This is a genomic window from Methanobacterium sp. BRmetb2, assembly GCA_003491285.1.
GTDB lineage: Archaea > Methanobacteriota > Methanobacteria > Methanobacteriales > Methanobacteriaceae > UBA117.
The window spans coordinates 2,083,871-2,141,541 of record CP022705.1; the positions used below are offsets into that span (position 1 = coordinate 2,083,871).

Genomic DNA, 57,671 nt, shown 5'->3' on the forward strand with positions numbered 1-57,671 from the left:
TGCCCCAGCACTCTCATACTACTTAAAGTTGCTGATGCAACCCCGTAATACTTTTCTTCCACAGAATTCATCAATGCATTGGTATTAGGGGAAGAAAAAAGGGCAAAGCCCAGTCCAACAATTGCTAAACCTACACCAATAAACCATAATTGTGTGTCTGTATTAATGAATGCAAATCCTCCTAAGCCCACTGCTGTAAGTCCCATTCCAGCTGCAGCCACGTATTCGGCTCTAAATTTATCAGATAGTCTTCCTGCAAATGGAGAAAATACAGCCATCATTATAGGTTGTACAGCTAATATTAATCCAGAATCTTGAGGATTTAATCCTTTTACATATTGAAGATATAAACTTAATAAGAATACAATAGGCACCCCAGAGTTATAGTTTATAAGAGCAGCTAGGTTGTTGAAGGTGAAAGATAAATTTTTAAAAAGGTTAACATTCAATACAGGACTTTCCATATTCTTTTCCACAAAATAGAACATTATGATACCTACCAAACCACCAAAAATCATCGCGAAACCAGTTATTTCAGGCAGTAAGGACAATCCATACATTAAAATAATCAGTGAAATAGCAAGAATTATGGATCCTACAAGATCAAATTTTTCACCTACAGCTTCTGCCCATTCACCTTTAAGTTTTATCACAGCGTAAGTAGCTAATATACCAATGGGCACATCAAAGAAGAATATGCTCCTCCACCCAAAGTACTGGGTCAAAAAACCTCCTAAAACAGGCCCCAGAAATAAACCCATAAAAACACCGGTTATAGATATCCCCAATGCTTTTCCACGTTCGCTGGCAGGAAATATTGATGATATTATAGCAGCCACATTTCCAAAAATCATGGCACTACCCATTCCCTGCAATATCCTTAAAATTATCAACATGGTAGCTGAAGTGGAAAAGGCAGCTATTAATGAAGCAATTGTGAAAATTATTATACCATAGGTGAATATTTTTTTCCGACCATATATATCGGCAATTCGGCCAAAAGGAATCAAGAATATGGCCAGTGACAGGAGGTATGAAGTGGGAATCCAACTTAACATTATTGCAGTTATTATAAAATCGTTAGCAATAGACGGTAAAGCCACATTTATAGAAGAACCCATAAATGGTGTTAAAAACGAGGCTAAAACAGCCACAATTAATGCATAATTCTTTGTTGAACTTTCATTCATTTAATCAACTTTAAAATAATTTTTTTTTTATTATGAACAAAATAAATAAACAGAAATCAAGTATTAAAATAATTATTCTTTTAATAGATTGGTATACCTCCGTAGAGTGGTACAGTCTTTTAAAATCTTAATCTGGTTATAGTATAAATTTAAGGAACATTACATATATAATTAATATCATTAAAATTTTGTGAGGGTAAAATGAATAAAATAGCTGTTGCTGTTGTTTTAATTTTAGTTATTTTAATGGGAGTATATCTAGTTTTTAATCTGTCTATTAATGAACCAATAAAGCTGGATACAGTTGAGGTTAGAGAATATCAGGGAGAAAAACTTTCTTCAGTTAATGATTTTCGTGAAAATTCCATTAAAGGTCCTCAAAATGTTGATGTTAATTCATACCAGTTAGAAGTTACAGGGCTGGTTAATGATCCTAAAAATTATACTTATGATCAGGTAATTAACGATTTTCAGAGTTATGAAAAGGTTGTTACTTTAAATTGTGTGGAAGGTTGGGATGTTACTATTCTATGGAATGGCGTTCTGGTAAAAGACATTATTAATCAATCCAAACCATCCTCTAATGCTAAAGTAGTTATTTTTTATGCAGTAGATGGTTATTCTACTTCGTTTCTTATAGAATACATTGAAAATAATAACATATTACTAGCTTATAAAATGAACAATGCTACACTCCCTCCAGAGAGAGGTTTTCCATTCCAATTAGTTGCTGAGAGTAAATGGGGTTATAAATGGATAAAATGGGTTAAAAAAATTGAATTATCCAACGATACTAATTATAAAGGTTACTGGGAAAGCAGAGGATATTCAAATTCTGGAAATTTAAGTGAGGAATTTTTATGAAAAATGCAAATTTAGTGTTAATTAAAAAAATTGTATGTATAGTTCTTTACATTGTTATAGTGTTGATAATTATAAGTGGTCTGGGTATGACATACTTCAGGACCGTTGAATATTTAACTCTTGGATTTTTACAAAAAAACATAGCATTCAAGATTCATGAAATTCTTTTTCCGGTATTCCTATTACTGTTGATTATTCATACCATAATACCTACACTATTAAAAAGAAAAAAGGATAACTAATTAAATAATTCAGATAATTAAATTATTCCTTTTTTTCTATTATCACTGCAGTTCCATAGGCCAGTATTTCCTGCATTACATTTGAAATCTCATCAGAATCAAATCTTGCACTTATTATGGCGTTACCACCCATATCTTTGGCATGATCTACCATTCTCTGCAGGGCTTCTTGTCGTGTGTGATCCATCATTTTCACGTATTCTTTAATTTCCCCACCAAATGCTGATCTTATACCAGCACCTATCTGTCCCCCTAGTCCTCTACTTCTAACAGTTAAACCGTAAACAAATCCTCTGGTTGCTACCACATTATATCCAGGTACATAATTGGAGCTGACAATAATTATATTATCATAAGTTGCAGGCGCAGTCGTTTGGAAACTAGGAATTACTTCAGGTTCTGGCTCAGGTTCTGGCTCAGGTTCGGGTTCAACATATTCTTCTAACTGGGATCCACATTCAGTACAAAATTTAGAGTTATCTGGATATTGAATATCACAATTGGGACAAACCATTATTTTTTCTGTTTCTTCAACAGGTTTACTGTCAGCTGTGGATGGCACATCTCCAGAAACATCATCTTTTCTTCTTTTTTCTTCCAATTTTCTTCTTATTTCGTCACTGGTCACCATAAAAATCTCCTCGTTATAATTTTTTTATGAATTTAAATGTAATTATATTATTTATTTTAGCTATTTAATTTATTCTTAACATTAAATCTTAGACTTTGAATAAATTAGATTTATTATTGTATGGTATTAATTAAACAATTTTTCAAGTTTTTTCAGTGATAATGTATTTATAATATCCATCTTTGTAGCCCAACCTCTACGGGCAGTTGCTATTCCGAGATTAATATATTTTAGCTGATCTTGACTATGAGCATCAGTATTGATAACCAGTTTACATCCATGTTCCAGGGATTTTTTAATATTCACATCACTTAGATCAAGCCGGTTGGGTTGAGAGTTAACTTCCAGGAAAGTATTTGTTTCCCGGGATACCTTAAAAATTTTATCCAAGTCTAAATCATAAGCCTGTCGTTCTTGAATTTTTCGACTGGTAGGATGCCCTATAATATTCACGTTTTCATTTGCCATGGCAGTTATCAGTCTCTTGGTAATTTTATCCTCATTCTGTCTAAATCCTGAATGAATGCTTGCTACTACTATATCTAAGTCTTTTAATAAATCATTTTCAACATCTAATTTACCATCAGAACCAATATTAACTTCCACCCCATTTAATATTGTAATATCATCCATTCCATTGTTAATTTTATTAATTTCCTTCATCTGTTCTTTGATTCTCTTTTCATCCATACTTCCAGCTATTTTAAGGCTTCCAGCATGATCAGTTAAGGCAATATATTCATATCCTATTTGGGAGGCAGATTGAACCATTTCCTCTAAACTGTGTGAACCATCACTCCATTTGGTATGTATCTGGAGATCTCCTTTAATATCATGGTAGCCCACGAGTTCAGGTAATTTTTTTTCCGTGGCTGCCTCTATTTCTCCCCTATTTTCCCTTAATTCAGGTTCAATGTAGTTCATTCCCAGTTTATGGAAAAGTTCTTCTTCACTTTCTCCGGCTATCCTATTTTTACCTTTAAATAATCCGTATTCATTTAATTTTAAGTTATTTTTTATGGCAATTCTTCGTAGTTCCACATTAGTTTCCTTGGATCCAGTGAAGTACATCAACGCCGCACCAAAGACATTAGCCTTAAAGACCCGCAGGTCACATTCAATACCTTCATTTAATCGAACAGTTGATTTAGATGGACCTTTGTTTATTACATCCACAACCATATCCATTGTGATAAAAAAATCCATAACTTTCTGGGGATGAGAGGTAATCACAAGGATATCAATGTCACCTATAGTTTCTTTTCTTCTTCTTATTGATCCTGCTATTTTCACATCATCGGTGATGTCCAGTTCATCTAACTGGGTTTTCAGTTCTTGTGCTATAGGTAAAACGTATCCTAGAAGTTTTCGGGTGCCGTGTTTTTTTGCAAATTCAATATTTTCAAGTATATTTTTTTCACTTTTTTCTCCCATTCCCTTTAATCTGCGAATCTTATGTCTTTTTGCCTGATTTTCAAGGTCTTCGAGATTTTTTATTCCTAATTCTTCGTATAAATGTTTTATTTTTTTAGGACCCAGGCCTTCAACTGACATCAATGCATCAAAATCAACCGGTATTTCTTTTCTTAGTTCTTCCAGGTATTGTAGGGAGCCAGTGTCCAGTATTTCTTCTATTTTTAGGGCTATATTTTTGCCAATACCTGGTAATTTCTCAAGATTTCCCTCTTCTCTTACTTCCGAGATGTTTTCAGTTAAAAATTCAATAGTGTGAGCAGCTCTTCTATACGCCTTAGGTCGAAATGGATTATCCTCCATTTCTAAAAAATCAGCTACATTATATAGTATTTCTGCTATTTCTTTATTTTCCATTAAAACCCCTTTTATGCTTAAATTAACTAATTGTAAATGTTTTCTAGATGCTTAAATATTATTTCGATTTTTAATGTTCATTTTGGAATACCTTGAAATTTCAATCCAATCTTTTAAATTCTCTCTTTGTATTTCATTTTTGAAAATTTCAGTATAAAACTGGTTCCTCTGGTTCTATTAAGCTTTACTGTTCCATCAAGCTGTTTAATCAGTGAATTTATTAATAAAAATCCTAAGGTATTATTTTTATTAACATCAATCTCTTCTGGAATGCCTATACCAGTATCTGATACCTCTAAAACATATTTTTCATTCTTTTTATGGAGTTTTATTGAAATCTCACCCGATAATCCCAGTGGAAATGCATGTTTCATGGAATTTGTAACCAGTTCATTAATAATCAACCCACTAGGGACTGCAGTATTAATATCCATAAAAATATTTTTTGCCTGAATTTTGACTTTTATCTGATTTGGATTAACATTATATGAACTTAGTAGTCCTGAAACTAGGCTATGTATATATTCTGAAAAATTTATATGGGACAAATCTTTGGACTGATATAACTGTTCATGGATCATGGCCATTGATCTTACCCGATTTTGACTTTCTTGGAAAACATCAAATGCATCTGAATCCTCAATAAAAGTGGATTGAAGATTTAAAAGGCTGGAAATAATTTGTAAATTGTTTTTCACCCGATGATGTATTTCTTTTAAAAGCAGATCTTTTTCTTCAAGGGATTTTTTAATAGTATTTTCGTATAATTTTCGATCACTTATTTCTCTAGCTATGATAGTTATTACAGAAATTTCTTCATCTTCCTTCATAGGGATTGTTCGTATTTCTAACCAATGTTTTTTATTATCTAATCCTTCAACAGCTATTTCAAAAGGTTTAATATCTTTTCCATTGATTAATTGAGATTTTATTTTCTTCATTAGTTTATAATGTTTCTGGGAAAGGTTACCTAACTCTGAAATATGTTTTACCTCAGAAATATTCTCAATGTGCTTTGATAATGTTTTTAATAATATATTATTTAGTGCGATTATTTTGCCTTCAGGAGTAATTACAATAATATAATCTGGAGAAGAGGCAAACAGAGTTCTATATTTTTCTTCACTTTTTCGAAGCTCAATTTCGGCATTCTTAAGGGCAGTAATATCTATTAAACTGAATACTATTCCCTGAAATTTATTTTCACCATTAAATAGTGGATTTCCCAGTGACTCAACCCATAAATAATGGCCTTCAGCGTGTTTATATCGATGTGTAACATCACCCCGCATATAACTACGGGTAGCCTTCATAAAAGTGTTTTTTACCTCATCATAATCATCGGGATGGACTTTTTCTAAAAATTCAAATACAGAACTGCCAAGAACCTCTTCAACCGGATATCCTAATATTTCCTTAACTGAAGGACTAATATACTGAAAAATTCCTTTTGAATCAACCTGTCCCACAACATTAAGCATATTGTCAGTTACTAAAGTTAAAAGTTCTTCCCTCTTTCGCAACTGTTTTTCAATCTTTTTTTGATAAGTAACGTCACGAGTGGTTATTATTATTCCTTTAGGAACATTATTCACGTCTTTAAAGAGGGATGCACTTATTTCACCGTGGAAATATTTTCCATTCTTTTTCTTCATATGGTAAATACGGTTCCTTATGGTGCCTTTCTCCAGTAACTCTTTAATATCCTCATTAACTTGTTTTTGGTCTTCTGGTTTAATCAGGTCTAAAGCTTTTTTTCCAATAATTTCATCAGTACTTTCATATCCATACAAATCCAGTTTTCTCTGTGATACATAAGCTAGGTTCCCATCAAGATCCGTTACAGTTATGGCTTCTGGGGAGGTTTGAATCAGGGTTTCATACAATTTATTGGATTCTTTTAATGCTTTACTTGCAGCTTTACTTTTTGTTATATCCATAAGTGATGCAACACTCTTTTTGGTATCTTTTATTAAATCCACGGTTAGTAATATGTCTTTAACCTTTTTTTCACGGTCAACAAATTTAAATTCATATTCTGTGGGAGCTTTTCCGTGTTCTGTTCTTCTTAAGTTGTGATATTCTAACATCATCTCTTTACAATCTTCATGCACAAATTCAGTCCACTTCATCTTTCCTTCTATCTCTTTTGATGAATATCCTGAAATCTTTTCAAATTCGCTGTTGGCAAGAGAAATAACATGGTCTTTCCCCACTAAAATAGTGGCTGTACCGGTATTTTCAAATATGGATTTATAAAAAGATTCTGATTCTTTAATTTTTTTCTCAGACATTTTTCTAGCTGTAATATCCCTTATATTCACTATGTTTGCAGGTTCTCCTTTGAATTGTATTTTAGTGCCAAGACCCTCTACCCATCTTTTTTTTCCAGAAAGATCCTTTAATTCATATTCTGCCAGGAAACCACCCTTTCCCTGTTTTACTAATTCAATATGTTTTTTTACTCGTTTTCTCGTTTTTTCATCAATATAGTTAAAGATATTAAGTCCAATAGCAATGGAGGAAGAATCTAATCCTGCAAGTTTTCCAGCGGCAGGATTGGCAAATAATACTTTTCCGTCCCAATCTAAAATTAAGGTTGCATCAAGATTGTTATCCCATAAAGAACGAAATAAATCTTCACTTTCCTTTAAATCTGAAATCATTTTTTTACGTTCTTCCTCTTCCCCTATTGCTGATGCCAAAATTTTTATTAGATTTTTTTCATCTTCATCAGGGATATAATCGTGCTGATAAACTGTACACAAAGTACCCATGGTTCTTCCAGCAAATTTGACAGGATATCCCAGATACGTTTTTAGATTATAGGCTTTTACATTAGGGTCAGTTTCATTATAAGGAGTTTCCGGTAAATTATTAACCAAAAAAATTTCATCTCGGTCTTGATTTATTACATCAAAACAGATATGTCCCTGTGCAGGGTTTACCATTTTAGGATCCCTTGGAAGATTCCAATGCGACTTGCTGTACAGATAGTCACCTTCCAGACTATTATAAAGAGCAGAATGAGCATGCAATAATTTTCCACAAAGAATTGTTAAATTTTCAATATTTACATCTGGATCAAGGCTCAGTCTTGAAAATGTTCTATTCAACTCCTCTAGACCAACTAAATATTTTTCATAATTTTCTAAATTTTTAACAATAGTTTCAATAGAAAATTTCAGAACACCGTCATCTGGTGTGTTAAAAATATAGTAATGGTCTTTTAGAGATTCCATTTTTTCCAAAGAGGCCGGGTTTACCTTAGGCGATATAAATAGTATTGGTATTTTAGATTTTTGTTTTAATAAGTTTGACTCATCAATTTTTTCAATGTTTTTCTCAGATAGGTTTTCAATTAAAATAAGTTGTGGATTGAGTTTTTCCACTTTTTTAAGATGAGCATCATCAATACTTAAATTATCTATTAGTGGATAACCCCACTTTTCCAAGTTATACTGGAGATCTGACTTCTTTTTATCTGTAATCAAAAGTATTTTGATTTTTGACATATAAAGCCTGCCACATCCTTTAAATGTTTCATAAAATTTAGAAAGTTTACTTATAGACATTATGTATAACATTATATAAAAAAATTATTAATTAGGACGTATTTATTTCAAATAATCATTTTTAGATTCACAGATACCATTCTATGGTAAAAATTTTCTAGATTTAGTTTAGAAGAAAATAAGTTAGGAAGATTCTTTAAAATCTGATTATTACAAATCTTTTAAGCTTGGAATTACAATATATCTCTATGAACAGCCACCACAAATGGAAGCATTTCAACAGAAAAACACCTGTAAGTGTCCCTTTAGATAAATTATTCTATGAAAAGGTTTCTCATGATTTAAATATTTTAGATGCAGGATGTGGTTGGGGCCGAATTGCTCTGCAATTACAAAGGGAAGGGTACAATGTAACGGGTTTTGATATTAATCCTAAAAATATAGCATCTGCTAATGAATTTGCCCAAAAGTTTAATTCTATTTACGAAAATAAGATAAATTTTACCGTGGCCAATGCTCTTAATTTACCTTATGAAGATGAATCTTTTGATGTTTATTTAATGCAGGCGTTTATGACTACAATTGTTGATGTAGATGATCGTTTATCAATTTTAATGGAAGCTCAACGCATTTTAAAGACGGGTGGCATTCTTTATATAGCTGATTTTGGTCAGACCTGGGATCCTGTTTATAAAAAAAGATATCTTTCAGATTATAAAGTAACCGGTGAGATGTGTACTTTTATTGTAAGAGAAAATGGTAATCCAGATGGTGTGGAAATTTACAGAGCCCACCATTACAGTGAAAAAGAACTTAAAAATTTATTAAGGCCCCTTTTTAGGATTGATTTGATTGAAAAAAGGGTTTTTACCAGTTATCATGGAAATAAGGTAAATGGTTTTATAGTTATTGCCAGTAAATAGTAAACAATTTATAAAAAATGTAATAGAATTTTTGTAAATGGAATTAAATCAATATTAAACGATTTATATCAGTATAATTATTAAACGATTTATTTAGAGGTAGTTTAAATGTTAGAACTCAAAAATCTGATTATTCATACTCATCCTGAGGTTAAAGAAGATGAAAATGCCTCTTTATTACTTCTTGAGAACTTGGACGTCAAAAGAAGTGATGAAGTACTTTTAATAGGAATTGGAACAGGTTTGATCCCGGTTTACACTGCTAAAAGAGCGAGAAAAGTTGTTGCCACTGATGTTAACCAGCATGCCATTAAGTGTGCTGTTAAAAATACTGTTGTTAACAAGGCTTACAATGTGGAACTTAGGGAAGGATTACTTTTTGAACCAGTGGAGGCTGAAAAATTTGATCTTATCCTATTCAATGCCCATTATATTTTAGATTTAGAATATACTGATGATAGTTTCATAGGGAAATTTGCTGAAGAGGTTGGAGATTATTTGACTAAAAAGGGCCGCCTTTATGTTTTGGGATCAGATGGTGATAAGGAAACAATAATTTCTAAATTTGATGTTGCAGGTTTTGATGCTGAGATCAATGCCACTAAAAAATGTTCTTCTGAGGAGATGGTGGTTATAATTGGGAAACTGAAAAATTGATTTTAAGGAGGTAACTAAACTTAAAAAGCCATAAACAAGTGAAAAAACACAATATACTCAACATTCTCTTCGTCAATACGCAAAAGGAGAAAATCATGTTAACAATGCAGAAAACAGACATTCCCTCCTAAGGCCATTTTTAAACATCTTCAGAGGAATATCAAAGAAAAATTTGAATACATACATAAAATTCTTCCAATTTACCTAATAACGGAGTAAAATGGCTATAAAAATCACTCCATATACTACTAAAAAATAAACACACAAAAGGACATGAGCGATAATTTAAATAAGGTAAATTCTTTTCATACTAATAAAATATAAATATATCTTACTTTATATTCTTAAAGTGGAATAGTGGATAGATTTGTCGTGATTTATATGAATTATAGACCTTATTTTAAGTATAATACAAATATTGTCAATAATCTTGCAGAAATTTCATCTGCTCGAGAAGTTATAATGCGCTCTCGTTTAGTTCCTGCTGATGATCTTATATTGAAAAATAGTGCTATTGAAAAGGCAGCTCATTCATCAACAGCCATTGAAGGTAATCCTCTCACTCCCCAACAAGTAAATCAACTTTTCAAAGGCGAAAATGTCGTGGCTGCTGAAAAAGCTAAAAAAGAAGTTTTAAATTATTTGAATGTCTTAAAAAATATTGATAACTATCACAAAAATGGGAAAATAAGCCTAAAAAACATCTTGGAAATTCATAAAGATATATCAAATGAAGTATTAGATCGGCCCGAATGTGAAGGAAAATTTAGAGAGAATAGAGTAGTTGTTTCCAACAAAATAAGAGGCACTGAATATCATCCTCCACGTTATTCTGAAATTCCTGAACTGGTTCAAAGTTTCTTAAAATGGTTCAATAGTGATTTAGATTTTCATCCTGTGATAATTGCAGGTATAGCTCATTATGAATTCGTTAGGATTCATCCATTTGTTGATGGTAATGGTAGAACTGCCAGGGCATTAGCTACTCTTATTCTTTACATAAAAAAATTTGATATCAAACGTTATTTTGCTTTAGACGAATATTATGATGTTGATAGGAATGCATATGAACTTGCTCTACAATCAGCTGATGTAACCGAAGATCTTACAGAATGGTTAGAATATTTTGTTAAGGGAGTTCTTGTTTCAATCTTAAAGGTTAAGGAGATCGTTGTAAGATTATCTTCTGAAATGCAAAGAACGGAAGATGCAGGACAGGTAGCTCTTACAGAAAAACAAAGAGAAATTGTTATGTATTTGCAAGAAAATGGAACAATCGCAAATAAAGATATCCAAAAAATGTTCGACATAACATCACAAGCAGCACTTAAAATTATAAACAATATGTTAAAGGATGATGTAATTGAAAAAGAGGGCTCTGGACCTGGAACGCATTATATACTTAAAAACTAACACCTAGAACCAAAACTGTTACTTATCTACAACCAGATCGTCAACTTATCAACAACCAAATAATTACATTGTGAATAGCTTCTTTTTGGATTATACGTATTATATATTCTGTAATATAAATTATATATTCATATTATGTATTTTTCAAAATTTTACAGATTTTAATCAAATTTAATTCTATTCAAAAGGTTTTAAAGAATTTTCGAATTGCTTATCAACAACCAGATCATCAACACATCAACAACCAAGTAATTTAAAAATAAATCATGCCTCATCTAATCTCGTTATAGTTCTGTATATTCACAAAGATGTCATTAAATATATTACATAATGTGTTGTATATTATGATAAATGAAGATGAAGAACTTTTAGAAAAATGGTTTTTGATCCGTAACATAAGTTCAGGAACTCAAAAATCGTATCTAATCCCATTAAACGAATTTTTAAATGTTACTAAGAAAACATCAGCAGAATTAATAACTGAATCTAAAAAAGAGAGTCTTTCAACGTTGAATTAATGGATCGAAAAGTAACCCTAAATCTACTCTGCTTTAAGAAAAAATTAAAGGAAGACGGAAAAGCCCCCAATACTATTAATTTATATTTTTTGCGATTAAATCCTTTTACAAGGAATTCCAATTATTTTACCAGAAATTATGCTGGATACAGGTGATATTGGGGTTGAAAAAAATATTGGCAGACGATTAGAACGATCTGATATCCTGAAAATGATTGGTCTTGCCTTCCCCCGAGAACGAGCTCTTATTTATCTAATGGTCTTGAGTGGTATGGGCCAACAAGAAGCCAAAGATCTAACTATTAATAAGTTACTTGATTATACAAGTTCTGCTATTGATGTGAATTTGAGAGATGTTTATGATTTGTTCTCCCATGAAGAACAGGTTTTAAAAGAGGTTTTAACTCTGAATATCACTAGAAAAAAAGTTAGATATAGACATCTGACATTTTTACCTCCTGAAGCAACTAGAGAAATAATCAATTACTTAAAAAAAGCGATGCTATGGGTGTAATAAAAAGATTAGGGTTCAAACCAAATATGATAGGATATTTGTAAATAACTAGGGTGAAAAGTTGAGTAGGGATAGTATTGTTACTAATTTTCGTAGACTAGGTCAAGAAGCTGGTTTCGAGAAGGAAAACGTTTGTTATATTTTTTGGAGAAGTCATGCTCTACGGAAGTATTTTATCAGCACCATTATAAACAAAAAAAGCTGAGAAAGCCATTGCTGATTACATGACTGGCCATAAAATTTCTTCCCAGGAGCGAACTTACTGGCTAGCCAACCCTGAAGATCTTAAAGAACACTACCTTAAAGCCCTACCATATCTGAGTATTGATGGAAAAAAGTAAGGGGATGTTGAAAGCCTGGAATTCAAGGCAATCATGGAGGATTCTAATAAGAAAGATGAAAAAATAGATGAATTTGAAAAAAGAGTGGAATTAATGGAAAAAAGAGATAGAAAAAAGGAACGGTTATTTGATAATGAAGAATTCACTAAAAAACATCTTTGATCATTATAAATGATTAATGGTAAACAAAAAAATAAGGGTATACTCCACTCTTCGTTAGTAATCTTTTTCCATTTAATTTTATTCCTATTGAAATTATGAATTACATTTTCTATCCTTCTCTATAAATTGCAATGGGTGTGAATGTTACATATGGAAATTTAGGTGAAAAAAATTGATCCACACCTCTTAAAGCATTAAAAACTTCATCCATAGGTATTTCCATCTGTAAATTACTCTTAATTTCTTCATCAATATTTAAAAAAACATTATTAGGCTTAGAATCAGTTTTTTCATAATTTTTTGGTAGTATATATGATATTCGCCCAAATATATACCAGTTAGAAGCAGGTGCAGTTCCATATTTTAAAACTATACTTTTGATAGGATCTCGTAAATAATCTTCTTTTATATCTCCGACAAATCTAAAATAAGGTTCTTCTGGAAAAGGAGTAACTTTTACAACTAATTTATTTCTAAAAAACTGTTTGATCACTGTTAAAATACTATTAAGCATTTTTGGATCTAATTTCATAGTTTCTTTGATCTTTTTTTCTTTTTCTCTTTCCCATTTCTTCCTTTCTTTTTTTGTCAAATTATCTGGTGGTTGTACATTACCCGCACTAAGGTAACTCATTGCATTTCCAATTTCATTAAATTTTTCAGCAATTTCTTGAAAATTAGCATAATCATCTAATATTATCTGAGCACTAATCAAAACAAATGAAGTTTCATGGATAGATTTAATCAATTTTCCATCTTTCCAATTTTGCAATATATTTTTTTGGTTTTCATCTATAAAAACAACTTTATTAGCTTTTTCTAATTTATTTTTAACACGATCGTAAATATAATCATGTAATATCTTTGTTTCAGTCTCTACATCTTTTTTTAGGTATCCAGTAGTACCTTTTCCACCTATACCAAAAATAGCTGCTTTTAATTCACCAGAAATTTCTTTTTGATCACCTTTTTCTTCAATTAAATCTTTAATTAAGCCCTTTTCTAATTGTGAGATAATAGAACCTAATGTGTCAGTATCTAAATAAATAAAATCTCGGATTATAACTTCATCCATAAAATCCTCCATATTTTTTTTCATTAATTAAAAGAACGATAAATTAATTGATAAAAAATAATTCATTAATCAACTTTCATCCTTTTTACATTCTTCATGCAATTTTTTTACAATATCCGAGGGCCAACTGAATCTTTTATTTTTTAATCTAATTGATTTACCTTCAGAAATTGGTTTAACTAATTTTTTTAGCTTTTTAATATCTCTTTCACGCCATTTTCCATTTTCATTAGCCCATTCAACGATCAAATCAGGATCAATTTTTTGGTCATTATCATACAACTTTTTAAAAATATATTTAGCCCTATCAACCTCTCCATTATTAAACATCTTTACATAATTAGATCCAATTGAAAGATGATTTGTAAGTTCTTCTAAAGCTTTTCTAACAACACACTTTAACATGGAAAACTCCCCTATTGCAAACAGTTTAATGTTAACTACCCTTTTGGAGGATATGGATCTTTGCCTGGTGAAATAGTCTTTTTATCTCTAATTTTGCCATTTAGACCTTTTATGGATAATTCTCCTCCTCCTTGATTACCTAACATCTCAGAAGCTGCATCAATGGCCTCTTGTTGTGTATCATGAACGCTTGACGCTTTTTCTGATTCATTCTTTTTATTTACCCATTTGTCATCTTTCTTATAAACCATCCTGTCATTACTGCTCATCTAATTCTCCCCATTGAAAATATTTACAATATTCATTTTGAGTGCATTATTAATAATTTTTACTATTTCCAAAAATAATATTAAATAAAATACTTAAATGAATGACATAGTGATATTAGTGTATTAATAAAGTTGGGGATTAAATGCAACAGGCATTCGTAATTATGCAAATTGGGAATTCAGAATTAGACAATTTTTACGATGAGATTCTAGTTCCTACATTGAAAACATGTGATTTGGATGTAAAACGTGTTGACAAGCATAATGAGGGTAATCTGCTAAAAAGTGAAATTGTTAATTTTATTAAGTCTTCGGATATTATTCTAGCAGATCTGACAAATGAAAGACCTAATTGTTATTTAGAAGTAGGATACACAATGGGCTTAAATAAATTTCAAAATTTAATATTAATTTCTAGAGAAGATCATCTTCCTAAAAGTCCTAATTTTAAAAAGGAGGGCCCCAAAATTCATTTTGATTTAATCGGTTATGACATTATTTTTTGGGATCCGAATGATCTCAATGAATTTAAAATTAAATTAGAAACAAAAATTAAAAACCGTTTAAATTTAATAAATCAAAAAAATGGTGATGAATATTTTTCTAAAACAAATATTATTGACATATCTAAAGAATATATTAAAAAAAATGATGATGTAAATTTATATGAGCTACTAAAAAATCAGATAAAAATTGTAGAAAATCACTGGTTTGATTTGTATAACCAAGTAGACACTGAATTTATTCAAACTAAAAATATAAACGCCATTATTGATGGTTTAAAAGAATTAGAAACATATACAGATAAAATAATCTCAATTGGATTAACTTTAATCGAATATTCATCTGATTACACTGATGAATTTATTAAAATTCTTCAAAATATCTATAATTTGCCAGACATATTATTTGAAGGTAAAGGAGATTATAGTTGGAGACCCCTTGTAAGATATTTACCTCATGCAGCCTTATTCAACATATATTGTTGCTTAGGAGCTTGTGCAATCAAAAACGAAAGATTTGAAATTTTAGGCAAACTCATAAAAATTGAAATGATTAATGAAGATAGTTCAAATCTCATATCACAACCCATATGGTTAGAGGAAAGTGTATTTTACCCATCAATGTTTGCAGATTCAGATTATTTAGTAGGAGCATTCAAATTTTTATATGAATCTTATGAATACAAAGAATTTTTAAGTGAATTCTTCAGATCTAAAGAAGAATTTTTAAAATACATATGCCAATTTAGCTTAATTTTAACTTTATACTGTTTCAAACTGCAATTAGAAAATTCAGAATCAGAATATTGGATGAACCCTGTTTTTTCAGACTTTTCAGGACATAATCTAAATAAAGTGATGCCATTACTATTAAAGATTAAAAATAATAATTCTTTTGCATCAGAGTTCTCTGAAAAAGTTTTCGGCGAAACAAAGGATACTTTTATTGAAAAATATCCAGTTAGATGTCTATTAATTAATAATATTATTGAAACTTCAAGAAAATCATCACTTAGACTTTACAAATTAAATTGTAAATTCTTTTCAAGTCAATAATCAAAATAAAATAACCTCTAAACCTTTACCTTTCAACTTTTTTTAACTCCTTTTTCATCTTCGAAACGATATCACACAGGTAGTATTAGCATTTGCAGTTTCCAGAACTCACTAAGTGATACGTTACAAAGGAACTTTTACTGAAAGATGTTCTATACATAATAATTAACAAAAATTATAAACCGTATTTTCAGGATTTCCAGCATATCTCTTTATAATTCCTGCCTCTTTCAATAGATCAGCTCTTTCTTCAACAAATTTAGCGTCTGTCATAACATAATCCTCTTCTAAGAATATTTTAATTTCAGTCAGGGTAACTTGGGACTTGTCTTTAAAGTGTTTTTTGAAGGTTCTGGCGAATTCCTGAAGAGACTGGGATTTATTGTACTTATTATAAATGTTATCCTTAAACTTGTAAATCTGGTTATATTGGTTCTTTTTACCAATATTTCTCATGGGTACTTTAATCAGTTATGCATTATTGACTAAAAGTTCCAGGTTTGATTTGATGGTCCTGTAGTCTGATTGCCCGAAAAGTTTAGTGGTGGCCATGGTATAATCTCCATGGGTTATCTGTTTTAGGTGATTCCTTTTCAGATATTCCATGGCAAAATATGCTAGTTCTTTTTTGGTTTTACAGCTTTCTGGATGTGTTTTTATTTTTAGATCTTCCTTATGTGACATGTTGTTATATTGGTCATGTGTGTGCAACCCCCAGGTATCGGTCCAAGAGCTGTTCCAACAGGGGATCATCATGAAAATCAACATCAAATTTTATCATTAAATGTAATTTCAGGAGCCTGTTCTCTCTTCACCGAGAGAAGTGAACAGCCTACCGTTTTTTCTTCAACTTTTTGTTTATAGAGTTTTACACACCTTCATCCGGGATCCTGGGATAAAATTTAATGGACAAATGTTATCCTTCCATGAAAAAAATTGGTGGCAAATTATGTTTAATCAACATGACTTGTGGTAGTTGGTGACAATTTCATGTCGATTAAATTTAAATTCAATTTTTTTCCATTAGAAATACAACAGAAATAATATATTTCATCCCAAAAATTTTAGATAGTTACTTCGTCACTCAAAATTTATATGCTCTATGGTCGTCATAGATCTAACTTCGGTATAGTGTTGTTTAACGAAGTTAATTTGTATAATTTCCTTGAAAAGAAATTTTCCAAAATTGGTGTAAATGGATCACTGAGTATATATGGGTCGGTACATTTTGGGCATTTTCGATGATTTTTGAAAATCAAGCTAAATTTTTCTAGTAACTATGTGTTCTTTTCATGGATTTTTAGAAAGAATTATGCATTTTTTCCAATATTTTTTGTGATCATTATGGTATGTAAAGGATAATTATAAATATCGAGATGTACATATTTGCATAACGCCATTGAAGATCCAATCTTTGAAAAAATTTTCAATGAACTACAAGTCTACATACTTAGGCATAGGCTGATCAGTCTATGTCTAATTTTCTAAAAATAAAAAAAAGTTAGTAGAAAATTGAATTCTACTATACTTACTCAAAAAATATTCGTATTGTTATATTTGTTAGCTATAGATTGAATTCTATACAAATTTTCACTTTTTATTTTGAAATGTTCTTTACTGCCAATATTTTGCCAGTTTAATTTTTTTCTGAATTTAATTATTTCACTATTATTATCAACTAATGAAAATGTACCATTTTTATCGGCAATAGTCTTCTTGATTCGGTCGATATTTTCAATCTTTGTTAAAAATAAACCTCGATGATCATGTGATTTACCATGTACAAGGCAAAAATCCACATCACAATTAGTACAATACCACATTCCTTCAGGATTATGATTTCCACTTCCCTGCTCATAATTTATTGTTCCATATTTATGGCAGTTGGGACAGTAATTTTTGAAATATCTTGTATGATAATCGTAATCTGTTGAAAGACTGCAAGAACATTTTGCAGTTGATTTGACATATTCTTTTGTAATTTCCACATCATACGCTCCTACATATTTAGCATTTGAAACTGGAAAGAAACAAAATAAACTTAACATTAATAAAGTGAATATAAAGCGTTTTGATTGCTTAATATAATTCCTCCTATCAGGTTTTTAGAACTTTAGTGGATTAACAACTTTTTTTTGCCACAGGATTCAGGGTACCTTAAACCCTAATAGGAGCATTATATCTACCTCCAATAAATTTCTAAAACATGAATAAGAATATGTTATTCAAAATATATATAATAAACGATTTAAGAAAATAAAATCATTTATTAGAAACTTTAAATATTTATCTGGTCATTCCAAGTATTCTAAAGTTTCCTTTTTAAGTTCCAGTGCGTCCAGATTTTCTGGTTCAATGGTTAAAACTTTTTCAAAACATTCCAGTGCATCTTCATATTTGTTAATAATTCTGAAACTAATACCTTTTTGAATCAAAGCCCACGTAAAATCAGGATTAACATTTAATGCTTTGTTGAAGAATTTTATGGCAGTTTCATGCTGTTCCAGGTTCTGATTGGTGAAACCTATCTCAAAAAGGGCACCAGCGTGTTCATCATCTTCTAATAAGATTTTGGAAAAAGAGTCTATAGCCTTTTCAGATTCCCCTAATTCTCTAAGAGCAACGCCTTTAAAGTTCATGGCCCATATATTGTCCTTTTCAAGTTTAAGAGCTTCGTTGAAACATTTTACAGCCTGTTCATGTTCATCCATGAAACCGTAGCATTGACCCTTCCTGATCCATAGATCAGCACTTTCACCATCCATTTCCAGTGCTTTGTTAAACCTTTCTAAAGCCTCATTATAACGGGATAGTTCAAATAATATATCGCCACTGAAAATGTAGGCTTCAATATCATCTGGCTCCATCATGTTTACCATGTCATAACACTTTAAGGCTTCCTCATATTTTCCAAGTAACTGTAAAGATTTAGCCTTCAAAAACCAGGCTCCAATATTGTCTGGTTCTTTATTTATCACCTGATTGAATGATTCAACTGCATCAACATGTTTATCTTGATTGGCCATGGCCACTCCCCTTAAAAACCAGGTACTAACATTTTCAGGTTGAATATTGAGCACGGTTTCAAATAAAGTGGCAGCTTCCTCAAATTTATCCATGTCCAATAATATTTCGGCTTTCAAAAACAGGGCTGGAACATAATTGGAGTTAATCTCCAGTGCCTGGTCCAAACTGTTAAGAGCCTCATCAAAAGCTTCTCTCTGAAAATGAACTGTAGCCTGATTAAGCCGGGCATTTATATCCTGTGGATTTAACTGCAGGACGTAATCAAATTTATCCAGTGCATCGTCATATTTTTCCAATGATGCCAGGGTAGCTCCCTGGTTGGTGATGGCGTCACTAAATTCTGGATCTATCTCCAGACAGCGATCATAGCATTTCAGTTCATCTTCAAATAAGCCCAATTCATGTAATGATAGTGCTTTAACATTCCATACTTCAGGGTATTCTTCAAATATTTCCAGTGCCTCGTCATATGCTTCCAGTGACTGGGAATATTCACCAAGATCATAAAGTGCCAAACCCTTATGATACCATGCTTCTGGATTCAGGGGGTTGATGTCAAGGGAGCGCTCTAAAAGTTCCAGTGCTTCCTCTGCATCTCCTATACTGTAAAGGGCTTTGGCTTTAAGAAACCAGGTATGATCATTACTTGGGTCTAAGCGTAGTGATCTGTCAAAAGCATCCAGCGCTTTTTTATAACGTTTAAGAATAGAAAGGCAAATTCCTTTAGAATTCCATGTTTCTGGACTGTCCGGATATGCTTCCAATGATTTTTCAAAGTAGGTAAGGGCCTCTTCTTCTTTGTCCAATGCTAACAAGATGTTGCCCTTTTTAAATAGAATATCTGAGTTTTCTGGATCCTCTTCTAAAATTTTATCAACACAATTTAAAGCTTCACTAAACCTTGTCAGAGGTATTAAACATTCTATCATTTCATTTAATAGGTGTGTATCTCCATCAGATATTAATTCAAAGATTTGGAGAGCCTCTTCATACCGGCCCATTGCTGATAAGAGAAATGCCTTATTATTTAATAGTATTTCATCATCAGGTTTTTTTTCTAGAACCATCTCTAATGAGGATAATGCTTCATCATAGTTTCCAGATAGAAATAGAGCCATACTTTTATTTTCAACTGCCCAACTATATTCTGAGTCTATATTTAAAGCCTGATCGAAACTGTCGATAGCCTCATTATACTGATTTATTCCAATAAGACCCATTCCTTTACGGGTCCAAAGTTCGGGATCATCGGGATTTTCTTTTAATTTTTCTTCACATTCCTTGATGATTTTTTCCCATTCACCATAGGATATTTCACGGGAGTCTTCCAATTTTACACCTCAATCTTTACATTACAGTTATTAGGGGAATTATTTCATGAATTATTATTTAATTTTATCAATAAGAGTGATAATTAAAAAATAAGATAAATAAAGATTAATTTCTCAATTTAATCATATATAATATTTTTCCTTAAAAATTTAAAGAATATAAAACTTGAAAATTATAAAAATTATAAAAGAAAAAAAAATGTGGATAAGATCCACAGGTTTACTCCACTTTTACATTGAAACTTTCTTCTTTTTCTAATTTAGGTACTTCAACTTTCAAAACACCATTTTCAAATGATGCTTTTGCTTCTTGTGGGATAACCTTCTTGGGAAATCTTACAGTTCTTCTAATAAATCCGCTCTTTTTATCGGAAAGGGTCATGTACGTTCCTTCAACCACATGTTCCACATCAAATTTAGCTTTAACTTTCAGTCTTTTTTCGGTAAGATTCAACTCTATATCCTCTTTTTTAATACCTGGTAGTACCACATGAACTATCACGCTTTCATCTGTTTCGATAATATTTTTACCCGGTACAAAGGTGTAGTCTACAATCTTCTTTTCAATATCCTGGCGCATGACATCTAAGGTCTTGGCCGTGTCTTCCATCATACTACTTACGATGTCTTTCATTTCTGATACATGGTCTCTTTTTTTCATTTTTTCAGCCTCATATTTTGAGTCGTTTAATTATATTGGAACTATTATAATATAAAATTTACCTGATTTAGTGTAAACTCGTAAAAATTGATAAAATCATTAATAAATCAATTAAAAAAATGAGTCTTTAGAATTATTTAAATAGATAAAATATTAGCCATCAAAGTTAAAAAATAAATGTCAATTAATAAAATTAGTAGTATTAATGAAGAAACAATATATTTTGTTAAATTAACAAGGCCGAACTGAACTTTTTTTATATAAATCCCAATAACAGTTATGACTGGAATTAATGAAAGAAGAGTTACTAAATTGAAATTCACTGATGGATATATATTACTTTGACCCATAATAAGGAATGATACTGATCCTAAAATGGCAAATAGTAAAATTAATAATAAACTGGTTTTAATATTATATTTAACAACAAATGTATTTTTACCTGCCTTTTTATCACCCTTTCTGTCTGGTAATTCCACACTTAATATGAATACAAATTGATAGAGCATAGAAGGAATACTAAAGATGATAAATTTCAGGTCAATTAAACCAGCAATGGTAAGGTATCCTAAACCGGGAATGATAAAACCACTTATCATCATTGCAATTTCTCCAAGACCACGATACGATAATTTAAGGGGTGGGGCAGAATAAAACCATCCTAAAAGATTTCCAAAAATAACTAATAAAAGGAATAAGGGTGATAAATATAGGATAGAAAAAAGAATTGCCAGGAAAATGGATATTAGAATAAGGCCCACTGCTATATTTCTGGAAGTACTACGTAGTTCAGGATTTTCTACTAAAATTCCGCTGCCACCACTAAACAGGTTAGGCTTAATGAAATGATCAGCTTCCCAGTCAAAGTAATCATTGCTGTAGGATATTGAGAGATGAGCCGGTAATAAAACCAGGTACCCCCATAAAAATTTATCCAGTGAAAATTGTCCCGTTAATACGCCCGCTAAAAGAGCACCGGACGTGAAAGTTAAAAATCCTGCAGTTAAAAAATGAATACGTCCCAACCTTATTATTTTGACTAAATAGCTAAAATCCATATTTACTCCTTTTTTTGACTCCTGTTACTATTATTTGGAAATTATATCCTAAAATATTATCTTTAAATTATTACAGTCTTGAATGAATTTAGCTGAAAAATTAGGGTTAATTAAAAAAATTTTGTTAAAGATTTATATACAATTCTTAGCGAACTTATGCAGGAGAACTAGTTGGGACGCTTTAATTTATAGTATGGGGGATGAATAGATGAGGCTCATTATTTGAGAAAGAATAAAAACGCAGGATATTTGTAGGGTCCTTTATCATAACTTAAACCATCCTTTTTTAGAGGAATTATCGTTATTGGAGTTTGCATGGAGGTGCTTGATAACTTCTTCCTGCTCCTCTAAAAATCTTTTAAGATCATCCACTTTTTCGTGGAGAGTTAGATTTTCTTGGTTAAGAATTTCAATCTGCTGCTGGAGATTTTGATTGTTTTTTCTTAATTCAAGGAAGGTTTTTTCAATTTTTTGGTAGTCTTTATGGCTGATTACCTTAACTGATTCGTCTGCTTCGAAGGGATGCTTATCATTGAGGGGAACTATAAATCTTTCAAACTTCCAGCGGTGTTCCCTCATCTTTTTGTCAATAATTATCTTCTCTTCAATACACTTTTTAATATGGGAATCAGTTATTTTCAATTAACAATACTCTCCCTACGCATCTATCAAACATTTATAAATATTTAATATGACCTATAAAACGTAAAAAAACATTTTTTATAGGCCTATCAAACATTGGGGTTTTTCTTTCTCATGTTGGGATACTGAATGTTTTTTGGTATTACTGTTACCAGAGAATGATTTCAGAGTTGTCTGCACATCAAAATCCATTAAATTTTCACTGTAGCGATCCATTTTGGATATATGGTCCTTTATTTTGAGCAAGGCAGATACAGGGGTAGTGTTATTCCTTACTCCAAGACCTTCAGTGATAATTTCTTTAATTGCTTTGATGTGAAGTCGGTTGTTTTTGTAATAGTTTTCAAACTCGTAAAAGGGAAATATTATGAGTTGTTCGTCTTCTTTGAATATTCCGAGGTTGTAAAATACTGATTCGTCTTTGCCAATTTGTACTATACTGAGCCTCATATTACATCACCATACATGGGGGAGTAATAGTATAAACAAAGGCATTCATGTGGGTTGAGTAAGAGCATTTGAAAAGTAATTTTGATAATAAATTTAATATGTGTATTATTAAAACAAAAAATTAAAGGGGGAAGGTTAAAATAGTAACTGAACTTTTAAAATAGAGATTTTATACAACTAAAATAGCTAATAATAGGTTAGTATAATCAGAACGGCTAGTATTACACTTAGTATTAATACTGATATTGCAGTCATTTTTTTGGCAGTTACTTCCTGTTCCTTTTCTAGGGGGTGTACTTTTTGCTGGATTAAAGTTAATATTCCTGCAAAAATTATGGCCACTAAATTAACTGAAAAAATGAGAAAAGCTCCTCCTGCAAGGAAAAAATTTCCTGATCCCAATAACAGTCCAAAAGTTACCAGCGGGGGAAGCAATGCTACTGCAATCATCACTCCTACTAAAGCACTTGATAAATCTGTTATTAATGCTAGAGAACCTGCAAAACCAGAAGCAAGGGCTAATACAATTCCTCCCTGGGCAATGTTGGTTCTAAGTAGAATAGATGGTATGGTAGAGTCTACGTTGAGAAAAATGCCTAAAATTACTGAAATAATTATTGAAATCATTATTCCAACAAAACTAGACTTCAAAGCAGTGCGGGCGAGGTTTAAATCTCCCATAACCATTGAAAATGAAATACACATATTGGGACCAATTAGGGGTGCGATAATCATACCTCCAATTATAACTGCCACATCGTCATTTAAGACCCCAATAGCCGCAACAAAACTGGATAAAATTACCATTGATATATAAACAAATGATAATCTGCTCATATCTGTAACTTTAATATACAATTCTTCTCTACTAATTCTAGCCTTATCGTGTTCAGCTTCAGCTGTTTTTACTTCTTCATCTAATCTAAAATCTTCTGGGAGAGGTATGTAAGTTTCAACAGGAATAACCATTATTCTGAAACCTTCGAGTTCTGAAAAACGTTTCTGAAAAACGTCCAGTATCCGTTCTGTTCGTTCTGTTTTAATAACAATATTAAAACGAGTGTATCTTTTGGAAAAATCTGAATGAGAAAAATCAAGAACTTCACATTTTTTTATGATTTCAATGGTTTCCTCTTTTTTATCATTTGGAACAACTATCTCAATTTGACGAAAAACCATTTTGATCTAACATAATATATATATTTAAAGGTATAAAAATTTTATAAAAGTGATATCAAATATTTATAAATTCATATTTAACAAACAATAAGTTTAGGGCGAAAATCTATGAATAAATACATATTAACACTGATAATTATAATTTTAGCAATATTCACCACTTACTCAACATATAATTACTACGAAACAGTTGAAAACACAGTTTTTATTGGTTATCTTCCCAGCAATCACCATGCTGCCCTTTTTGTTGCCCACGAAAAAAACTTATTTGAAAAAGAAGGATTGAATGTTCAACTGGTTCCATTTAGAAATGGAGAAGATTTATTAAGAGCAGCAGAATACAATCAAATAGACATGGGATACTGCGGTATAACTCCCGTTATGATGGCTTTAGATGAAAATGAACCTATTAAAGTAGTGGCCGCAGTCAATCAGGAAGGAAGTGGGATAGTAGTTTCGAATGATATAAGAAATGTGAATGATTTTAAAGGAGAAACAGTAGCTATACCTCGTGAAGGATCTATTCAAGATGTTCTTCTAAAATATTACCTCTTAAAAAATAATATTAATCCGGATGAAGTTAACATCACCGAGCTGGAAGTTCCTGTAATGGAGGTTAATCTGGAAAATCAGTTTATTAATGCTTATGTTGCATGGGAACCTTATGTATCGCTAGCTAATGTGTCCAATGAAAATGTAAGCAGGACATTCATATATTCTGGTGATATAATTAAAGATCATCCCTGTTGTGTAGTTATTGCAACTGATAAATTCATTGAATCTAAACCAGATTCCTTAAGAAAGGTGTTAAAGGTCCATGTAAACGCTACGGAGTATGTAAATGATCATACAGAAGAGGTTGCTCAGATACTGTCGGCAAAATTAGGTACTGATGTTGAAGTGGAAAAAGAAGGATTAAAACATGTTGAATTCATTGCAGTTCCCTCCCAAGAGTTTATGGAAGAAACTTTGATTATTCACGGTATTCAAAAAGAATTGGGATATGTTAAAAATGATATTACACTAGAAGAAATATTCGATCTCAGGTATTTGCCTTGAATAATATGTTTATAATTTTAGCTTAATTAACGTCAGAAGCTTTCTATTTTTTTTATATTTATCACTTTATTCTTCTTCTTTTTTAATTTAATACCAATTTAATCAGTTAAAATTTATCTGGATCAAATCTAATTTCTATAACTGCTAAAACGAATATTAATATGCTTAGAATTGTGGCTAAAAAAAATGAGGAATAAAAACCACTTAGAAGAACATTTTGTGGAGCGCTAACCTGGAATGCCCCCATATTAGAAATTCCATTAGCAGCAATAGTTCCCTGGAAGATAGCTTGGAATATAACCACACCCATCACCAAACCTAAGTACCTAAACAGATTCATTAAGCTGGAAACAATGCCCATGGATTCATCAATACTTTGATTCATAATGGTTTTAGTATTTACTGGTGTGAATATACCCTGTGATAGTGCTCTTAATGCTAAAGCAGTTACAATAACTAAAATACCTATAGTGGGATTTAAAAGCATAAGAAGAATACTGGAAGCTATTAAAAGTATAGTTGAGGATATTTTAACCATGTTTGAACCAAAAAGATCAGATAAATGACCGGCCAATGGTGAAGCAACTACGACTAGTGCAGTTGGTGCGAATATAATAAAACCAGCAAAGCCACTGCTATATCCTTTAACTAACTGCAAAAAAAAGGGAATAATAAAAATTGTCCCTGAAAGAACCAAGTTAATGAGAAATGCGCCAGTAAGTGACAGGGTCAAATAGTAATTTTTTAAAATAGAAATATCCACAAGGGGGTTGGTTGTTCTAAGTTCCCATAGACAAAATAATATAGAACAAACTATAGCTATTAAAAATAAAAGAAAAATAGCCAGGGAACACCAACCTACAGTATTGGAGAAATTAATGGCTAATAAAAATAGCATTATAGATGAAATTATTAGAACAGCACCAACATAATCAAAGTCAAATTTACTCTTTTTAACTTCTTCTTCTGGCAGATAAACTATGCTTAAAAATAATAAGATAAGCCCCATGAAGAATACAATAAAAAATATATAGTGCCAGCTGAAATATTCCGTTAAAAATCCACCAAACCAATTTCCAAAAGCAAGACCTCCCGCAGTTGCCAGTGAGATATATCCAAATGCCTTTCCTCTTTTACCTGCTTTAAAAACTGTTGATATTATTGCCGGTGCCACAGAAAGTATCATAGCCGATCCAATCCCCTGAATAATTCTATAACCAATAAGAGATACAATATTCAGGGATAAACCAGAATAATATGATGAAAAACTGAAAATTATCAATCCCACTACAAAAATGTTTTTATAGCCAAGGTGGTCTCCAATTTTGCCAAATATCAAAAGAAAGCTTAATAAAAACAATAGATGAGCAAGGACCACCCATGAAATTGTACTTACAGAAACATCTAAAAACTGTGACATGGTTGGTAGGGCAATATTAACCATCCCTGCACTGAGAGACCACATAAAAAGAGATGTAGAGATAATAAATAGGATCATATTAGAATTTTTCTTAAAGGGTGAATTATTTAAAATCATTGGAAACACTGCTAAGTTTTAATGTCAATATAGTATGTATCATAAATACATTTAAATCCATAACAAAAAAGGAAAACTTCTAGTAATTAATCTAGTATTATGGCAGAAAAATATCATTAGAACAAATCTCTGAATTTGTCTATTTCTTTAATTATTTAATTATAAAAAACATTTAATAATAAACAAGGACATTATATGTTATGTCATTTACCTTGTGAGTTATTAGGTGGAAAAAAATGTTAGATTCGCTTTACGAAAAAGCATTAATCAAAAAGCAAGAGATAAAAAAAGCTTTTAACCAGGATTTGGAACAACTAAAAATCAATCCAGATAAATATTGGAAAAATTATTCCATAAACGAGACAAAGGTTGATTTTACAATATCTGGCGGTGATGGAAGCTTTAATCAGAAAAGATTTATGAGTTCTATACTCTATGCAGTTGATGCAGAATGTTTGATATATGATGGCAACAACCTTAAAAAAGTTGAAAGTTACGAAGTAGACATACTACCACCATATAAATATGTACAGGATATCTTACGAAATTATATGTCCATTTTTGAGATAAAAAGTAGTTACAAGGCTTTAAAAGAATATAATGTTGATTTAAGTCTTTTTGATGGGTCAATACTGGGAAATATTATAAGACCTTTCCCAGTGGAAAATGAATTACCTTCCGACAAAAAGATAGAAATAAAAGAGACGTACCTACCTCAACTGGAAGAGTTATTAGAAAATGAAGAAGAAATAGGGATAGTGTCTACAAAACTTTCTAATGAAATTGACAGGAAATTTGAAGAGTATAATATTGAAAGTATGATTTATCTAGAAAACCTTGAAAATTTACTAGTACTAGGTGGGTTTCTAAAAGAAACAAAGAACATAGTTTCTATATCTAAAACTTCCACTAGACGAGATTATTTTGAATTAAAAATTCCAGATATTGCCATATTTGAAAAATATTGTAAAAAAGAGGGTTATTCAGATCCACGGCATCTGGATGTTAATAAAACAATTAAAAGAGATTTTCCCATATTAAACAAATTTTTCAGGGGGTTGGAATTCACAGTTTTCTACTGCAGGCTAGAAAACTATAAAAATGTCTTGAAAGTTGAGTTGCCTTTCCATGCATCTAAAAAACAGGTAGAAAATATATTGGAAAAGATAAAAAGTGTAAGTGCTGGAGGATATCCTTATCTTTTAAAAAAAGCCCATAATGATGTGGTAATCAAGTTACAAGACATGGAGAAAATCAATAAAATATTAAATTTGATTGAGAGAACAGGTCGTGACATGCTTTAACAATGGGAATATTATAATAATAATAGGAAAATGGAGAGAAATATTATGACAAGCAAGGTTATAGGAAGATGTATTGGTGAGACCTCACCTATTATGGTAACTTTTGTCTCTAAAAAAATGCCCCTGGTAGGAGAGTACGTTTCCATGGAATATGATGAAAAAGTAGTTCTGGGAATGATTGAATCATTAATAAGGGGTAGTGTTTCCATAACCAACGACATATACGATCCTAAAACTATTGAAAAGATCAGGGAAATAGAAGGGGATGATCATTACATCAAAGGTAGTATACGGATTTTAGGAGATATTGAAGATCTAAAAATTCCTAGAATACCCCCACCTCCAGGGACTGAAGTTAAAATTGCAGATGCTTCTGTTTTAAAAAAGATTTTCCATGTGGAATACGCTCCCTTGAAGCTTGGAAATCTCATAACCCAAGAGGAAGTTGAAGTAGAAGTGGATATAAATAACATGGTAACCCGGCACCTGGCCATACTGGCCATGACGGGTGCAGGAAAATCAAACACGGTGGCTGTGGTAGTTGATGGGATTCTGAAGATGAATGGCAGTGTTTTGATCTTTGACATGCACTCTGAATATGTGCAGACAAAATTTAAAAAAGGGAGTGTCAATCCTCTAAAAGCAGTGTTAAATCCGTTATACTTGGAATTTTATGAATTTAAAAGACTGGCCAGAATACCGGACAATGCCTATGTTCAGGAAAGATATCTTCGTAAAGCATATAATCTGGCATTAAAATCTATGAGGGAAAGTTTAATAACTCATAACGATTTTTTAATGGCAATAGAGGATCAGCTAAATTTATGGATAGATGATGAGGATTTTAATTCTAAGGACAAAAAATCAGTAACTGATGTGGCCAATAAACTGGATGATATGAGAGACCGATACGGCAACATACTGGACATGAATGCCCCGGATATAATTGATAAGCTGAAACTGAAATCAGCCAATGTTATCGATCTAGGATCAGTAGATGAATATGCATCTGATGTTATAGTGAGTCATGTCATGCGGAAAGTGTTAAAGAAAAGGAAAGATTATCTAAGAAATGAAGAGGGATTAGAATTTCCAATATTTTCTATCATTGAAGAAGCCCACATACTGGCACCTAATAATCGCCACACTGAATCTAAAAGATGGATCAGTAGGATTGCCAGGGAAGGACGAAAGTTTGGTGTGGGATTGTGTTTGGTAAGCCAGAGCCCTAAATCATTAGATTCAGATTCCTTATCCCAAGCCAATAATATGATTATACTTCGGTTGGTGGAGCCCACTGACCAGAGACACGTGCAGATGGCCAGCGAGAGTTTAAGTGATGATTTAATATCACAGCTACCCTCACTTAACATTGGAGAAGCCATAGTACTGGGTTTAATGACTAAAATTCCCACACTGGTAAAGATTGATCAATTTAAGGGTAAAATTGCCGGTGGGGATCTGGATATAATAAATGAGTGGGGTAAAGGTCTAAAAAAGCAGGAACAAAATTTAGAGGATTTGGATAAGGAGTACTTAGATTTGGGAGGAGATTATTAATGCGTTTTGTCCATTTATCTGACACCCACTTGGGTTACAGGCAATACGGACTTTTCGAGCGAGAAAAAGATTTTTATGATGTATTCATGGATTTAACCGGAAAAATCATAGAGGAAAGACCGGATTTTGTCATCCATTCTGGTGATTTTTTTGAATCTTCAAGACCACCTACCACTGCCCTCTTAACTGTACAAAACTGTCTAGCTCAGTTGAAAGAAAGAAACATACCCATATATGCCATTCCTGGAAATCATGATACTATAATGAGAAAAAATGCCCTACCACCACTGGTTTTATACAAAAATTTTGGATTGAAACTCATTAGTTTAAGAAATCCGTACTACATTGAAAATGGGATATTTATTGGTGGAGTACCTTTTAATTCTAGATACTTCGCTGATAGATTAAAGAATCAGATTCAAGAATTAAGCCGTAAATCCATGGAATATGATTACAGAATTCTGGTCTTGCATCAAGGAATTGATAAGTACATTCCCTATGAATATGAGCTTAAAATAGGGGATATACCTGAAAATTTCAATTACTATGCTTTTGGCCACATTCACAACCGGATAATCGATGATTATGGTCAGGGAAAACTGGTATATCCAGGTTCACCAGAGATCTGGAGAATAGATGAACTTCCCACCTACAAAACCAAAGGTAAAGGATTTTATTTAGTAGATACTGACGGTGACTTGCCAGATATACAACCAGTGGACCTTCAACTACCCAGAGAAACCATCCAGAAAGAGATAGAATATTCTGATTTGAACAAACAGTTAAAAGAACTTAAAGATTATGTGTCAAATTTAAATAAAAAGCCAGTAGTTAACTTAAAAGTAATTGGCCAGGATTTTAACCGTTCACATGTATATGAACTAATTAACAAATGTTTTAAGGATTTATGTCTCACCATAAGGCCACAGTATGATATTCAAACTGCTGCCGATGAAAAGATATCATCAGATAACAATCTAGACATTGAAGATATTGTAAAAAATAAATTAAATAATCCAGCACAGTCTTCTTTGACATTAAAGTTGCTGGATAAGCTTTCTCATGGAGATATGGATGCGGCCCAGGAGACTGTTGACGAATTTTATGAGAACTACCAATGATCTCTAACGAGATAGTTATGAGGATTATCAATGAGTTCTAAGGACGTAATTTATGGAGATTATCTATGATAATAGAAGAGATAAAACTGGAAAACTTCAAATCCCATGAATATACTGTGATAAATTTTAATCCAGGTATTTCTATTATAATGGGTGAAAATGGAGCTGGTAAATCCAGCATACTAGAGGCAGTTAGTTTTGCTCTTTTCAAGGAACATAAAACCAAGATTGATCAGCTGGTCCAGAATGATAAGAACCGAATGCGAGTATCTTTAAAATTTTCCTCCAATGGAAGACATTACAGGATAAACCGTAAAAGACAGAGGGGAACAAAATCAACATCTAGACTGGAAGTAATGGAAAACAATCGTTACAATCTGCTGGTAAGTGGAGAAAAACAGGTCAACAGTTATATTAAGGAAATACTGGAAATGGACAGCGATCTTTTTTTAAATGCAGTATATGTCAAACAGGGCGAAATCGCTGATCTCATAAATAAATCCGCTGCTGATAAGAAAAAGATGATTGGTAGACTTCTGGGAATTGAAAATCTGCAAAAGTCCTGGGAGAACATGCGCCATCTTCTTAGTATTTATGAAAATAAAAGAGAAAATTTAAAAGGGAAACTCGAAACTTTAAAGGATACTCAATTAGAATTAGAAGAAAAAAAGAAAGATGAAAAATTGTTAGTAAAGAATATTAAAATCCTTGATGAAAAAATAAAATCTTTGAATAATGATTTAGAGGATTTAAATGGACAAAAATCAATTTTAAATGATAAAAAAGATCAGTTCAATTTTATAAATAACAAGATAGAGTCTAAGGGTGAATTATTAGATCAATCTATTGAAAATGAGAAAGGATTGAAAAAGGAGTTAGAATCAATAAAATCTAAAGAAGAAAAGATAGTGGAAATAAAACCCCAAATATCAAAATTGGAACCTTTAAATAAAGTAGATAAAAATTTCAATCAATTGAATCAGCTTCAATCAGAAAAAAATAGTTTAAAAGAGTCTTTAAACAAAATAAAAAAATTTAAAACAATTTTGTCTGAAAATGAAGAGAAATATACCGAATTTATTACTATTTCCTCAAAAATCAAGGAATTAAATAGCAAGCGAAAGGATTATGAGGGTAGTAAAGCCTTAAAAGACCAATACAACACCCGTAAACAAACTTTACACAACAATATAGTTAAATCACAGGACAAGATAATAACATCACTCAATGATTATGGTAAAAAATTGGGGGAAAAATTCAGTAAAGTAGAGGACCTGCAAAAACATGTAAAAGTCACCAAACCGCCACTGGAAGAGGAAATCCAGAGTATTGAATCAAAAATAGACGACATTAAAGGAGATATTATAGAACTCAAGTCCCAGATTAAAAATTTCAAAAAACCAATAAATGAATTGGAAAAGGTAGAAAATGAATGTCCTATCTGCCAATCAAAAATTACTCCCGAAATAAGAGAAAATCTGATTAATAATTACCAGTCAGAGATAAGCATAAACAAAGAGAATATCCACATTTACTCTGAAAATAAAAGGGAACTAAAGAATAAAAGGGATGTTTTAAACTCTAAGATGAAGATAATCAACGAAATTAAAATTGATCTTTTAAAAGAACAGCTTACTAATTTGAATGAATATAAAACAGAATATGGAAAAATAGAAGCGGATATTAGAGAAATTGAATCTGGTGTGGAAAAATTAGTCCAAATAGATGAAAAGCTGCAGGAATGCATACAAAGGCAGGAAGCTGCTGAAAAAAGTTATAAAAAATATTTAGGTGCAAAAAATGTCCTGCAGTCATTTGAAAGTCCAGATAAACTAAAAAAATGTCTAAACCAAGTTGAATCAAGAATAAATTCATTTAAAGCAGAAAATGAAAAGCTCCTATTTGAACTGGAAACAGTGCCAAAAAATATTGAAGACGAAATAAAACGATTAGAAAAACTCAAAGAACAATATGATCAGTTGAGGGGACAGATAAGTTCAAAAGAGGAAATTGTTTCAAAAATTGAAGATGTAATGGGCAAAATAACTTCACTGCAAAAAGAGTTAATAAAACTAAGATCTGATTTAAATGAATTAGATTATGATCAAAATAAACACCAGACCCTAATTGAAACAATTAACAATGAAAATACCAAATTAACTAATTTAACAGCTGATCAAAGTAAAAATATTGGAAAAAGAGAAGAATTAGCTGAGAATATTGAAAATTTAAAGAAGAGATTGGAACTATTCAAAAAAGACCAGAGAGAATTGATTAAGATTAATGATTTCATAGTTTTGCTTAATGATATAAGAAAATTATTTGGAAAAGACGGCCTCCAGAAAGATCTTAGAAATATCTCTCGACCTATGATTGAACAGAATACACGGGCATTTTTTGGAAAATTCAACTTTGAATATTCAGATATAAAAATTGATGAAAATTACGATATAACTGTTTACGGCCCTTCTGGTGAAAGTCAATTGGAAATGGTTAGTGGTGGGGAGAGAATTGCCGTGGCCCTAGCCCTAAGACTGGGCATAACTCAAGTACTCTCCAAAGGGGCTCTGGAGTTAATAATGTTAGATGAACCTACAATTCACCTGGACTCTTACCGGAGAAAGGAACTGGTAGATCTCCTAAAGCAGATGTCTATAATACCTCAAATGATCATTGTAACTCATGATACAGATTTAGAAGAAGCTGCTGATAATATTTTAAAGATTGAAAAGAGTAGTGGAGTTTCTATGTTATCTAACTCCACCTAAAACAAATTTATTCAAATATTTTCTTTCAAAAATAAATGGGCTTGTTTTTTTATATAAATTATTCTTCTGATTCTTCTGGTGCTGGAATATCCAGTGGATTTACAAAGAATAAAGCAAAACCATCAACAATTAGCCAAATACCTATAATTATGGCCAGATAGAGTGGATCTAATGCATAGATTCCTAATATGAGGTAGATAATACCCAATATTATCCCCAGTACAGCAGTACCTTTATTGATTTTTGCTTCCCGGGTAACTAGTCCGATCACTCCAGCAAGGATCAGGAAGAATCCTGATATATACAACCATAGACTTGCTAAAAAGCTAAATGCAAGTATGTTACCAAACATGCCTATTCCTATGATAATTGCAAAAATGGCCAGTAAAAGATTTACAATACTGGCAGCTTTGCTTTTATGCCATGTGTCAAAACTGTGTGCCAAGAACCATATTCCCAGAAACAGTATAGCAAAACCAGCTAACACACTAACAGTGAAAACACTTATCAAAGGAAACGCAATAACTAAAATACCTAATATAATAAATAATATACCTAATAAAACGTTCCTGTTTTCAGCCATATAATCTCCTCCTAATGGATTAAACAAGCCCAACAATAATATAATTTAGGGGTAATATATAATTTTCTTCCGATTTATCTTCCAACATATGGATTGTTAAGCATAAAAACGCATTATAAGATATAAAACCCTGGAATAAGACAGATATATAACCAAATTTTTTTTGAATTTAATACAGAAAGCTAAAGTTTGGCATTATTTAAATCATTAAAGATCTTTTTAGCTTTATCATAAATTTGTTGAATTTTTCGTCCAGTAATTTTTTGATAAATAAATTCTATTGAAAAAGATGATAAAAGTAGAATTATTAATATCCATATGTCTAAAGGTGATTTAAACAGTGTCTGCAGTATAAGGGCTATTAAAGCAGCAATACATACTACTAAACCGGTAAAGGATACATATTTAGAACTATCAGTTGATTTATGTAAATTTATGTTGGAGGCGTTCACTGCGGCAAAAATAATTAAAAAACCAGCACTTCCCATAGTAGCTATTTGAGAAACATCGAAAAGATTGGCTACAATTAAAGTAATTAGAGAAGTAATTAAAAGACCTTCCAGTGGTTTATTCCAAATTTTCTTTTCTAACTGTTCTGGTAACTCGCCTTCTTTGGCAATTATGTAGCTAACCCGTGAAGTACCATATAACGTGGCATTTATAGCAGAACCAGTAGAAAAAAGTGCAGCAACTGCAATTAAGATAAAACCAGTCATGCCTAAAAAGGGTTTAGCTGCAGCTGCAAGAGCATAATCTTTAGCTGCTGTTATTTGGTCTAGGGGAAGATTACCCACAGTAACCAGTGCCACCAGTATGTATAGAATAATCACCAGGATAACTGAAAAATAATAAGCCCGTGGAAGGGTTTTTTCTGGATTTTTAACATCCTCAGCAGTGTTAGCTATTAATTCAAAGCCTTCGTAGGCTACGAAAATAATAATACCACCTGCAATTAAGGATAGGGTGTTGCTCCAAGTTGAAGGTTGCAAATTTTGAGTATTAACACTTAAAATTCCTACCGAAACAAAAAGCAATAATATACTGATTTTAAATGCTACAATTGCTTCTTCAAATCTTCCAACTGTACGAGCACCTAAAATATTCAGACCAGTTAAGACTATAATAATAATTGAAGTAAAAATATGCCGCCACAATGGTTGTATTTCACTGGGAAAGAAGCTTGCTCCGTAACTTCCAAAGGCATATGCGTACAGTGAAAGCATTATAATATAACTTAAAAATAATAAGATATTAAGAGTGCCGGTAGTTAACCCCGGACCAAATGATTGGTTTAAAAATTCTACTGTACCACCTTGGCTTGGATATTTAACTGATAATTTAACATAGGAATAAGAGGTTATAAGTGCTACCAAACCAGCTATTAAGAATGCTACTGGAGTTCCTCCATGAGATAATTCCACAGCTAATCCTAAAACCGCAAAAATACCCCCACCAACCATACCTCCAATTCCTATAGCTACAACCGACCAAAATCCTAAAGATTTTTCATTGGACATATAAACCCTATAAATAATTATGTTTCCTTCATAAAAGTTTTATTAAGAATTGTGGTAACAATAAATTGGGATGTCTGTGAATATTTGTTACCTTAAATAGCCTTTTATTCTTTTTGAATGATTTTTTACTTTCCAGGATTTTTATTTCTATTATTGGGCCCGGTAATTTAAGAGTATTTTACGTGACTCCAATATCAAGTAGATACTAAATGATACGATTATTATTCCCAGCCAGTCCAAAAATCCCAGAGGAGTAGTACCAAAAGCCACATTCAATGGAGTGTATAATACTGCAAATTGGAGGATAACCGATATTAAAACTGCACCTAATAAGTATTTACTATTAAAAATATTTATTTTAAAGTTCTGGGCTCTATAAGTTAGTACATTGAATAACTGAAACATTACTAGAGTAGTAAAAGCGACGGTCTGTGCTTTTATTCCATCATGGCCGTAGAAATTAAACATTAAAAGGGTACCTGCTCCTATTATTATACCCACTAACATAATATTTTCAATTACATCCCTGGAAATTATACTTTCTCCACGCGGACGGGGAGGATTAGTCATGAGGTCCTTACTAAAGGGATCCAAACCTAGTGCCAAGCCTGGCAGGCCATCAGTTAAGAGGTTAACCCATAATATTTGGATTGCAGTTAAAGGAAGAGGCCAACCAATGAGAATAGCCATAAATATTACCAGAATCTCCCCTAAGTTAGATGAAAGAGTATATTGAACAAATTTCTTGATATTACTGTAGATTCCTCTTCCCTCCTCCACTGCATTAACAATAGAGGTGAAATTATCATCAGTTAAAATCATATCTGATGCTTCTTTTGCCACGTCAGTACCAGTTATGCCCATGGCAATACCAATATCTGCCTGCTTAAGAGCAGGAGCATCGTTTACTCCATCTCCAGTCATAGCTACAATATGACCTTTATCTTTTAAGGCGTTTAATATTTTTACCTTATCCTCTGGACTGACCCTAGCATATACTGTAACCTTATCTACCATATCCTTTAATTCTTCATCTGCAATATTTCTCAGTTCTTCTCCACTAATCGCTTTATCTCCCGGTTTGAAAAGTCCAATTTTCTGTGCGATGGCTTTAGCAGTTAATACATGGTCACCAGATATTAAAACGGTTCTAATACCTGCAGTTCTGGTAAGTTTGATTGCATCTTCTACCCCTCCTCGGGGAGGATCAATCAAGGCCTGAAGTCCAATAAATACTAGTTCACTTTCCACAGAATCAAAACTTAAATCATAATCACTTTTTAATGGTTTAAAAGCGAAACCTAAAACTCTTAAGCCTTCATTAGCCATTCTAATGTTATAATCCATTATTTTCTTTTTTTCTTCTGGATTTAATTCTTTAATTTCACCTTTTAAATAGAAATATTTGCATTTGTCCAGTAAGAAATCTGGTGCCCCTTTCACATAAGCCACTTTTTCCTGGTCAACCTGATGGATGGTGGTCATCAATTTACGATCAGAATCAAAGGGTAGTTCGTCAACACGGGGATATTCTGAGTTCAATTCTTCCTTTTTTAATCCGGCTTTTTGTGCACTAACCAACAGGGCACCTTCAGTAGGATCTCCGATAATTTCCCATTTTCCATTGTAGATTAGTTTAGCATCGTTGCATAATGCTCCGGCCTTTAGAATTAACTCAATATCTTTTATATTTTCTAATTTTATATTTTGCTGCGTGAAACTACCTTCTGGTTCATAACCTTCGCCTGTGATTTCAATTAAAGTGTCATTTGTATATATTTCACGAACTGTCATTTCGTTCTGGGTAATGGTTCCGGTTTTATCAGAACTGATTATGTTAGTGCTGCCCAGTGTTTCTACAGCTGGTAACTGTCTTATTACAGCATGTCTTTTCACCATCCTTTTAACACCTAAAGCCAGTGAAATGGTTACAATTGCAGGTAATCCTTCGGGAATAGCTGCCACTGCCAGTGCCACTGCAGTTAAAAACATTTCATTAATATAATCTGGTTGCAAAATTCCTGTGAAAATATAAGCTTTCAATATTCCTGCAATGAAAATAATAATTGATACAACAATGGTTATAATTCCTAGTTTCTTCCCAAAATTTTTAAGCTTCTTCTGAAGAGGGGTTAACTGTTCTTCTTCCACCTGCACCAGATCTGCAATTTTTCCAATTTCAGTTTCCATACCCGTACTGGTTACCACTGCCCGGCCACTGCCGTTGGTTACCACCGTTCCCATGAAGACCATGTTTTCCTGGTCAGCCAGTACAGTGCCCTTCTCAAAAGTGTGGGTAACCTTAACTGAGGGAACTGATTCACCAGTTAAAGAGGATTCATCTACTTGTAAGGAGGAGGCATGGAAAATTCTGGCATCTGCAGGAGATTTACTGCCTGCCTCTAAGATTACTACGTCTCCTGGTACTAATTCCTTAGAATCTAATTCAATTTCTACATCATCTCTTATGACCCTGGATTTTAATACGGTCAGCTTTTTTAATTCTTCAATAGCCTTTTCAGCCCGATATTCCTGTACAAAACCAAAAATTCCATTTAATATAATAATCACAATGATAACAACAGCATCCAGTATTTCACCTATTAACAATGAGATTATAGTAGCAGCAATAAGGATTAGGATAATAAATGAGGTGAATTGTCTAAATAGTATCTCTAAAGGAGTGACTCTTTTTTTCTCTTTTAACTGATTTAAACCATATATGTCCTGTCTTTTTAAGGCTTCATCTTTACTTAAACCTTTTTTGGAACTTTTTAACACTTTAAATGTTTCATCCGTGCTTAAATTATAGTGATTTCTCATTAAATCAGCTCTTCTATTCCATTTATTAGGTTGGTATAAATGTTAATATTAAAGATCTATTTATGGAATTTTAGAATTTGTTAGATCTAGAATTTAACTTGAGTAATTTTTTGAGATTATCAATTTTTTCATCTTTTATTATCCGGGGTGGAATGCTGCGCTGGATAGAACCTTTTATACCCAATAATCTTTCCATATATTTAGATACAACATTGTAGGGTCTTCCTCTTTTGTCCAGTTTTTTATTGCTAATTAACAGTGCCCGATCCATTAATCTGCTTCTTGCTGGATCTCCGACTGCAATTACCAGATCCTCTTCCAGGTTGCTTCTTTTAATATGTGCATTATTTGAATAAATTTTGGAGTACAATTCCTGGTCCTTTTTTTCAAGGGTTTTAAAGTCAATTATATTTTCAACAGTGAAGTAACCTATAATATACAGTGCTTCCGGATAGTTATCATGATTATAGGGTTTCAGTCCCGCATAAAAAACTAATAAATCATCTTTTCTAAGTTTAGTTAAATATTTAGCTTTGGTTTTTATGTCACCGTAGGTGTAGGTTTCAAATTCCGGGTCAAAATGGATTTTTTTATTTTGAATTTTATCAGAAAGGTAATATGATAAATAATGCCCACTTTGTCCTTTAGTATTAGTATAAGTATGTGTTTCGCAAGAATTTTTGTCCGTCTCAGATATAGGTATATATTCAAAACTACCATCACTAAATATTGGTCCCAGTATCCCATCAGAACCTTTATCTATTCCAACTCTTAGAAGCAAAGCTTTCATAATTAATGTCGTTCCTTTTAGTATATGGTTAAATAATTAATATTCTAATCCATTTTAGTTAAGATGAGTCATATGTTAAAAATATCAAAAAACAATAATGCTACACTAAAATAAATTGCTAAGGTTATAATATCGCTCAAAATTGTAGCTAAAGGCCCAGTGGCCACTGCTGGATCAAGTTTTATCTTCTTAAATAGCAGTGGTGAGAGTGTAGCCACAGCTACAGCAGCAATTATACTGAAAAACATGGAAAGACCGATAATACCACTGAGCACAGGATTACCCCATCCTATAATAGAAATAATATACACAAATATTCCAGATGCTACTGCAATTACTGCTGCGACTTTAAGTTCCCTTAAAAAATAGGATTTAATAGGAAGTTTAGGATCCAGAGCAATACCCCTAATAATCAGTGCCTCGGACTGGGTTCCGGCGGCATCACTCATATAAACCATCACCGGTATAAAAGCAGCTAAAACTAATAATTTACTCAGAAGACTTTCGAAGGTGCTTATAACTGATGCAGCTACGGTTCCGCCGATGATTCCAATGATAAGCCAGGGAAGTCTGGATTTGATCATAATCCATGCACTGGACTTGATACTGGTATATTCATCCCCTACCCTGTGAAAAATACCTCCAAAGTTGAAAATATCGCTCTCCAGTTCATGATTAAAGATTCTCATAATATTGTCATAGCTTATAATTCCCATTAAATGGTTCTCATCATCTACCACCGGCATGTTTTTAATACCATGGGAAAGGGCCATATAAACAACTCTTTCTCTATCAGTTGTTGGATTGACTGTGATAAGGTTATGTTCCATCAAATTATCTACCTTTAAATTGATATTAGAACAACTCAAAATACTTTTAATAGAAATAATACCCTTTAAAATATTGTTTTTCTCCACAACATAAATATAATTAATATTATGAAAAGTGTTGGCTTTATGAGAGAGCATAGTCTGTACCTCCACTACTGGAGTTCCCACTTTTACAATAGGAATGTCGCTGTCAATCATATTTTCTATAGAATCTGCAGATTCAATTGCATTTATAGAAAAGTTTTTTTCCACTTTAATCCTCCTTCTTAAAAAATGTTATAAAAATCTTATAGCTGCTCTAATAATCATTTTTTAGGATTACGATTTTTTTTTTACTTATGATCTAATCATACCATTTACATGATAAAATGATCTAATCCCCTCTTTAATATCATTTTTATTTTTTCTTTTAAATAATCTAAGAAAAAATTATTAGACTGATTAATTAAATAATATAATGTGAGGTTAATTCAATGTACAAAAAAATATTATTACCTACTGATGGATCTGACTATGCAAAAAGAGCTGGAGAACATGCCATATGGCTAGCTGATCAAAGCCAGGCAGATATTGTGGTATTAAATGTTATTGAAACCGCTTATTTCCAGGCACTGCCAGAAGATGAACTTATAAGTGTATTGGACAAGGGTTTACGTGAAGAAAGTAAAAAAGCAGTGGAAGATTTTGAAAAAAAGTTAATGGATAGTAAATGTAAAGGTACCTGCAGGGAAAATGTGAAAACAAAATCTATGATTAAAGAGGGCCACCCTGTTGACTTGATTATTGAAACTATTGATAAAGAAGGTGTGGATCTGGTGGTTATGGGAACTGCAGGTAAACACGGACTGGATCGTTTGTTACTGGGAAGTGTAACTGAAAAAGTAGTGAGAACAGCCAAATGTCCTGTACTGGTGGTTAAATAATCAAATGGTTTGATTAATGATTCAGTATTAGATATTATCAGATTATTAATGGGCTGTTGCAGATAACTACTATAATTAATAAAAAAAAGGGAGAATATTAAAGAAATTATTCTGCCCGCAGATAGGAATATAAACCATATACAAAAAGAATTATCACTGCAATCCAGTAGGTATATACCAGAAACATGGGTAGAGTTGCATAGATCACAACCAACAAAATCGCCAGTACCATTATTAATATTCCCGCAATTTTTTGATTCATAATATCACCACTAATATTATAAGAAGTTCTCTATAATAAAAATTTCTCAAATTTGAGATAGAACTGGATATTGATTCATTCAAAAAATTCTAAGGGGTTTAGTTTATGTATAAAAAAATATTGTTACCAACCGATGGTTCAGAAAATGCGCAAAGGGCTGGTAAACATGCTATTTCCATAGCAGATACATACAGAGCAGATATTATTGTTTTAAATGTTATTGACACTTATTATGTTCAATCATTGGCTTTACCTAATTTCAGAGAGGATTTAAGAGCTGAATTAAGGCTTGAAGGAAAAAAGGCAGTGAAAAAATTTGTAGATCAATTAGAAAAAAGCCAATGCAATGGGTACTGTAAAAATATTAATCTAACAACCAAAATCAAAGATGGAAAACCCCACCAGGTGATACTGGAAACTATTCTAGAGGAAGGTATTGATCTGGTAGTTATGGGGGCCTCAGGACGTCACGGACTGGATCGGGTAATGATTGGAAGTGTAACTGATAGAGTAATTAGAGAAGCTAAATGTCCAGTGATGGTTGTATCCTGAAATGTTCAGTAACTTCTATATGATTCATGGTTATAACTTGATATTTTAATGTGCGTAATACTGCTGGATTGCAATAAAAACAACCCATAATGCTATTGCACCCAATAATCCTATGTTAAATGAATATAAACCCCAAATTCCTCCAAGTAACACAACAACAGCCATACCACCAGCCAAAGTCATTAAAGCATTTTTTTTATTTTCTTTCATTAATATAATCTCCTTACTATGAATAAAATCTTATTTGATTATACATCCTAAACAGTTCAACTAATTCTTGTTAGATAACAATTTACTTATCATTTAAATAGTGATTTCAATATTTTCAGTATATAAAAGTAGCAGATGAGAATTATTTTAGTTAACATTCTTATAACCACAGATTAGTTATCAATAAATGTTTGAAAATCCATTAATTTTTATTATTAGTTTATTAAAGGGTTTAATCTTATTAATTAATTTTATACATAGTTACCTCCACATTCACAGCTTTCTGTATCTGCAGACTCTCCTTTTTTTAGTTCACGATATTTTCCATATTTCTCACATTTAACGTACGTCATCTTGATGTTCATAATATCTTGTTAGAGATGTTTCTAAAATCATTAATTATATTCTATTTATTAATATATTAGAAAAACAAATAATAAATCATTACCTAGAATAGTCCTAAGAAATTAGGTAGATTTAGGAGACATATTCAGGAATAATATGATAGTTGGATAAAATTATTTAATAAATTATAAAGGTGGTTTTGTTGTCAGATGTATTAGCACCCCTAACTTTTAGCAGAGAAATAGGCGGTAAAATGAAGGATTTAATTGTCCCTCAAGAATATGTGAGAGACTTCCATTTCTCAACAGATGAACATTTAATGATAATGCTTAGAATTATGGGACCGGATTTAGACCAGGCTCGGGATTTCTTCAAAAGCAGTGCAGATAAAATATTCCATATAAAAACCATTGAACCTGTTCATGAAAAAGAAATATCAGATAAATTTCGATTGAACAGTATTTACATGGACGAAGGTCCGCCCATATCAGTGGATATTGATCCAGAACCAGAGATGATCCGATTGATTCTGGATTTTGAGTGGGTAAAGTAAATTTTTAGTTCAATTTGAGGTTTTTCTTTTTCTTTTCTTCTTTTAATATTTCATTTATTATCCCATTCCCATCTCCTTTATTTCTTCAGCCACCTTCCAGTGTTTACCTTTCTTTTCATTTCTTCTAATTAAGAAAACCCCTATCAGAGCTCCAACAACGCCACCAGCAGTATCAGTAAATAGATCATTCATAGTATCGTCTATCGCGTTCTGGGTGGGAGAACCCTGCATCTGGGTATTTCCAGTTATCTGACCTAAAACGCCTTGAGATAGATATTTATCGTAAGTGTACTCACCCATCTCCAGCATAGCACCAAATCCTATGGTCATTATCACAATAATAACTGCCATAGCAGCTAAACTGGCCTTTAATTTTCCGTAGTAGTACATGGTGTAGACAAACATCATGCCAATTAATGCAATGTAAAGGGGGAGCATGAAGTGCATGAAATTATCATAGTGGGGCAATTTCACATAAAGGCCCAGTGCATCACCACCTACCAGTTCAAACAGTACCATAGCCAGGAGCAGTAGTTCAATTTCCACGGGTATAGCCCGTATTTTATTGCGGGTAAAAAAAGCAGGGGCGTGGATTATTGCCAGTGCAACCAGTATTAACAACCCAAAAATTCGCTCAGCACCATTGGCACCGCCAAATACTAAAACGTAAATACCAACAAAAAGAAGAAATATCCGCATTATTCTAAGTAAATTCCTCTGCAAATTACTCATATTTTCGTGATCAGGATTTAAAAAGCTCATATCCTTTAACCTCCAATGATTATAATTTATAGGAATGGTTTGTTTTTTAATGATTTAAACATTTTACCATTTGGATTATCTAACTAAGTATGGTTAATCAATGGAGTCATATTCCTTAAAATTAATTTTCTCATTATTAAAATGAAATATGGATAATCTCTGGGGTATTCTTAAAAAATAGTAAAGGGGGGGTTAGGTAGGCCCAAAATTATAAAAAATTAGCTAATTTAAATAATTTTTTATAACCTACCTACTAATAAAATGGGTAACTTTACTTATAAGGTTTTCGTCTATTGGACATGTTATTACTATATTTTCCATGGATCTAGTAAATAGCTAGCTATTAATAAAAAACTTATGATATTCAAAGTAAAATAAAGAAAAGAGAAATATTTAAGAGATTAAAAGGAGTACAGATAATGATTAATGTTCCTAAATATTCAAATTCCTTGATCTAAAAACTTCTATGAACGCTGTAAAATCCCTCTTTATTTTTTAAGTGAGGATATTCAACAATTTCAAAAAAAATAAGGTATGAAATTTGTTTTTATAATACAGACATGAACCTCTATCCAACAAATAACTTGAATTAGGTTTTAATTAGATTTAAAAATAAGAACAAAATTATTTTTAACTTTTTAGAAAAAGCTGTAAATTTATTAGTCAAAATTAAATTCAAAAACACAGTTTTCATATCCATTGAGCATGCTGGAGTTGTGATTGACACTGCAGTGTATTTTGGACCATTTAATACTTTCTTTAAGGATTAGTTGGCATATTAAACATAGAAAGTTATCTTGAGATTTTTCCAATTTCCAGGGACATTTTGAGGTTATCATGTAATGTAAGTGACCTTTATTGATTATTTCATGGTAAAAGCCTATTCTATTTAGAAAACTAGCTAAACTAACCAGATAACCACAGGATTCAAATCTTATATCATCTCCATCTTTTCCATATTTTTCTGTTAGTTTTTTTACTTCTTTTCTAAATTCTGTCTTGTATTTGCCTTTTAATTGATCTGTAAATTTTAATAGATACTCGTTTCTCTTATAAATGGGAATATTTATAGTTAATGGAAGAATAAATGAGGATATGAAAGTATAAATATCCTCAGTGGTCTGGTTTTTAGTTTGAAACATTACCTTTTCCAAGTGTTTATGTCTTTCCAGAGCCAGATCAATGTTGATCTTTAGTTCGTCCATGTTCAATGGTTTCATCAGATAAGAGTAGGGCCGGGTTTCTATTGCTTTGTTGGTGATGTCTTTATTCAAAAAAGAGGTGATGTATATCACTGGAATATCGCTTATCTTTTTAATTTCATGGACTGTTTCTATTCCGTCGAGCTTTCCCTGAAGTTTGATATCTACCAGTACTATATCTGGCTTGATTTTTGCACATATTTCTAGTGCTTTTTCTCCAGAAGCAACTGCTACTGGATCAGGGTACCCCCATAGATTAAGCTTTTGCTGGAGTTCCATGGCGATTATGCTTTCATCTTCTACTATGAGAACTTTATTTTTGTTCATTTGTCCTTACTCCTAAATTTTTATGATTGACCAACATCTCCATTTTTACGGTTTTATTATTGGCCAACTTCCACGTATTTGGCCTTGATCAGAGGCAGGGTAATCTGCCATCCTGCCTGAGATTCATAAGTGTAACTTCCGTAAACTTCTCCATAGACGGTGATCCAACTGTCTTCTAATGCAGTTGTGGTACCGTCATAGGTAACATATACAGTATCTCCATAATTGTCATTGACATCCATCCTAATGTCAGTCCCGTATCCTTCCATTATCTGTATCACTCTACCAGATAGTTTCACTCTTTCCCCAGCATGTCCATCAGGATTCTTATTTAGTTCTTTAAAACTAATGGTTTTACACGAAGCTTTATATTCACTTTCGGTTTCTACAGGTTCGACTGGTTCTGGAGTAGTATCAGAATTACTTGAATAATCAGAAGAATTTCCTCCATTATCTGGACTTAAGAGTCCTCCAATTCCTACAATTAGGATTATACCTAAACAACAAACACTTACTGCTCCTATTACAATTTTTTCTTTCGAACTCTGTTTACTCCACCAAGTTTCTTTTTCTTGTTTTTGAGTATCATCAGCCATACACAACCTCCTAAATACATTTTTTACTGCTTAAACATTCTATCTAATTATTATGTGGAATTTTATTGTTTTAACCAGTATTCCCATTCCTATTCCTGCTAAAAGTCCTGTGGAAAACCTCAACCAGTTACTACTTTTTCGATGGCATAAAAATTGTGTTGTTCCATCAAAGAATGTTGGTGTGACGAAAACAATTCCTAACAGGATTAATTCGATGTTATAATAAACCGGTACCGTGTATACTAGTAGAAAATATAAAAATGCTCCAGTATAGATTCCTGTACATCTAGAACATATTGGAAAGTAATATCCTTTGATTTGGAATGTTCTTTCTGGAATTCTGTGACATATAAATGACATTATTGACAAATTTTCTTTGATATTGTTCACCTTGAATGTATTTTGTAGCAGCAATTCATATATTATATTAGTACTAATATATATAAGTATATGTTTATTATTCAATTATCCTATTTTTATTGAATTATTTAGTAAAATTATATAATTAAAAATAAAACTCATAGTCAAATTTTTAATTGATTAGTCAATAAAGTAGATTAAAAGAAATAATGAAACTATAACTCTAGATAGAAAAATTACAGACTTACTAACAATTTATATATAATAATATGAACATATAAAAAAAATAACTTTAAATAGTATGAAGATTATCATAATTATTTAGCACTCAGTATTATTATAACTAATACACTTACATGATTAAGCAAGATATTGGATGTGAAAGGATGGAACTAACATTAATATCAACTATTTACTCTCTAGAACCAGTTATGGCATCAATAACAAAATTCTCACCAGATAAATTGGTTCTTTTAAGAGAAGAAGATGCACCGGAAAAGAAAAAAGAATCTGAACGAATGCTCATGGAAACTGTGGGTAAGGTTATAGGGATAGATGCTAAAATAACCAGCATATATGATGTGGTAAAAATAGCACAGGACACTGCAGATGTCATTGACACTGAAACTGCAAATGGGAAAAGAGTCATAGTAAATGTGAGCGGTGGAAGAAAAACTCAGGCACTTGGTGCACTGTTTGGCAGTTATGCCCGACACAAACACGTGGAGAGAATAGTATATCTCACTGAAGAAGATGGTGCAGTGGTAGATCTACCTATTTTAAATTTTGGAATATCCCCTACCAAGCAGGATATATTAGAGAAAATGAAAGAAGGGGAAACTTCAGTTAAAAATCTGGCAGTAAAGGTAGGTATAAGCAGAGGAATGACCTACAATCACATTCGAGAATTGAGAGAGATTGGATTCATTGCCCAGAACAAACTGGAAATAACCAGTGCCGGTGAACTGGCTATAATTTAATTTTTATTATTTATAAAACATTTCAATTAGCAGTTAATTTAAAGCATTATGCTCAGTCTAATTCTTTATAAACGAAATTTAAGGTTATATCTCTTTTTGAATATGAAATAATGATTTTATCTCAAATTTTTTATTCAGTATTATTTTTATTATCTAAAAATTGTCGGAAGATATAAATAATAGTTATAACTATTTTTATGAGGATTTACTTAAAACTAAAGATTTTTCAGTTGGTAATTAAATACATAATTTAAAAGGTCTGGATGTGAGGGGATGCACGCTGCATTTAGATTGAATAGAAGAGAGCTTTATTCAATTTTTCATTACACAGGATGGGTGTTAATTTTATTAGGTATCGCTTTAATTTTACCTATAATTGTGGCTTTAATTTACAATGAGGGAAATTATATCCTTCCTTTTTTAATATCAAGTGCTATAAGTCTAGTAATAGGTGCAATTCTTTTTAAATTATTTGAGAATAAAAAAGAAATATCCCTAAAATCAGCTATGATATTCTCCACTGGGATATGGTTATTGGTGAGCGCTTTAGGGGCACTTCCCTATTTTTTATCTGGTGAACTATCTTTATTGGACTCATATTTCGAGGCAATGTCTGGTTTTACCACTACTGGATTTAGTATGATCCCAAACATAGACACTATTGGTTATTCATTAAACTTCTGGCGGTCATTCACGCAGTGGCTGGGAGGTATTGGCATCATAGTACTGCTTTTAACAGTCCTTTCCTCCCCATCCGTAAATATTATGCGGATGTACATTGCCGAGGCCAGAGAAGAACGTATACTCCCCAGTATAAGACATACCACCAGAATAATATTTTATATTTATACCAGTTTCACCATATTCGGTTTTATACTCTTTTTAACTGCAGGAATGCCAGTATATGATTCTGTATTCCATGCTTTCACAACATTATCTACTGGTGGATTTGGAATGCACAACACCAGTTTAGGTTATTACAACAGTTTCTGGATAGAGATAGTTGCTATAATAATTATGATGATTGGAGCCACCAATTACGCACTTCACTACACTGTACTTAAGGGTAATTGGAAGGAATACTTTAAAGATATAGAAACAAAACTACTTTACATTTTATTATTAATATCAACAGCACTTATAACTTTTATGCTTTTAAAAAATCACAGTTACGGCGATAATATATTTTTAACTCTAAGATATTCCTTTTTTCAGGCTGTATCTGCTATAACCACCACTGGTCTTCAAACTGCAGCTGTTAAAGATGTTTTAACCAAATGGGTTGGTCTTGGAACCTTTTTATTAACGCTTTTGATGCTTATTGGAGCTGGATCCTGTTCCACTGGTGGTGGTATAAAATGGCTTAGAACTGCAGTTTCCATTAAAAATGTATGGTGGCAGATCAAGGATTATTTACTACCATCTAAAGCTGTAACAGTGCGTAAAATTCATCACGTCAGAGATATAAAAGTTTCAGATACTTTACTTCGCTCAATAGGCATATTCATATTTGTATATCTTGCAATTTATATATCCAGTGTTATTGTGGTTATGATGTTCTACCAAGACATAGCTATGGTTATATTTGAGGTTGCTTCAGCTTTGGGAAATGTTGGGCTCTCTTCTGGTCTTTTGACTCCTTCTTCACCAGCTGCAGTAAAAATTGTTTTTATCATTGACTTCTGGATTGGAAGATTAGAAGTATGGTCTGTGTTGTTGTTCGTTTCCATAATTTTACGTAATTTGTTTAGAAGATAATCCAACACATAAACCATTAAGAATTAATAAATGGATTAAAATAGCTAATGGTTATTATGAAAGCTTAATTTTATCTAAAAATTATTTTGAATAGATTATAATTCTTGATGGTAAAATTGATTAAATTTGTAAATAAAACCTTTTGATATTACAATAATATAATAATACAAGTTTAACCAGAAAAATTTTAATAAGAGGTATTGTTATACATTAACTGATGTTTTAATATTGAAAGGGATATTATGGGACATATTTATTGGGGGATAAATGTCGAGTAATAATTATTCATTTTCTAAATTAATTGATGGTGAAAGGGTTAAAAATTTAATGGAAAGTTTTTACAAAATCACAGGTATTCCATCTACCCTTATTGATTTGCAGGGAGATATTTTAACCCTTAAAGACGGTGCATGGATTGCTGCTGGATGGCAGGACATCTGCACCAATTTTCATCGTGCCAATGAAAATTCTCTTAAAAATTGCATTGAAAGCGACGTCACCTGTTCAAACAACCTCAGTAAAGGGGAGGAATATTCCATATACATGTGTAAAAATGGATTAATTGATGTTGCTGTGCCTGTTTATATTGATGGAAATCATGTGGCCAATCTTTTCACAGGCCAATTCCTTTTTGAAAAGCCAGACATAGAATTTTTCCGTAAACAGGCAACAAAATATGGATTTAATGAAGAAAAATATTTAAAAGCACTATCTAAGGTCCCTGTATTCAGCGAGGAATACTTAAAAGAAGGAATTACTTTTTTAAAAGATCTGGCAAGTTTTATTGGGGAAACTGGTCTGAAGCAGAAAAAACTTCAAGAGCGTAACCACGAACTGAAGGATAGTGAAAATAAGTTCAGAAGTTTTACAGATGGTATAGTTAATGGATTGGTAATAACTCGTTTTGGAAAGATAGAATACGTAAATCCTGGAATGTGTACTCTCTTGAAAGTTACAGAATCCGACTTAATGGGAAAAAATCTCATAGATTTCATGACTATCTCATCCCGGGAGATTGCCAAACATGAACTCTACAAACTGGAAGAAAGATCTGCTGATGTTAAAAATACTCTTGAATTGGAATTAGTAAATTCAGATGGGGATGTGATTGTCTGCGAACTTCGAACAAATGTCATAGAACTAAAAGGAAAAGTCTATGGTCTTTCCATATTTCAGGATATTTCAGAAAGAAAAGAAGCAGAAAGATTAGTTGAAGAAAGTGAAATAAAATATCACACCCTTTTTGATAATGCAGCTGAGGGAATATTTCTCCTGAGAAAAGATAAAATAATCGAGTGTAATCAACAGTCTCTGGAAATCTTTGGAGCAACCGGTGAAGATTTAATTGGCAGCAGGCCCTATAATTGGTCTCCAGAAAGGCAGGAAGATGGATTAAAATCCAAAAAAAAGGCCATGGAATATATTAATGCTGCACTGGAGGGTGAATCTCAAAGTTTTGAATGGCTGCATATGAAAATGGACGGATCTAAAATTTTCACAATAATTTCCCTAAATCGCTTAAAAGTGGGAGAGGAATATATCTTGCAGGCTATTATAAGAGATATCACACCTCGAAAGATAAACGAATTAAAACTTAAAAAATTAACCTCTGACCTCAAAATTCGTTTCAAAATCCTTAAAACCATGAACGAACTTTCTGAGTTTGTATCTTCTACAGAACTTCCCCTAGATCAAGTCTTTAATAAAATAGTAAATGAACTGGTTAACTGTTTACAATACCCCCAACACGCCAGTGCCAGGATTAAAATATTTGGCGAGGTGTTCCTATCCAAAAACTTCCAAAAATCAAATTGGGAATTGAAATCACCTATCAGGGTAAACGCAGAGAATATGGGGTCATTGAAAATTTTTTATCCAGATAAACTTCCATTCAAAGGTGAAGATCCTTTTTTAAAAGAAGAAAGATATTTAATTAACAATTTAGCCCTTAAACTTGGGGATTTCTTAGAGAATAGACAGATAAAAGATGAACTGATCCATGAAAGGGACAAGTTGAAAAGTATTCTGGATAGTATGGAAGATGGGGTATATATCTGCAACCCGGATTACCATCTAGAATATGCAAATCCAATTATTTTAAAGCAATTCGGGCCGATAAATGGTAAGAAATGTTATGAGTACCTTCATAATAGAACATCTGTATGTCCTTGGTGTGTTAATGATGAGGTGTTCCAGGGTAAAACTGTTAAATGGGAGTGTTATTCCCAAAAAACGGGCCAAACCTTTGATGTTTTAGATACACCCCTCAAAAATCCTGATGGCAGCATATCTAAACTGGAGTTTTCACATGATATAACCCTTCTTAAAGAGTACCAGAAAAAATTATCCCATCAAAAAGATATTTTACAAACTATACTGGACAATGCTCCTATTATGATTGCCTATCTCGATGGAGATGGAAATCTTACCTATTTCAATAAAAGATTTGAGGAAATATTAGGATGGTCCATGCAAGAGATTCCACAGTTTAATATACTTAAAAAGATGTACCCTGATCATGAATACAGAGAGTATGTAATTGATTTCATAAAAAAATCAGAAGGTAAATGGGGATATTTTAAAACAAAAAATCGAGATGGCGAGATCATAGATACCTCCTGGTCTAATGTGGAGTTGATCGATGGAACAAATATTGGCATAGGTCAGGACATTACAGAAAGAAAGAAAATAGAATCTGCTTTGAGGGAAAGTGAAGTGAAGTATAGGCTTATTGTTGAGAATGCACAGGAAGGAATATGGACTATTGATTCTAAAGGTTACACGAATTTTGTCAATTCCACTATGGCAGATATGTTAGGATACTCTGTGGATGAAATGATAGGAAAACATTTATTCTCATTTATGGATGATAAAAATGTTGAATTGGTAAAAAAAGAGATGGATCGTATAAAATCCCGTGTAATCAAGGGACAAGATTTTGAGTTTAGATGTAAAAATGGTGGAGTAATTTATACCAGTTTAGCCACCACACCACTTTATAATAATAATGAGTATACAGGTACTCTGGCATTAGTATCAGATATCACCCACCGAAAAATCGCAGATGACGAAATTAAAAAATCCTTAAAAGAGAAAGATGTTCTCTTAAGTGAGATTCACCACCGGGTTAAAAATAATATGCAGATCATATCTAGCCTCCTTAATTTACAGGCCATCAAGATCCACGATAAAGAAGTTATAAGATTTTTCAGGGATACTCAGACCAGGGTTAGAGCCATGGCCATGATCCACGAAAAATTATACGAATCTTCTGATTTCGCACATATATCATTTTCAAGTTACGTGAATCGCCTCATATCCCAATTATTTGACTCTTATGCTCAGGATCCATCTAAAATCAAACTCAATCTGGATATAAAAGATGTTAATTTTAATATTGAAACTGCCATTCCATTGGGCCTTATAATAAATGAACTGGTCTCCAACATACTAAAACACGCCTTCCCTAAAGAAAGCAAAGGCCATGTCACAATAAAATTAGAAAATTTTAACGGCCAGAACTTACTCACTGTGGAAGATGATGGTGTAGGCATTCCCCCAGAAATAGATTTCAAAAACTCTACCACTCTTGGATTGGAACTGGTTAATACACTGGTAGAACAAATTGATGGACAAATTGAGTTAGACAAGAGTAGTGGCTCCAAATTCACCATTGAATTTAATGAAATTGAATATGAAGAAAGAATAAGCTAATTTTATTGTAATGTTTTCAAATAAGTTTTTTGGGTAATATATTTAACTATTTTTACCTAAAAGAATGAATTTATGGTTTTAAATAATAAAAAAAAGATTTAAAAAAATCATACTATGTTTTTTTAAATATCTCTTGAGTTTAATCCAAACACGATTATAAAATGTAATTAAATTTATTATGCTTGCCTGTATTCAACTTTAAAATCTTTCCAGGCTTGTTTGCCTGTTTTTGATGGTTGTTTACCCATGTAGGTTATTCGAACTTCACTCCCAAAAGGAACTTTATCCATTAAATTGTCCAGTACAGTAGACCCCCAGAATTTAATTTCACCATTTTTGTTTTTCAGGGTGTAGAGGTTGCTTTTGTACTGACCTATATTTTCTTCTTTTTCAATGTATATCCCCTGGACGGAGTCTCCCATACTGCTGGGATCCCACATGTTATCTTTTTCTTTCTCTTCATCATTTTTTTTAACTTCTACCCAATCGCTCATAAGATCACTTTTTTTAGAGTATTTATAATAAGTTTATTAATTGGAAATCTTTATATATAATATTCTTTAATTATATTTATTGCAATTGTATATTTATTATCTTATTTACATTTTTTTCATCGTTATATTGGGAATTTAAAATTCTAAACCAATCCTTTATTATAACTGTTACAATCTAACTGTTGCAGACACTTTTCACCTTTCTTCTTGTTATTAATTTCCTTTTATTAAAAATCAAAACATTGGTGAAACCATGAAAGTTACGTTGATAAATCCACCCCAAACCAATTCAAAATATAAATTTATGGGAGTTGTAGCACCTCCCCTGGGTCTGGCCTATATGGCTGCTGTTCTTGAAGAAAGTGGTGTAGAAGTTAAGATTGTGGATGCTTCTGCATTGGATATGACTTGGAACGATCTAGAAGATCAAATGCAGAAAATTTCACCCCAGTTAGTGGCCATCACTGCCTTAACTCCCACCATTGATCAGGCATTTAAAACAGCTGAAATAACCAAAAAGGTTTGTCCGGATACACTGGTAGTGATGGGTGGTTATCATCCCAGTTTCAATTATGATTCAGTATTAGAAAATGACTCTGTAGATCTGGTAATAAGGGGAGAAGGAGAGGAGACCTTACTGGAACTGGTACAGACTCTGGAAAATGGTGGAGATCTTTCAAATGTTAAAGGGATTGCTTATGATAATGTAGTAACACCAGCCCGCCCCCTTATTACAGACCTGGATAGCCTGCCATTCCCAGCTCGACACCTTTTACCCATGGATCATTATAAACTGCTTAACATGAAGACCCGCATGTCCACTATGATAACCAGTCGAGGTTGTCCTATGCAGTGTTCTTTCTGTGCTTCTGCTGCTTTGCACGGACCTAAACTTCGGTTGCGATCTGCAAAGAGTATTGTAAATGAAATGGAACACCTTGTTGATGACTTTAATGTTGAAACCATTGCTTTTATGGACGATACATTTACCATCCACAAAAGTAGAGTCCATGAGATATGTGCAGAGATAAAAAAAAGAGAGTTGAAGGTGTTTTGGGGTTGTGCTTCTAGGGTTGATACTCTTAATGAGGAACTATTAAAAGAGATGAAGGAAGCAGGATGTATAGCTATTTTTTTAGGTGTGGAATCTGCGGATCAGCAAATACTTGATGGGGTAAATAAAGAGACCACTATCGAAAAGATTAGAAATGCATTTGAAATTTCCCGTAAAGAAAAAATACGCACCATAGCCTCTGTGGTGCTGGGAATGCCTGGTGATACCCATGAAAACATTAAAAGAACTATAAATTTCGTTAAAGAATTGAAACCTTCCTATGCAATTTTTTCACTGGCCACCCCATATCCAGGTACCAGATTTTATCAGCAGGCCTTTGAAGAGAAGATGATCAAAGTTAAAGACTGGTCTAAATACACCCTGATTAACCCTATACTAGATACAGTGGACTGTTCCCTGGAGGATCTTAAAGATCTTCAGAAAAAGGCCTTTTATAAATTTTATTTAAGGCCCAATTATCTTCTGCACCAGGCAGTGATGGATGGTCCTATTCTCTTGAAAACTATCGCTGGTGTGATAAGGCAGGTAAAATAATTAATGGATTTAAATAGGTATTCAAACATATTTGACTACATTTTGACTACTTATTTGACAACTGTATATAATAGGTGGATCTACTACCACCTTCTTTTTTTAGAATACCTAAATTAACCAACTTGTGAAGATATTTATAGGCTCCCTGTCGGGATATACCCAGCAAATTTTGAACTTCTTTATTAGAAATAGTGCCGTTAAGATGGATATATTCAAGTATTTTCATCTGCTTTTTTGTAAGACGGATTTGATTAATTTTATTTGGGGGAGAAGAAAGTAATATCTGTTTTTCAACTTTAGAAATAGAATATAAAAATCCTTCTAAATAGTATTCAAGCCAGGGAGTAAGATCCATTGTTTCCAAATCTACTTGGTTAAGAGCATTATAATAAGCGGCCCGATCCTCATCATAAAAATCGTCTATGGTGAAAAATTGACTAACCCCAAATTTGTTGAGGTAGAGGATTAATGCAGTTAGAGCCCGAGCAGTACGTCCATTACCATCCACAAAGGGGTGAATCCTAACCAATTCAAAATGGGCAATCCCTGCTGCAATAACTGGATTCAAATCATCCAAATTATTCAGCCACCTAATAAAATCAGTCATTAACTCTTCAATCTCATCAGGCTGTGGTGGAGTAAATACCACTTCTTTCAGATTATTAACCACATTAACCTGAATATTTCTATAACCTGCACCAAAATAGGCACAGTCTAGTGTATGAAAAGTTATATCATCAAACAATTTTAGAAGGGATTTTCCGGTTATTATCCCTTTTTCATGGTATTTATCCAAGTTTTTTAGTACTTTAATGTAGTTTATAACTTCCTGTTTAGCCTTTTTCTGGGCTGATATTTTATGACCCTGTGATAACTCTTTAACATCATCTAAGGAAAGTGGATTACCTTCTATTGAGGTAGAATGATGAGCAGTTTTAAGTAGAGCATCTCTTTGTAGTGAAATTTTCATATCCATTACTAACGGTGCATTGGCTATGAAATCATTTTTAGAATAAATATCCAGTAGATTGTTTACTATTTTATTATTGTAAGAGAATTGGGGTTGGAACATTTAACCACATTATGACTATCTTACTGACTACCTTTTCTGTTTCTTATTTATTATATATTTGACTACTATATTTTCTATCAAAATTGGGGTATATTCAAATTATTGAGGCCGGGTGCATACTATTTAAAGCACTTGTTTAGAATGATATATTAAAGAGAACATGGATAGAATACTTGTGATATAATATTAAGATAAATTCCATGCTCATCACATACCAAATAATAATTAGAGGTATTAATTTGTGTGAATTATTAGGTTTAAATTTCAACTATCAAATAGATCCTTCCTTCTCCTTTAAGGGTTTTAGAAATAGAGGTACAAATAATCCAGATGGTTGGGGCCTGGCTTTTTATCCAAATGGATCCTGCCAAATTATGAAAGAACCATTAAAAGCTGGTGAAAGTACTCTTTCTCAGTTTGTTCAAACTTATCCTCAGATAAAATCCAATATTATCTTAGCCCATGTACGCCGCAACAGCGTAGTTGAAACAAATTATCAAAATACCCATCCTTTTCAGCGGGAATTAAATGGTGGGGATTATGTTTTTGCACATAATGGTACTATCAAAGGATATGAAAATGATTTTATAACTTACAACTATAAACCTGTAGGTTCAACTGATTCTGAGGCAATCTTCTGCCATCTACTTAACCGTATCCATAATGAAGAGATCCAGTTAAATAGTAGTGAAGGTTTTGATTGGCTGTGGAGGGAGCTTAGAACAATTAATGACTATGGGAATTTTAACTGTATATTCTCTGACGGCATTCACTTATTTTGTTACCATGATGAAAATGGTTATAATGGCCTGCGTTACTTGAACCGTAAGGCACCATTTGGTCCTGTAAATTTATCAGATGAAGATTATCAAATTGATTTAAGTCAACAAGAAACACCCTATCAGAAGGGTTATATCATTGCCAGCCACCCTCTAACTGATGAAGAATGGAAATCTTTTAGTAGTGGGCAGTTGAAAGTGTTTAAAAAAGGGCAAACTATCTTTAGTAAAGGTTAATAAAATCATTAAATAGAATCAAGTAAGATAAGTTAGTATTAGTGCAAAATATAATTTTTAAAAATAAAAAATAAATATAGATGAAATGCGGTTTTAACAATCTCTACTCTTTCAAAGCCCAATAACATCTCTTAGGAGAAATTATGGTCTCATCCTTTTTAAGATCTTTCATGATCTTGTCCACTTCTTTCTTGTCAATACCAGAAATTTTGGCTACTTTTGTTGCATTTAAAGGTTTTTCTGATTCTCTGAAGGCTTTTATCACTTTTTCTTTATTGTCCATAAATTATCACCTATACTCTTAATTGTAATTGCATTACATGTTTTAAATATATCCGTCTCCACCACAGTGGTTACATTTTTCTGTTTTATAACTTTTAACTTTAAGTTTACCCTCTCCATTGCAGATGCTGCAGGTTTCACATCCACCCGGCCAATATTTAACACCAGTACCATCACAGTCATCACAGGGTTCCATAGTATAAATTGGAGTCTTTATCACTCCTGTGCCTTTACAATAACTGCATATTTGAGCTTTATTATTGGTTTCCCCTGCCACATCGGTTTGATTAGTGCTATTTGAATTAGG

General features: G+C 32.2%; 49 protein-coding genes and 1 pseudogene (2 of these 50 running past the window's edge). 20 read left to right on the top strand and 30 right to left on the bottom strand.

The genetic code is table 11. The features are described 5' to 3' along the window. Positions 1 to 1,190, bottom strand: the 5' portion of a protein-coding gene (locus CIT01_10525) for an MFS transporter (GenBank protein AXV38610.1). The gene continues 181 nt to the left of window position 1, outside the view; only the first 1,190 of its 1,371 coding nucleotides appear in the window; the start codon lies at positions 1,188 to 1,190; the stop codon falls past the left edge of the window. 201 nt (positions 1,191 to 1,391) lie between these two features. Here CIT01_10525 and CIT01_10530 point away from each other — a divergent pair, with 201 nt between their 5' ends. Together CIT01_10530 and CIT01_10535 are read left to right on the top strand one after the other, a co-directional pair. Continuing rightward, entirely contained in the window at positions 1,392 to 2,054 is a 663-nt protein-coding gene (locus tag CIT01_10530; GenBank protein ID AXV38611.1) for an oxidoreductase, read from the top strand. Beyond that, the gene (locus CIT01_10535; protein ID AXV38612.1) at positions 2,051 to 2,296 is read left to right on the top strand and encodes a hypothetical protein; all 246 of its coding nucleotides are present in this window, start codon (positions 2,051 to 2,053) and stop codon (positions 2,294 to 2,296) included. The genes CIT01_10530 and CIT01_10535 overlap by 4 nt, the downstream gene beginning before the upstream one ends. Positions 2,297 to 2,318: 22 nt before the next feature. On the opposite strand, the gene CIT01_10540 is transcribed toward CIT01_10535, so the two are convergent. The 3 genes from CIT01_10540 to CIT01_10550 all read right to left on the bottom strand — a co-directional run bounded on the left by CIT01_10540 (position 2,319) and on the right by CIT01_10550 (position 8,344). Continuing rightward, a complete protein-coding gene (locus tag CIT01_10540; protein ID AXV38797.1) occupies positions 2,319 to 2,810 on the bottom strand; it encodes a hypothetical protein in 492 nt (163 codons plus the stop codon). A 243-nt stretch (positions 2,811 to 3,053) separates the two neighbouring features. Further along, positions 3,054 to 4,757, bottom strand: coding sequence for a DNA polymerase III (locus CIT01_10545; GenBank protein AXV38613.1), 1,704 nt, complete (start codon positions 4,755 to 4,757; stop codon positions 3,054 to 3,056). 113 nt (positions 4,758 to 4,870) lie between these two features. Beyond that, a complete protein-coding gene (locus CIT01_10550) occupies positions 4,871 to 8,344 on the bottom strand; it encodes a hypothetical protein (protein AXV38614.1) in 3,474 nt (1,157 codons plus the stop codon). A gap of 176 nt (positions 8,345 to 8,520) precedes the next feature. Here CIT01_10550 and CIT01_10555 point away from each other — a divergent pair, with 176 nt between their 5' ends. From CIT01_10555 to CIT01_10570, 4 genes are all read left to right on the top strand, one after another. Then, on the top strand, positions 8,521 to 9,195 hold the full coding sequence (locus tag CIT01_10555; GenBank protein AXV38615.1) for a methyltransferase type 11: 675 nt from the start codon (positions 8,521 to 8,523) through the stop codon (positions 9,193 to 9,195). 108 nt (positions 9,196 to 9,303) lie between these two features. Then, positions 9,304 to 9,852, top strand: coding sequence for a hypothetical protein (locus tag CIT01_10560; protein AXV38616.1), 549 nt, complete (start codon positions 9,304 to 9,306; stop codon positions 9,850 to 9,852). Between the two features lie 381 nt (positions 9,853 to 10,233). After that, on the top strand, positions 10,234 to 11,265 hold the full coding sequence (locus CIT01_10565; protein ID AXV38617.1) for a hypothetical protein: 1,032 nt from the start codon (positions 10,234 to 10,236) through the stop codon (positions 11,263 to 11,265). A 656-nt stretch (positions 11,266 to 11,921) separates the two neighbouring features. Further along, positions 11,922 to 12,296, top strand: coding sequence for a hypothetical protein (locus CIT01_10570; protein ID AXV38618.1), 375 nt, complete (start codon positions 11,922 to 11,924; stop codon positions 12,294 to 12,296). A gap of 612 nt (positions 12,297 to 12,908) precedes the next feature. Here CIT01_10570 and CIT01_10575 read toward each other — a convergent pair. From CIT01_10575 to CIT01_10585, 3 genes are all read right to left on the bottom strand, one after another. After that, on the bottom strand, positions 12,909 to 13,874 hold the full coding sequence (locus CIT01_10575) for a hypothetical protein (protein ID AXV38619.1): 966 nt from the start codon (positions 13,872 to 13,874) through the stop codon (positions 12,909 to 12,911). 69 nt (positions 13,875 to 13,943) lie between these two features. Further along, complete coding sequence (locus CIT01_10580; GenBank protein ID AXV38620.1) at positions 13,944 to 14,279, bottom strand: hypothetical protein; 336 nt, start codon at positions 14,277 to 14,279, stop codon at positions 13,944 to 13,946. 35 nt (positions 14,280 to 14,314) lie between these two features. Then, positions 14,315 to 14,548 (bottom strand): hypothetical protein, encoded by a 234-nt coding sequence (locus tag CIT01_10585; protein ID AXV38621.1) that lies wholly within the window; start codon positions 14,546 to 14,548, stop codon positions 14,315 to 14,317. 143 nt (positions 14,549 to 14,691) lie between these two features. Here CIT01_10585 and CIT01_10590 point away from each other — a divergent pair, with 143 nt between their 5' ends. Next, positions 14,692 to 16,107 (top strand): hypothetical protein, encoded by a 1,416-nt coding sequence (locus tag CIT01_10590; GenBank protein AXV38622.1) that lies wholly within the window; start codon positions 14,692 to 14,694, stop codon positions 16,105 to 16,107. Positions 16,108 to 16,272: 165 nt separating this feature from the next. Here CIT01_10590 and CIT01_10595 read toward each other — a convergent pair whose 3' ends face one another. From CIT01_10595 to CIT01_10635, 9 genes and pseudogenes are all read right to left on the bottom strand, one after another. Next, complete coding sequence (locus tag CIT01_10595; protein AXV38623.1) at positions 16,273 to 16,563, bottom strand: hypothetical protein; 291 nt, start codon at positions 16,561 to 16,563, stop codon at positions 16,273 to 16,275. 15 nt (positions 16,564 to 16,578) lie between these two features. Next, on the bottom strand, positions 16,579 to 16,791 hold the full coding sequence (locus CIT01_10600; GenBank protein ID AXV38624.1) for a hypothetical protein: 213 nt from the start codon (positions 16,789 to 16,791) through the stop codon (positions 16,579 to 16,581). A gap of 1,082 nt (positions 16,792 to 17,873) precedes the next feature. After that, positions 17,874 to 18,155: pseudogene (locus CIT01_10605) on the bottom strand (hypothetical protein). A gap of 246 nt (positions 18,156 to 18,401) precedes the next feature. After that, positions 18,402 to 20,465, bottom strand: a complete 2,064-nt coding sequence (locus CIT01_10610; GenBank protein ID AXV38625.1) for a hypothetical protein — start codon at positions 20,463 to 20,465, stop codon at positions 18,402 to 18,404. Between the two features lie 220 nt (positions 20,466 to 20,685). Beyond that, complete coding sequence (locus tag CIT01_10615; protein AXV38626.1) at positions 20,686 to 21,126, bottom strand: heat-shock protein Hsp20; 441 nt, start codon at positions 21,124 to 21,126, stop codon at positions 20,686 to 20,688. A 137-nt stretch (positions 21,127 to 21,263) separates the two neighbouring features. Continuing rightward, complete coding sequence (locus CIT01_10620) at positions 21,264 to 22,184, bottom strand: prenyltransferase (GenBank protein AXV38627.1); 921 nt, start codon at positions 22,182 to 22,184, stop codon at positions 21,264 to 21,266. Between the two features lie 264 nt (positions 22,185 to 22,448). After that, positions 22,449 to 22,826: a hypothetical protein gene (locus CIT01_10625; protein AXV38628.1), complete on the bottom strand. Its 378-nt coding sequence runs from the start codon at positions 22,824 to 22,826 to the stop codon at positions 22,449 to 22,451. A 78-nt stretch (positions 22,827 to 22,904) separates the two neighbouring features. Beyond that, on the bottom strand, positions 22,905 to 23,276 hold the full coding sequence (locus CIT01_10630; GenBank protein ID AXV38629.1) for a hypothetical protein: 372 nt from the start codon (positions 23,274 to 23,276) through the stop codon (positions 22,905 to 22,907). Positions 23,277 to 23,462: 186 nt separating this feature from the next. Continuing rightward, a complete protein-coding gene (locus CIT01_10635; GenBank protein ID AXV38630.1) occupies positions 23,463 to 24,455 on the bottom strand; it encodes a TIGR00341 family protein in 993 nt (330 codons plus the stop codon). Positions 24,456 to 24,563: 108 nt separating this feature from the next. Between CIT01_10635 and CIT01_10640 the strand changes: the two genes are divergently transcribed. Continuing rightward, a complete protein-coding gene (locus CIT01_10640; GenBank protein AXV38631.1) occupies positions 24,564 to 25,514 on the top strand; it encodes a hypothetical protein in 951 nt (316 codons plus the stop codon). A gap of 106 nt (positions 25,515 to 25,620) precedes the next feature. Here CIT01_10640 and CIT01_10645 read toward each other — a convergent pair whose 3' ends face one another. Then, complete coding sequence (locus tag CIT01_10645; GenBank protein ID AXV38632.1) at positions 25,621 to 27,051, bottom strand: hypothetical protein; 1,431 nt, start codon at positions 27,049 to 27,051, stop codon at positions 25,621 to 25,623. Between the two features lie 236 nt (positions 27,052 to 27,287). On the opposite strand from CIT01_10645, the gene CIT01_10650 reads away from it, so the two are divergent. The 4 genes from CIT01_10650 (at position 27,288) to CIT01_10665 (ending at position 33,804) form a co-directional block, all read left to right on the top strand. Beyond that, a complete protein-coding gene (locus tag CIT01_10650) occupies positions 27,288 to 28,355 on the top strand; it encodes a single-stranded DNA endonuclease (protein ID AXV38633.1) in 1,068 nt (355 codons plus the stop codon). A 45-nt stretch (positions 28,356 to 28,400) separates the two neighbouring features. Next, on the top strand, positions 28,401 to 29,915 hold the full coding sequence (locus CIT01_10655; protein AXV38634.1) for an ATPase: 1,515 nt from the start codon (positions 28,401 to 28,403) through the stop codon (positions 29,913 to 29,915). Beyond that, positions 29,915 to 31,036, top strand: a complete 1,122-nt coding sequence (locus CIT01_10660) for a metallophosphoesterase (protein ID AXV38635.1) — start codon at positions 29,915 to 29,917, stop codon at positions 31,034 to 31,036. The genes CIT01_10655 and CIT01_10660 overlap by 1 nt, the downstream gene beginning before the upstream one ends. 65 nt (positions 31,037 to 31,101) lie before the next feature. Then, entirely contained in the window at positions 31,102 to 33,804 is a 2,703-nt protein-coding gene (locus CIT01_10665) for a hypothetical protein (GenBank protein AXV38636.1), read from the top strand. Positions 33,805 to 33,862: 58 nt separating this feature from the next. Here the strand turns inward: CIT01_10665 and CIT01_10670 are convergent, their stop codons facing one another. The 5 genes from CIT01_10670 to CIT01_10690 form a co-directional block, all read right to left on the bottom strand. Next, positions 33,863 to 34,387, bottom strand: a complete 525-nt coding sequence (locus CIT01_10670; protein ID AXV38637.1) for a hypothetical protein — start codon at positions 34,385 to 34,387, stop codon at positions 33,863 to 33,865. A gap of 182 nt (positions 34,388 to 34,569) precedes the next feature. Then, positions 34,570 to 35,904, bottom strand: a complete 1,335-nt coding sequence (locus CIT01_10675) for an amino acid transporter (protein ID AXV38638.1) — start codon at positions 35,902 to 35,904, stop codon at positions 34,570 to 34,572. A gap of 150 nt (positions 35,905 to 36,054) precedes the next feature. Next, the gene (locus CIT01_10680; protein ID AXV38639.1) at positions 36,055 to 38,727 is read right to left on the bottom strand and encodes a hypothetical protein; all 2,673 of its coding nucleotides are present in this window, start codon (positions 38,725 to 38,727) and stop codon (positions 36,055 to 36,057) included. Positions 38,728 to 38,797: 70 nt separating this feature from the next. Further along, positions 38,798 to 39,517, bottom strand: coding sequence for a hypothetical protein (locus CIT01_10685; protein AXV38640.1), 720 nt, complete (start codon positions 39,515 to 39,517; stop codon positions 38,798 to 38,800). Between the two features lie 68 nt (positions 39,518 to 39,585). Next, positions 39,586 to 40,545 (bottom strand): Mg/Co/Ni transporter MgtE, encoded by a 960-nt coding sequence (locus CIT01_10690; protein ID AXV38798.1) that lies wholly within the window; start codon positions 40,543 to 40,545, stop codon positions 39,586 to 39,588. Between the two features lie 275 nt (positions 40,546 to 40,820). Here CIT01_10690 and CIT01_10695 point away from each other — a divergent pair, with 275 nt between their 5' ends. The 3 genes from CIT01_10695 (at position 40,821) to CIT01_10705 (ending at position 43,192) form a co-directional block, all read left to right on the top strand. Continuing rightward, on the top strand, positions 40,821 to 41,270 hold the full coding sequence (locus CIT01_10695; protein ID AXV38641.1) for a universal stress protein UspA: 450 nt from the start codon (positions 40,821 to 40,823) through the stop codon (positions 41,268 to 41,270). A gap of 367 nt (positions 41,271 to 41,637) precedes the next feature. Then, positions 41,638 to 42,084: a universal stress protein UspA gene (locus tag CIT01_10700; protein AXV38642.1), complete on the top strand. Its 447-nt coding sequence runs from the start codon at positions 41,638 to 41,640 to the stop codon at positions 42,082 to 42,084. 808 nt (positions 42,085 to 42,892) lie between these two features. Further along, positions 42,893 to 43,192, top strand: coding sequence for a hypothetical protein (locus CIT01_10705; protein AXV38799.1), 300 nt, complete (start codon positions 42,893 to 42,895; stop codon positions 43,190 to 43,192). Positions 43,193 to 43,249: 57 nt separating this feature from the next. On the opposite strand, the gene CIT01_10710 is transcribed toward CIT01_10705, so the two are convergent. The 4 genes from CIT01_10710 to CIT01_10725 form a co-directional block, all read right to left on the bottom strand. Next, the gene (locus tag CIT01_10710) at positions 43,250 to 43,954 is read right to left on the bottom strand and encodes a hypothetical protein (protein ID AXV38643.1); all 705 of its coding nucleotides are present in this window, start codon (positions 43,952 to 43,954) and stop codon (positions 43,250 to 43,252) included. 659 nt (positions 43,955 to 44,613) lie between these two features. Then, positions 44,614 to 45,483 carry a hypothetical protein gene (locus tag CIT01_10715; GenBank protein AXV38644.1) on the bottom strand — a complete coding sequence of 290 codons (870 nt, stop codon included), beginning with the start codon at positions 45,481 to 45,483 and terminating at the stop codon, positions 44,614 to 44,616. Between the two features lie 56 nt (positions 45,484 to 45,539). Continuing rightward, positions 45,540 to 46,079, bottom strand: coding sequence for a hypothetical protein (locus CIT01_10720; GenBank protein ID AXV38645.1), 540 nt, complete (start codon positions 46,077 to 46,079; stop codon positions 45,540 to 45,542). Between the two features lie 39 nt (positions 46,080 to 46,118). Then, positions 46,119 to 46,439, bottom strand: a complete 321-nt coding sequence (locus CIT01_10725) for a hypothetical protein (GenBank protein AXV38646.1) — start codon at positions 46,437 to 46,439, stop codon at positions 46,119 to 46,121. Between the two features lie 386 nt (positions 46,440 to 46,825). Here CIT01_10725 and CIT01_10730 point away from each other — a divergent pair, with 386 nt between their 5' ends. From CIT01_10730 to CIT01_10740, 3 genes are all read left to right on the top strand, one after another. Then, entirely contained in the window at positions 46,826 to 47,419 is a 594-nt protein-coding gene (locus CIT01_10730) for a CRISPR-associated transcriptional regulator Csa3 (protein ID AXV38647.1), read from the top strand. Between the two features lie 273 nt (positions 47,420 to 47,692). Further along, a complete protein-coding gene (locus tag CIT01_10735; GenBank protein ID AXV38648.1) occupies positions 47,693 to 49,177 on the top strand; it encodes a cation transporter in 1,485 nt (494 codons plus the stop codon). 267 nt (positions 49,178 to 49,444) lie between these two features. Continuing rightward, entirely contained in the window at positions 49,445 to 52,891 is a 3,447-nt protein-coding gene (locus CIT01_10740; GenBank protein ID AXV38649.1) for a hypothetical protein, read from the top strand. Between the two features lie 176 nt (positions 52,892 to 53,067). Here the strand turns inward: CIT01_10740 and CIT01_10745 are convergent, their stop codons facing one another. Then, the gene (locus CIT01_10745; GenBank protein AXV38650.1) at positions 53,068 to 53,385 is read right to left on the bottom strand and encodes a hypothetical protein; all 318 of its coding nucleotides are present in this window, start codon (positions 53,383 to 53,385) and stop codon (positions 53,068 to 53,070) included. Positions 53,386 to 53,638: 253 nt separating this feature from the next. On the opposite strand from CIT01_10745, the gene CIT01_10750 reads away from it, so the two are divergent. Then, on the top strand, positions 53,639 to 54,994 hold the full coding sequence (locus CIT01_10750; protein AXV38651.1) for a B12-binding domain-containing radical SAM protein: 1,356 nt from the start codon (positions 53,639 to 53,641) through the stop codon (positions 54,992 to 54,994). 46 nt (positions 54,995 to 55,040) lie between these two features. On the opposite strand, the gene CIT01_10755 is transcribed toward CIT01_10750, so the two are convergent. Beyond that, a complete protein-coding gene (locus CIT01_10755) occupies positions 55,041 to 56,066 on the bottom strand; it encodes a cell filamentation protein Fic (GenBank protein ID AXV38652.1) in 1,026 nt (341 codons plus the stop codon). A 200-nt stretch (positions 56,067 to 56,266) separates the two neighbouring features. Between CIT01_10755 and CIT01_10760 the strand changes: the two genes are divergently transcribed. Further along, a complete protein-coding gene (locus tag CIT01_10760; GenBank protein AXV38653.1) occupies positions 56,267 to 57,082 on the top strand; it encodes a hypothetical protein in 816 nt (271 codons plus the stop codon). Between the two features lie 103 nt (positions 57,083 to 57,185). Here CIT01_10760 and CIT01_10765 read toward each other — a convergent pair whose 3' ends face one another. Both CIT01_10765 and CIT01_10770 read right to left on the bottom strand, forming a co-directional pair. Beyond that, positions 57,186 to 57,365, bottom strand: a complete 180-nt coding sequence (locus CIT01_10765) for a MarR family transcriptional regulator (protein AXV38654.1) — start codon at positions 57,363 to 57,365, stop codon at positions 57,186 to 57,188. Positions 57,366 to 57,407: 42 nt separating this feature from the next. Continuing rightward, positions 57,408 to 57,671 carry the 3' portion of a hypothetical protein gene (locus CIT01_10770; GenBank protein AXV38655.1) on the bottom strand. 123 nt of this gene lie beyond the right edge of the window, so only the last 264 of its 387 coding nucleotides appear in the window; its start codon lies off the right edge, out of view — the gene reads right to left on this strand; the stop codon is at positions 57,408 to 57,410.

Bases quoted from the DNA above. Each gene is read 5' to 3' on its own strand.
- CIT01_10675 (AXV38638.1), bottom strand. From the start codon at position 35,904: ATGTCCAATGAAAAATCTTTAGGATTTTGGTCGGTTGTAGCTATAGGA.
- CIT01_10715 (AXV38644.1), bottom strand. From the start codon at position 45,483: ATGAACAAAAATAAAGTTCTCATAGTAGAAGATGAAAGCATAATCGCC.
- CIT01_10635 (AXV38630.1), bottom strand. From the start codon at position 24,455: ATGGTTTTTCGTCAAATTGAGATAGTTGTTCCAAATGATAAAAAAGAG.
- CIT01_10650 (AXV38633.1), top strand. From the start codon at position 27,288: ATGTTAGATTCGCTTTACGAAAAAGCATTAATCAAAAAGCAAGAGATA.
- CIT01_10620 (AXV38627.1), bottom strand. From the start codon at position 22,184: ATGGATTTTAGCTATTTAGTCAAAATAATAAGGTTGGGACGTATTCAT.
- CIT01_10720 (AXV38645.1), bottom strand. From the start codon at position 46,079: ATGGCTGATGATACTCAAAAACAAGAAAAAGAAACTTGGTGGAGTAAA.
- CIT01_10580 (AXV38620.1), bottom strand. From the start codon at position 14,279: ATGTTAAAGTGTGTTGTTAGAAAAGCTTTAGAAGAACTTACAAATCAT.
- CIT01_10695 (AXV38641.1), top strand. From the start codon at position 40,821: ATGTACAAAAAAATATTATTACCTACTGATGGATCTGACTATGCAAAA.
- CIT01_10670 (AXV38637.1), bottom strand. From the start codon at position 34,387: ATGGCTGAAAACAGGAACGTTTTATTAGGTATATTATTTATTATATTA.
- CIT01_10600 (AXV38624.1), bottom strand. From the start codon at position 16,791: ATGTCACATAAGGAAGATCTAAAAATAAAAACACATCCAGAAAGCTGT.
- CIT01_10710 (AXV38643.1), bottom strand. From the start codon at position 43,954: ATGAGCTTTTTAAATCCTGATCACGAAAATATGAGTAATTTGCAGAGG.
- CIT01_10700 (AXV38642.1), top strand. From the start codon at position 41,638: ATGTATAAAAAAATATTGTTACCAACCGATGGTTCAGAAAATGCGCAA.
- CIT01_10595 (AXV38623.1), bottom strand. From the start codon at position 16,563: ATGAGAAATATTGGTAAAAAGAACCAATATAACCAGATTTACAAGTTT.
- CIT01_10570 (AXV38618.1), top strand. From the start codon at position 11,922: ATGCTGGATACAGGTGATATTGGGGTTGAAAAAAATATTGGCAGACGA.
- CIT01_10550 (AXV38614.1), bottom strand. From the start codon at position 8,344: ATGTTATACATAATGTCTATAAGTAAACTTTCTAAATTTTATGAAACA.
- CIT01_10590 (AXV38622.1), top strand. From the start codon at position 14,692: ATGCAACAGGCATTCGTAATTATGCAAATTGGGAATTCAGAATTAGAC.
- CIT01_10730 (AXV38647.1), top strand. From the start codon at position 46,826: ATGGAACTAACATTAATATCAACTATTTACTCTCTAGAACCAGTTATG.
- CIT01_10735 (AXV38648.1), top strand. From the start codon at position 47,693: ATGCACGCTGCATTTAGATTGAATAGAAGAGAGCTTTATTCAATTTTT.
- CIT01_10655 (AXV38634.1), top strand. From the start codon at position 28,401: ATGACAAGCAAGGTTATAGGAAGATGTATTGGTGAGACCTCACCTATT.
- CIT01_10685 (AXV38640.1), bottom strand. From the start codon at position 39,517: ATGAAAGCTTTGCTTCTAAGAGTTGGAATAGATAAAGGTTCTGATGGG.
- CIT01_10690 (AXV38798.1), bottom strand. From the start codon at position 40,545: ATGATTGACAGCGACATTCCTATTGTAAAAGTGGGAACTCCAGTAGTG.
- CIT01_10740 (AXV38649.1), top strand. From the start codon at position 49,445: ATGTCGAGTAATAATTATTCATTTTCTAAATTAATTGATGGTGAAAGG.
- CIT01_10760 (AXV38653.1), top strand. From the start codon at position 56,267: ATGCTCATCACATACCAAATAATAATTAGAGGTATTAATTTGTGTGAA.
- CIT01_10585 (AXV38621.1), bottom strand. From the start codon at position 14,548: ATGAGCAGTAATGACAGGATGGTTTATAAGAAAGATGACAAATGGGTA.
- CIT01_10725 (AXV38646.1), bottom strand. From the start codon at position 46,439: ATGTCATTTATATGTCACAGAATTCCAGAAAGAACATTCCAAATCAAA.
- CIT01_10540 (AXV38797.1), bottom strand. From the start codon at position 2,810: ATGGTTTGTCCCAATTGTGATATTCAATATCCAGATAACTCTAAATTT.
- CIT01_10555 (AXV38615.1), top strand. From the start codon at position 8,521: ATGAACAGCCACCACAAATGGAAGCATTTCAACAGAAAAACACCTGTA.
- CIT01_10755 (AXV38652.1), bottom strand. From the start codon at position 56,066: ATGTTCCAACCCCAATTCTCTTACAATAATAAAATAGTAAACAATCTA.
- CIT01_10615 (AXV38626.1), bottom strand. From the start codon at position 21,126: ATGAAAAAAAGAGACCATGTATCAGAAATGAAAGACATCGTAAGTAGT.
- CIT01_10530 (AXV38611.1), top strand. From the start codon at position 1,392: ATGAATAAAATAGCTGTTGCTGTTGTTTTAATTTTAGTTATTTTAATG.
- CIT01_10745 (AXV38650.1), bottom strand. From the start codon at position 53,385: ATGAGCGATTGGGTAGAAGTTAAAAAAAATGATGAAGAGAAAGAAAAA.
- CIT01_10665 (AXV38636.1), top strand. From the start codon at position 31,102: ATGATAATAGAAGAGATAAAACTGGAAAACTTCAAATCCCATGAATAT.
- CIT01_10565 (AXV38617.1), top strand. From the start codon at position 10,234: ATGAATTATAGACCTTATTTTAAGTATAATACAAATATTGTCAATAAT.
- CIT01_10750 (AXV38651.1), top strand. From the start codon at position 53,639: ATGAAAGTTACGTTGATAAATCCACCCCAAACCAATTCAAAATATAAA.
- CIT01_10545 (AXV38613.1), bottom strand. From the start codon at position 4,757: ATGGAAAATAAAGAAATAGCAGAAATACTATATAATGTAGCTGATTTT.
- CIT01_10560 (AXV38616.1), top strand. From the start codon at position 9,304: ATGTTAGAACTCAAAAATCTGATTATTCATACTCATCCTGAGGTTAAA.
- CIT01_10645 (AXV38632.1), bottom strand. From the start codon at position 27,051: ATGATTTTAAATAATTCACCCTTTAAGAAAAATTCTAATATGATCCTA.
- CIT01_10705 (AXV38799.1), top strand. From the start codon at position 42,893: ATGAAGGATTTAATTGTCCCTCAAGAATATGTGAGAGACTTCCATTTC.
- CIT01_10640 (AXV38631.1), top strand. From the start codon at position 24,564: ATGAATAAATACATATTAACACTGATAATTATAATTTTAGCAATATTC.
- CIT01_10535 (AXV38612.1), top strand. From the start codon at position 2,051: ATGAAAAATGCAAATTTAGTGTTAATTAAAAAAATTGTATGTATAGTT.
- CIT01_10575 (AXV38619.1), bottom strand. From the start codon at position 13,874: ATGGATGAAGTTATAATCCGAGATTTTATTTATTTAGATACTGACACA.
- CIT01_10765 (AXV38654.1), bottom strand. From the start codon at position 57,365: ATGGACAATAAAGAAAAAGTGATAAAAGCCTTCAGAGAATCAGAAAAA.
- CIT01_10680 (AXV38639.1), bottom strand. From the start codon at position 38,727: ATGAGAAATCACTATAATTTAAGCACGGATGAAACATTTAAAGTGTTA.
- CIT01_10630 (AXV38629.1), bottom strand. From the start codon at position 23,276: ATGAGGCTCAGTATAGTACAAATTGGCAAAGACGAATCAGTATTTTAC.
- CIT01_10660 (AXV38635.1), top strand. From the start codon at position 29,915: ATGCGTTTTGTCCATTTATCTGACACCCACTTGGGTTACAGGCAATAC.